At 54.2% G+C, this 57671-nt stretch carries 47 protein-coding genes and 3 pseudogenes (1 of these 50 only partly in view); 30 read left to right on the top strand and 20 right to left on the bottom strand.

Features of this window, described 5'->3' with window-relative positions:
* Positions 1 to 218: 218 nt before the first annotated feature.
* Entirely contained in the window at positions 219 to 479 is a 261-nt protein-coding gene (locus tag CV102_RS17965; protein WP_148859369.1) for an NAD-dependent dehydratase, read from the bottom strand.
* A 121-nt stretch (positions 480 to 600) separates the two neighbouring features.
* Here CV102_RS17965 and CV102_RS17970 point away from each other — a divergent pair, with 121 nt between their 5' ends.
* Positions 601 to 2628, top strand: a complete 2028-nt coding sequence (locus tag CV102_RS17970) for an outer membrane protein assembly factor BamB family protein (RefSeq protein ID WP_187433031.1) — start codon at positions 601 to 603, stop codon at positions 2626 to 2628.
* A 295-nt stretch (positions 2629 to 2923) separates the two neighbouring features.
* Here CV102_RS17970 and CV102_RS17975 read toward each other — a convergent pair whose 3' ends face one another.
* Positions 2924 to 3910: a GDP-mannose 4,6-dehydratase gene (locus CV102_RS17975; RefSeq protein WP_148859371.1), complete on the bottom strand. Its 987-nt coding sequence runs from the start codon at positions 3908 to 3910 to the stop codon at positions 2924 to 2926.
* Positions 3911 to 4777: 867 nt separating this feature from the next.
* On the opposite strand from CV102_RS17975, the gene CV102_RS17980 reads away from it, so the two are divergent.
* The 10 genes from CV102_RS17980 (at position 4778) to CV102_RS18025 (ending at position 15870) form a co-directional block, all read left to right on the top strand.
* Complete coding sequence (locus tag CV102_RS17980; protein WP_148859372.1) at positions 4778 to 5365, top strand: acyltransferase; 588 nt, start codon at positions 4778 to 4780, stop codon at positions 5363 to 5365.
* Positions 5362 to 6435 (top strand): DegT/DnrJ/EryC1/StrS family aminotransferase, encoded by a 1074-nt coding sequence (locus CV102_RS17985; protein WP_148859373.1) that lies wholly within the window; start codon positions 5362 to 5364, stop codon positions 6433 to 6435. Before CV102_RS17980 ends, CV102_RS17985 begins: the two co-directional genes overlap by 4 nt.
* A complete protein-coding gene (locus CV102_RS17990) occupies positions 6425 to 7411 on the top strand; it encodes a Gfo/Idh/MocA family protein (protein WP_148859374.1) in 987 nt (328 codons plus the stop codon). The genes CV102_RS17985 and CV102_RS17990 overlap by 11 nt, the downstream gene beginning before the upstream one ends.
* Positions 7404 to 8789 (top strand): nucleotide sugar dehydrogenase, encoded by a 1386-nt coding sequence (locus CV102_RS17995; protein WP_148859375.1) that lies wholly within the window; start codon positions 7404 to 7406, stop codon positions 8787 to 8789. Before CV102_RS17990 ends, CV102_RS17995 begins: the two co-directional genes overlap by 8 nt.
* Before the next feature lie 21 nt (positions 8790 to 8810).
* Positions 8811 to 9872, top strand: coding sequence for a glycosyltransferase family 2 protein (locus tag CV102_RS18000; protein WP_148859376.1), 1062 nt, complete (start codon positions 8811 to 8813; stop codon positions 9870 to 9872).
* Complete coding sequence (locus tag CV102_RS18005; RefSeq protein WP_148859377.1) at positions 9865 to 10638, top strand: hypothetical protein; 774 nt, start codon at positions 9865 to 9867, stop codon at positions 10636 to 10638. Before CV102_RS18000 ends, CV102_RS18005 begins: the two co-directional genes overlap by 8 nt.
* Positions 10635 to 11678: a DUF354 domain-containing protein gene (locus CV102_RS18010; protein ID WP_148859378.1), complete on the top strand. Its 1044-nt coding sequence runs from the start codon at positions 10635 to 10637 to the stop codon at positions 11676 to 11678. The genes CV102_RS18005 and CV102_RS18010 overlap by 4 nt, the downstream gene beginning before the upstream one ends.
* Positions 11675 to 12964: a carboxylate--amine ligase gene (locus CV102_RS18015; RefSeq protein ID WP_148859379.1), complete on the top strand. Its 1290-nt coding sequence runs from the start codon at positions 11675 to 11677 to the stop codon at positions 12962 to 12964. The genes CV102_RS18010 and CV102_RS18015 overlap by 4 nt, the downstream gene beginning before the upstream one ends.
* 670 nt (positions 12965 to 13634) lie before the next feature.
* Entirely contained in the window at positions 13635 to 14723 is a 1089-nt protein-coding gene (gene wecB, locus CV102_RS18020) for a non-hydrolyzing UDP-N-acetylglucosamine 2-epimerase (protein ID WP_148859440.1), read from the top strand.
* Positions 14713 to 15870 carry an antibiotic ABC transporter permease gene (locus tag CV102_RS18025; protein WP_148859380.1) on the top strand — a complete coding sequence of 386 codons (1158 nt, stop codon included), beginning with the start codon at positions 14713 to 14715 and terminating at the stop codon, positions 15868 to 15870. Before wecB ends, CV102_RS18025 begins: the two co-directional genes overlap by 11 nt.
* Here CV102_RS18025 and CV102_RS18030 read toward each other — a convergent pair.
* Together CV102_RS18030 and CV102_RS18035 are read right to left on the bottom strand one after the other, a co-directional pair.
* Positions 15856 to 16575, bottom strand: coding sequence for an AAC(3) family N-acetyltransferase (locus CV102_RS18030; RefSeq protein ID WP_187433033.1), 720 nt, complete (start codon positions 16573 to 16575; stop codon positions 15856 to 15858). The genes CV102_RS18025 and CV102_RS18030 overlap by 15 nt on opposite strands.
* A gap of 119 nt (positions 16576 to 16694) precedes the next feature.
* On the bottom strand, positions 16695 to 17786 hold the full coding sequence (locus tag CV102_RS18035) for a hypothetical protein (RefSeq protein ID WP_148859382.1): 1092 nt from the start codon (positions 17784 to 17786) through the stop codon (positions 16695 to 16697).
* 114 nt (positions 17787 to 17900) lie between these two features.
* Here CV102_RS18035 and CV102_RS18040 point away from each other — a divergent pair, with 114 nt between their 5' ends.
* The 3 genes from CV102_RS18040 to glmS all read left to right on the top strand — a co-directional run bounded on the left by CV102_RS18040 (position 17901) and on the right by glmS (position 22211).
* Positions 17901 to 18992, top strand: a complete 1092-nt coding sequence (locus CV102_RS18040; protein ID WP_148859383.1) for a glycosyltransferase family 4 protein — start codon at positions 17901 to 17903, stop codon at positions 18990 to 18992.
* 743 nt (positions 18993 to 19735) lie between these two features.
* A complete protein-coding gene (locus CV102_RS18045; protein ID WP_449289634.1) occupies positions 19736 to 20158 on the top strand; it encodes a DUF7342 family protein in 423 nt (140 codons plus the stop codon).
* Positions 20159 to 20420: 262 nt separating this feature from the next.
* Positions 20421 to 22211, top strand: coding sequence for a glutamine--fructose-6-phosphate transaminase (isomerizing) (gene glmS, locus CV102_RS18050; protein WP_148859385.1), 1791 nt, complete (start codon positions 20421 to 20423; stop codon positions 22209 to 22211).
* Between the two features lie 550 nt (positions 22212 to 22761).
* Here the strand turns inward: glmS and CV102_RS18055 are convergent.
* Together CV102_RS18055 and CV102_RS18060 are read right to left on the bottom strand one after the other, a co-directional pair.
* The gene (locus CV102_RS18055; protein ID WP_148859386.1) at positions 22762 to 22983 is read right to left on the bottom strand and encodes a restriction endonuclease; all 222 of its coding nucleotides are present in this window, start codon (positions 22981 to 22983) and stop codon (positions 22762 to 22764) included.
* A 1241-nt stretch (positions 22984 to 24224) separates the two neighbouring features.
* Complete coding sequence (locus CV102_RS18060) at positions 24225 to 24683, bottom strand: type IV pilin (RefSeq protein WP_148859387.1); 459 nt, start codon at positions 24681 to 24683, stop codon at positions 24225 to 24227.
* Positions 24684 to 25036: 353 nt separating this feature from the next.
* On the opposite strand from CV102_RS18060, the gene CV102_RS18065 reads away from it, so the two are divergent.
* Positions 25037 to 25828: a hypothetical protein gene (locus CV102_RS18065; protein ID WP_148859388.1), complete on the top strand. Its 792-nt coding sequence runs from the start codon at positions 25037 to 25039 to the stop codon at positions 25826 to 25828.
* Positions 25828 to 26370 carry a homing endonuclease associated repeat-containing protein gene (locus tag CV102_RS18070; RefSeq protein ID WP_148859389.1) on the top strand — a complete coding sequence of 181 codons (543 nt, stop codon included), beginning with the start codon at positions 25828 to 25830 and terminating at the stop codon, positions 26368 to 26370. The genes CV102_RS18065 and CV102_RS18070 overlap by 1 nt, the downstream gene beginning before the upstream one ends.
* 544 nt (positions 26371 to 26914) lie before the next feature.
* On the opposite strand, the gene CV102_RS18080 is transcribed toward CV102_RS18070, so the two are convergent.
* Positions 26915 to 27796: a hypothetical protein gene (locus tag CV102_RS18080; RefSeq protein WP_148859390.1), complete on the bottom strand. Its 882-nt coding sequence runs from the start codon at positions 27794 to 27796 to the stop codon at positions 26915 to 26917.
* Between the two features lie 317 nt (positions 27797 to 28113).
* Entirely contained in the window at positions 28114 to 28485 is a 372-nt protein-coding gene (locus CV102_RS18085; RefSeq protein ID WP_148859391.1) for a hypothetical protein, read from the bottom strand.
* 176 nt (positions 28486 to 28661) lie between these two features.
* Here CV102_RS18085 and CV102_RS18090 point away from each other — a divergent pair, with 176 nt between their 5' ends.
* Positions 28662 to 28916 carry a helix-turn-helix transcriptional regulator gene (locus CV102_RS18090; protein ID WP_233710733.1) on the top strand — a complete coding sequence of 85 codons (255 nt, stop codon included), beginning with the start codon at positions 28662 to 28664 and terminating at the stop codon, positions 28914 to 28916.
* Positions 28917 to 28991: 75 nt separating this feature from the next.
* Here the strand turns inward: CV102_RS18090 and CV102_RS18095 are convergent, their stop codons facing one another.
* The 9 genes and pseudogenes from CV102_RS18095 to CV102_RS18140 form a co-directional block, all read right to left on the bottom strand.
* Positions 28992 to 29474 carry a metal-dependent hydrolase gene (locus CV102_RS18095; RefSeq protein ID WP_148859392.1) on the bottom strand — a complete coding sequence of 161 codons (483 nt, stop codon included), beginning with the start codon at positions 29472 to 29474 and terminating at the stop codon, positions 28992 to 28994.
* Positions 29467 to 30096 (bottom strand): hypothetical protein, encoded by a 630-nt coding sequence (locus tag CV102_RS18100; RefSeq protein ID WP_148859393.1) that lies wholly within the window; start codon positions 30094 to 30096, stop codon positions 29467 to 29469. The genes CV102_RS18095 and CV102_RS18100 overlap by 8 nt, the downstream gene beginning before the upstream one ends.
* Positions 30097 to 30193: 97 nt before the next feature.
* Positions 30194 to 31121 (bottom strand): annotated as a pseudogene (locus CV102_RS27265) (NAD-dependent epimerase/dehydratase family protein).
* Positions 31122 to 31479: 358 nt separating this feature from the next.
* Positions 31480 to 32946, bottom strand: a complete 1467-nt coding sequence (locus tag CV102_RS18110) for an oligosaccharide flippase family protein (protein ID WP_148859394.1) — start codon at positions 32944 to 32946, stop codon at positions 31480 to 31482.
* 1321 nt (positions 32947 to 34267) lie between these two features.
* A pseudogene (locus CV102_RS18120) lies at positions 34268 to 34863 on the bottom strand (IS6 family transposase).
* 137 nt (positions 34864 to 35000) lie between these two features.
* On the bottom strand, positions 35001 to 35885 hold the full coding sequence (locus CV102_RS18125) for a hypothetical protein (RefSeq protein ID WP_148859395.1): 885 nt from the start codon (positions 35883 to 35885) through the stop codon (positions 35001 to 35003).
* Between the two features lie 15 nt (positions 35886 to 35900).
* Positions 35901 to 37700, bottom strand: a complete 1800-nt coding sequence (locus CV102_RS18130) for a hypothetical protein (RefSeq protein ID WP_148859396.1) — start codon at positions 37698 to 37700, stop codon at positions 35901 to 35903.
* 590 nt (positions 37701 to 38290) lie between these two features.
* Positions 38291 to 38443 (bottom strand): hypothetical protein, encoded by a 153-nt coding sequence (locus CV102_RS26120; protein WP_187433034.1) that lies wholly within the window; start codon positions 38441 to 38443, stop codon positions 38291 to 38293.
* 911 nt (positions 38444 to 39354) lie between these two features.
* Complete coding sequence (locus CV102_RS18140; RefSeq protein WP_148859397.1) at positions 39355 to 39930, bottom strand: zinc ribbon domain-containing protein; 576 nt, start codon at positions 39928 to 39930, stop codon at positions 39355 to 39357.
* 1179 nt (positions 39931 to 41109) lie between these two features.
* On the opposite strand from CV102_RS18140, the gene CV102_RS18150 reads away from it, so the two are divergent.
* Positions 41110 to 41334, top strand: a complete 225-nt coding sequence (locus CV102_RS18150; RefSeq protein ID WP_148859398.1) for a hypothetical protein — start codon at positions 41110 to 41112, stop codon at positions 41332 to 41334.
* 17 nt (positions 41335 to 41351) lie between these two features.
* Positions 41352 to 42020 (top strand): annotated as a pseudogene (locus CV102_RS18155) (hypothetical protein); the annotation flags it as partial.
* Positions 42021 to 42683: 663 nt separating this feature from the next.
* Here the strand turns inward: CV102_RS18155 and CV102_RS18160 are convergent.
* Together CV102_RS18160 and CV102_RS18165 are read right to left on the bottom strand one after the other, a co-directional pair.
* The gene (locus tag CV102_RS18160) at positions 42684 to 42938 is read right to left on the bottom strand and encodes a hypothetical protein (protein WP_148859399.1); all 255 of its coding nucleotides are present in this window, start codon (positions 42936 to 42938) and stop codon (positions 42684 to 42686) included.
* Positions 42939 to 43304: 366 nt separating this feature from the next.
* On the bottom strand, positions 43305 to 44345 hold the full coding sequence (locus tag CV102_RS18165) for a hypothetical protein (protein WP_148859400.1): 1041 nt from the start codon (positions 44343 to 44345) through the stop codon (positions 43305 to 43307).
* A gap of 90 nt (positions 44346 to 44435) precedes the next feature.
* On the opposite strand from CV102_RS18165, the gene CV102_RS18170 reads away from it, so the two are divergent.
* On the top strand, positions 44436 to 45416 hold the full coding sequence (locus CV102_RS18170; protein ID WP_148859401.1) for a hypothetical protein: 981 nt from the start codon (positions 44436 to 44438) through the stop codon (positions 45414 to 45416).
* A gap of 505 nt (positions 45417 to 45921) precedes the next feature.
* On the opposite strand, the gene CV102_RS27270 is transcribed toward CV102_RS18170, so the two are convergent.
* On the bottom strand, positions 45922 to 46275 hold the full coding sequence (locus CV102_RS27270) for an HNH endonuclease (RefSeq protein WP_148859402.1): 354 nt from the start codon (positions 46273 to 46275) through the stop codon (positions 45922 to 45924).
* Between the two features lie 251 nt (positions 46276 to 46526).
* Here CV102_RS27270 and CV102_RS18180 point away from each other — a divergent pair, with 251 nt between their 5' ends.
* The 10 genes from CV102_RS18180 to CV102_RS18225 all read left to right on the top strand — a co-directional run.
* On the top strand, positions 46527 to 46763 hold the full coding sequence (locus tag CV102_RS18180; protein WP_148859403.1) for a hypothetical protein: 237 nt from the start codon (positions 46527 to 46529) through the stop codon (positions 46761 to 46763).
* A gap of 415 nt (positions 46764 to 47178) precedes the next feature.
* The gene (locus tag CV102_RS18185) at positions 47179 to 47406 is read left to right on the top strand and encodes an antitoxin VapB family protein (RefSeq protein ID WP_148859404.1); all 228 of its coding nucleotides are present in this window, start codon (positions 47179 to 47181) and stop codon (positions 47404 to 47406) included.
* Complete coding sequence (locus tag CV102_RS18190) at positions 47393 to 47803, top strand: type II toxin-antitoxin system VapC family toxin (RefSeq protein WP_148859405.1); 411 nt, start codon at positions 47393 to 47395, stop codon at positions 47801 to 47803. Before CV102_RS18185 ends, CV102_RS18190 begins: the two co-directional genes overlap by 14 nt.
* Before the next feature lie 465 nt (positions 47804 to 48268).
* A complete protein-coding gene (locus tag CV102_RS18195; RefSeq protein ID WP_148859406.1) occupies positions 48269 to 48607 on the top strand; it encodes a hypothetical protein in 339 nt (112 codons plus the stop codon).
* Between the two features lie 264 nt (positions 48608 to 48871).
* Positions 48872 to 50542, top strand: coding sequence for a hypothetical protein (locus tag CV102_RS18200; protein ID WP_233710734.1), 1671 nt, complete (start codon positions 48872 to 48874; stop codon positions 50540 to 50542).
* Positions 50529 to 52166, top strand: a complete 1638-nt coding sequence (locus CV102_RS18205) for a hypothetical protein (RefSeq protein ID WP_233710735.1) — start codon at positions 50529 to 50531, stop codon at positions 52164 to 52166. Before CV102_RS18200 ends, CV102_RS18205 begins: the two co-directional genes overlap by 14 nt.
* 421 nt (positions 52167 to 52587) lie before the next feature.
* Complete coding sequence (locus CV102_RS18210; RefSeq protein WP_233710736.1) at positions 52588 to 53532, top strand: ATP-binding protein; 945 nt, start codon at positions 52588 to 52590, stop codon at positions 53530 to 53532.
* Between the two features lie 106 nt (positions 53533 to 53638).
* Positions 53639 to 54025, top strand: coding sequence for a hypothetical protein (locus tag CV102_RS18215; RefSeq protein WP_187433035.1), 387 nt, complete (start codon positions 53639 to 53641; stop codon positions 54023 to 54025).
* 6 nt (positions 54026 to 54031) lie between these two features.
* Entirely contained in the window at positions 54032 to 54994 is a 963-nt protein-coding gene (locus tag CV102_RS18220; RefSeq protein ID WP_148859408.1) for a hypothetical protein, read from the top strand.
* Positions 54994 to 57671: the 5' portion of a helicase HerA domain-containing protein gene (locus tag CV102_RS18225; protein ID WP_148859409.1), read on the top strand. The gene runs 37 nt beyond the window's last position; 2678 of the gene's 2715 nt are visible here — the first part of the coding sequence; it begins with the start codon at positions 54994 to 54996; its stop codon lies beyond the right edge, outside the window. The genes CV102_RS18220 and CV102_RS18225 overlap by 1 nt, the downstream gene beginning before the upstream one ends.

Below are 57671 nucleotides of genomic sequence, written 5' to 3' on the forward strand. Positions count from 1 at the left end.
GTTCTCCAGCGGTACCTCGGCCACCTGCACGGGGAGCGAGTATCAACTATGACTCACCACCAGCGCCGGTTTTGGGCGGCCGTCACGTGGGTCGTTCACCAGTACTGTTGAGTCCTTCAGACGTACCGATTGCTGGCGCAACTGCATTGGCTATCTTTCGTAGGCGAGAAAATCCTGCCATGTGACCAGCACGCCAGCACGAAAACAGTCACGCGAAACTATGATTTCCGGACGAGCGGGTCGTACCACGCCTGGGTGGCGCGATACCAGTCGATGCACGTGGCGGCACCCTCGCGGCTGTTGGTCGTCGGCTCGTCGCCCAGCAAGGCGTTCGGCTTCGAGCTGTCGGCGTGGGTGTGTTCGGCGTCGCCCTCGCGGGGGTCGTCGAAGGTGGGCTCGAGCGCGGGATTGTGCGAACGCGACGGTGTGGGAGTGCCTTTACGGGCGAGCAGGCAATCAACGCCACCTGGTACGTTCAATTCCTAACCCTTAGTTCATCAAAGGAACCCGTCATCGTATCATGACAATGGCTTAATGCTATCGCCAACGGCGGGTTCCAACATGCGGCGACGGCAGCTCATGGGAGTAGGGGCAGGCGTATTGAGTACAGCGTTTCTCTCGTCAGTGCGGGAGGAAGGGCTCGACTTCGGATCCGGGGTAGGGCAGGCCCAGGAGGTAGAGCAAATCATCGCGGAGTCGTACAGCGAACCGGGGCTCGCGACGGGGATCTCCGACTCGGGGGAGACGATTCTCTTCGGCTTCGACGACGGCAACGTGATGGTTTTCGACGAGGCCCGCGACGGCGCCATCCTCCCGCTCGCGATCGACGCTCCCGTCTCACACATCGAGGTTCGCGAAGAGACGGCAGCAGCCGCGCTCGGCTGGATGGATGGTGACGCATTCGGCGTGTTGGATCTCCTCGACGGCGATGGGACCCCCATCGAACACCCCGGAATGTGGGATCTCAGCGCCACCGCGGATGCCGAGGTCGCCTCGGTGTCGGCGCCGTTCGGGGCACCCGGGAGCGTCGTCCTGGCTGACCGGGACGGAACGATCCACTGGGAAACACCGCTCGGCGATGCCGGTGGCCGCAGCGTAGCCATCACCGACAATGGCAGCTACGTCGCGGTTGGGGCCGCGCAGTATGACGAGGGCACCGACCTCGTCGGTAACCCCGGGATTCGGCTCTACGATAGCGACGGGAGCGAGATCTGGCGCCACGAGCACGACGAAGACGTGCTGGCCGTGGGGATCGACGCCGAGCGCGAACTCGTGATCGGTGGGGCCGACGACTGGCGTACGATTGCTCTGGACTTCGACGGCGAAGTCGTCTGGGAGTCCGACGAGTTCGGCGGCTGGATCGTTCTCTCGGCCGACGGCGGGACGGTGATCGGTACCGAGCCGGGGCGGACCGTCGCCGCCGACGCAACGACCGGCGACCAGTGGTGGGCGGCTGACCTCGACCTTGGGCAGTGGGCGACCGGCGATGTCAGTCTCTCCGCCGATGGCTCGCGCGTCTTCGCCGCGGATCGCGGGGACGCCGCGTTCACCGTCCTCGACGACGGGGAGCCACTCTGGACCGAGTCACACGACGTCGGTCCCGGCCGGGGCGCGCTCTCCGGCGACGGGGAGACCTGGAGCACCATCGTCACCGATCTCGATGAGGACGCCGCCACCGTGGCTGGCTATCAGATCCCCGAGCCGGAGCCCGCGATCAGCGTCGTGGACACCGACCTGAGTGCGACCGATGTGGAGATCGACGACACGCTCGAGCTCGAAGCCACCGTCGAAAACACTGGGGAGGCCGACGGGACGCAGACCGTCGAGTTGCGGGTCAACGACGAAGTGGTCGACGAGGTCGAGATCGAGGTCGCCGCGGGCACGACGGAAACCGTCACCTTTAGCCAGACGTTCGACGAGCGCGGTGAGTTCGAAGTCGCGATCGGCGACGTCGTAGCTGGAACCGTCACCGTCACCGATCCGGCGATCCAACGCGTCGTCGACTTCGACTGGGCAGCCCCGGACTGCCCGGACGAAGACGTCGGGGAACTGGACCAGTATTTCGTCGGCGATCTCGGCGAGGACGGCTTCCATCTCGACGACGGGGGCGGCGCCGAGGAGGAACCCGACGGCTGCGTCCTGCGGACCGATGCTGAGGAAGCCGCCATTTTCTCGCTCTCTGACGGGCACGTGGAGCAGTCCGACACGCTCGAGCACTATCCCGAACGCGGGGAGACAATCCGTTTCGACCACTACGTCCACCGCCCGGGCGCGAACATGGAGTTTCGCTTCGGCGTCCAGGCAGATCTCGAGAGTTACTATGCCGTCCGGCTCGACACAGAGGAGGAGCCCGCGGCCCTGACGTTGCGCCGGCTCGATGAGGGGGAGGCGACGGACCTCGAGCAGGAGGCGGAGCTAGCGTATACGGCCGGGGAGTTCCACACGTTCGAGATCGACTGGCGCGCTGCGGAGATCACTGTCACCCTTGTACAAGATACTGATGAGTCAACGACCCTCTCCGCATCAGACGATCAGTACGACGACGGTGGCATCGGATTCTATAAAAAGAACGCCGGGATCGCGCTCAGTTACACCCATCTCTGGGAAGTTGTCGAAGTGCGGCAGTAACGGCCGCCTGTGCGAGAGGAGTCGTTCTCCCGTCTTTTATTCGTGTGGACAGCCCGGGGAACGCGGCTTGTATTCAGATCGCCTTCCCGGCGGACTGCCCGCCGGCGTCATTGGGACCTACTGGTGGTCGTGAAGCAAGCCCTGTGACAGACCGACCGGGACGCGTATCGGGTGGTGAAAGGGAGTGTTTCGAGTGTGGCCGTCTCGACTCTGATAGGTGCTCGTGGCACCTCGATTACTGCCTATGAGGCTCGTCGGGATTCACACTCCACTTCGTTCTGGTGAGCTGCTATGGCTACGAATTTCGGACGAGCGGGTCGTACCACTCCTGGTTGGCGCGGTACCAGTCGATGAACTTGGCAACACCCTCCCGGATGTCGGTCGTTGGCTCGTAGCCGAGCAACTCGTTGGCTTTCGAGATGTCGGCGTGGGTGTGTTCGGCGTCGCCCTCGCGGGGGTCGCCGTACTCGAGTTCGAGGGAGGGATCAATCTCGTCACGAACCACTTCCGCGAGCGTCTTGATGTCGATATTGTCGGTGGAGCCGACGTTCATGATCTCGCCGTCGGCGCTGTCGTCGGTGAGCAGCTGGGCGTTGACCCGCTTGATATCGTCGATATAGGTGAAATCGCGGGTCTGGGCGCCGTCGCCGTAAATCACGGGTGGTTCGCCGTGGAGACACCGGGAGACGAAGTTCGTCATCGCCATATTCGGGCGCATTCTGGGGCCGTACACGGTGAAGTAGCGGAGTGCGACCGTCGGGAGATCGTAGATCTCGTTGTACACACGGGTGTACTGCTCGGTCGCGAGCTTGGAGACGCCATAGGGAGAGACTGGCGTCGTCGGGTGGTCTTCGTCGTAGGGAAGAGACTCGGGTTTGCCGTACACCGACGAGGAGGAGGCGACGACCACACGATCGGGGTCGTGGCGGCGGGCGGCCTCAAGGAGATTGATGGTGCCGTTGACGTTGTACTCGTTGACCTTCGCCGGCTCCTCGACGCTCGTGCGCACCCCGGCCTGGGCGGCCTGGTGGTAGACGGCATCCGCCTGGGCGACGAGCTCGTCGACCAGGTCGGCGTCGGTGATCGAGCCCTCGGCGAGTTCGTATGTGCCCCCAGCGTCGGCCGCTGCGCTCTGTGCGGCGTCGACGTTCCGGTCTTTGATCCCCAAGTTATAGTAGGGCTCGAAGTTGTCCAGGACGGTGACGTCGTGACCGTGACCGGCGAAGTGTTCCGCGAGATGGCCGCCGATGAAGCCGGCGCCGCCAGTGATAGCGATGTTCATCAGTTACTTCTGGTGAGGCTATCTACAAAAAGAATATGATCCCTGAGAATCCGGCTAAACCATGGCGGCCGATGGCAGGATAGCCGCTCACCCGGATACTCCATGCGTAATGATATCCCGGTAAAACTCAATATCCGCGATATCGTGTGACTACCGTCGTGATGCCGGTAGTCTACGGCGACGAGGTATCCTGCATCACGCATACGTCCGACATAAAAAGTGTCTGATATGCTTGCGTGGAACTGCTACTGATCGCTGAGTATCTAGTGTTGTTTTCCATCCACTGCCGCTGTTTTACCTCTTGGGAAGGGTGTGCTGTCGGACTCGGTGCCGGGGGCTGAATGCTCGAGGCCACTCACGGTGGGTGAATCGCTATTCTTGCCGGCAACGGTAGCGCCGGGACCGTTTTGTTCGGGGTTCTTGCTGTTCGCGATAGGCTCCGCAATGCACGACAGCGCAGACCGGAAACTGGAAATCCATGAGTAAACGGTTCTACGTATCACTGACGGACCATACCCAGACTGGAGATCCCGTTCATCGCTATTAATACCAGATATGATAGGAATAATAGCCTACAACTATCTCGTTAGAATATTCGTGATGTAAGAAAGCCAATATACTTGCAGATAGAAACTCTGGTCCGATTCGAGCAGTGGGTACGGCAACAAAACTTCGAACTAGAATTTATTTCTACTATTCTACCATAAAACCATTATCCCACAAATATAGCATAGTTTGATAAAAAGTTCCAGCTATGATATCCACGAAATGTTACTGTTATTTCTTCCGACAAGTATTTAGTACACTTGACGAAATATCTTGTTAACCCGATAATCGCGTAGCTGCGATAACCAGTACAAACAGATAATGGAAACAGAATCAACCTTCGGAGACGGATGCGAGATTGCGGAGAACGCGACGGTGGGGACCGCCTACGCCGACGACACGACGCCGCCGGTACTCGGCGCCGATGCGACGATCCGTGCAGGAACCATTATTTACGACGATGTCGCCATCGGTGAGGGCTTTTCGACAGGGCATCACGCCGTGGTGCGGGAACTGACCGAAATCGGCGACGACGTCCTCGTCGGCACCCAAACCGTGATCGACGGTCGCACGACGATTGGCTCGCACGTGAGTCTGCAGACCGGGGTCTACGTACCGTCACACACCGAGATCGGCGACAACGTCTTTTGTGGCCCGAATGCGGTGCTGACGAACGATCCGTACCCGGTCCGACAGGACGAGGACCTCGAGGGGCCGACGCTCGAGGATCACGTCTCGGTCGGGGCGAACGCGACGATATTGCCGGGTGTTACGGTGGGAGAAGGGTCATTTATTGCAGCCGGTGCGATTGTAACTAAAGATGTTCCCGAGGAAACATTAGCAGTCGGAGCACCAGCAAAATATATGAGTCTCCCTGAAAACCTTCAGGGAAGGAATACCCTCGAATGATACCAATAGCAGATCCGGAACTCGGTGCAGATGCCAAAGCCCGCGTCGAGGAGGTCCTCGACAGTGGGATGCTCGCGGACGGGCCAGAAGTCCGCGCGTTCGAAGAGTCGTTCGCTGATTATTGTAGTGCTGACCACGGCGTCGCCACCTCGAACGGCACCACGGCCCTGCACGCGACCTTCGAGGCCCTCGATATTGGGGCCGGGGACCGCGTCCTGACGACGCCGTTTTCGTTTATCGCGACGGCAAACGCGATCCGACTCGCCGGTGCCGAGCCGGTCTTCGCCGATATCGATCCCGCGACGTACAATCTGGATCCCGACGCCGCACGCGAGGTCACCCAAGAGGAGGATATCGACGCGATCGTCGCCGTCCATCTGTACGGGCTCCCCGCGGAGTTGGATGCCCTCGGTGATCTCGCGGACGACCTCGACATTCCGCTGATCGAGGATGCCGCTCAGGCCCACGGCGCGACGTACAACGGCGAGCGCGTGGGAGCGATCGGTGACGTCGGCTGTTTCTCGTTCTATCCGACGAAGAACATGACCACTGGTGAAGGCGGGATGGTCGTTACCGACGACGCCGACCTTGCCGATGACGTCGCCCAGTTCATCAATCACGGCCGATCCGACACGTACGATCACGCGACAGTCGGCCACAACTTCCGGCTGACATCGATGGCGGCGGCGATCGGCCAGGCCCAACTCGAGCGCCTCCCGGACTTTATCGAGGCGCGACGCGCCAACGCCGCGCGGCTTACGGAGGGACTGGCGGAGGCGCCAGTGACGGTGCCGACCGAACCGGACCACACGGAGCACGTCTACCACCAGTACACCATCCGTACGGCAGACCGGGACGAGCTGGCAGACGTCCTGTCGGACCACGACATCGGCGCGGGCGTCTACTACCCGACGTGTATCCACAACCAGCCAGCGTACGATGATGTCGAGGCGACCGCACCAACTGCGGAAACCACTGCAGACGAGGTTCTCTCGCTGCCCGTGCATCCGAACGTCACGGCAGACGAAATCGACCGGATTATCGAGGTAATCACTGACTATGCCACGTAAGACCACACAGATCGACGTCGGCGTCATCGGCGTCGGCTCGATGGGACAGCACCACGCACGCGTCTACGACGACCTGCCGACAGCGAATCTTGTCGGCGTCTTCGACGTCGACGATGAACAGGCCGAGAACGTTGCAGCCGAACACGGCGTGCCAGCGCTGGCGCTCGACAACCTTCTCGCACAGGTCGATGCCGTTTCGGTCGTCGTCCCGACGGAATACCACTACGAGATGGCGATGCAATGTCTCGATGCGAACGTCGGGATGTTGATCGAAAAGCCCGTGCTCGACGATCTTGATCAAGCGGCGGAACTCCGATCGCGCGTCGAACGGGCCGACGTCCCCGTCCAGATAGGCCACATCGAGCGGTTCAACCCTGCAGTTTCTCAACTCGAGGAAATCATCGACGATCTTTCGATCGTGAGTCTGCGTTCCCAGCGACTCGGACCTGCACCGGACCGAACCATCGAGGACAGTGCCGTCCTCGATCTGATGATCCACGATATCGACATCGTCCTCTCGCTGCTTGACGCAACTCCGGCACGAGTACAAAGCGCCGGCGTCGACGCAAACCGCCACGCCTCGGCGCTACTCGAGTTCGAGGGGGGTGCCATGGCGTCGTTGACGGCGAGCCGGAAGACCCAGCGGAAGGTCCGCACGCTCGAGATCACTGCCGAGGAGTGTTTCATCGAACTCGACTACATCGATCAGTCGCTCGAGATCCACCGCAACTCGGTCCCCGAGTATATTCAGGAGAACGGCGACGTCCGCTTCAAACACGAGAGCATCGTCGAGCGACCGACGGTGCGCAACGCCGAACCCCTTCAGCGGGAACTCGAGGCGTTCCTCGAGACGGTCGACGCCAATGCCGTCCCCGAGGTCACGGTCCAAGACGGAATCAACGCCCTCGAGGTCGCACAGGCGATCGAGACGACGGCACTGGACCAGCGGAAACGGCTGGTGAGTGCGGATGACTGACGCCGATGTCGCAGTCGTTGACGGGCTATACGGCTCGGGAGCCAATACCGAGACCCAGCGCCGTGCGTTCCGCAATGGGGACGTTCCGGTTGCTGTCTACGGTCTTGGTAAAATGGGCCTGCCGCTAGCGTCGGTGTTCGCCGAGACGAGCGGTAACGTGACCGGGGCCGACATCGATCCCGACGTCGTCGCCACGGTCAACGACGGCGGTTGTCACGTCAAGCGCGAACCCGGCCTTCCCGAGCTTGTCGACGAGCTGGTGGCCGACGACGCGCTCCGGGCGACGACGGAACCACGCGAGGCCGCGAGTGAAGCATCGGTCCACGTCATTATCGTACCGACGCCGATTACCGAACAGAAAGAGCCGGATCTCGCTATCCTGGACGCGGTCGTCGAGGATATCGGGGCCGGGCTCGATCCCGGCGACCTGGTTCTCGTCGAGTGTACGGTACCACCCCAGACGACCGAGACCCGCGTGTTGCCGGCGCTCGAGGAAGCCTCTGGCCTCTCGCTCGGCGAGTTCGGGCTGGCGTTCTGTCCCGAACGCACGCTGAGCGGCCGCGCGCTCGAGGACATTCGCGGTGCGTACCCGAAGGTCGTCGGCGGCGTCGATACTGAAAGTACGCGGGCCGCGTCACTGCTCTACGAACAACTCAACGAGAAGGGTGTTCTGCCCGTCTCGGACGCGACGACCGCGGAGGCAATCAAGGTCTTTGAGGGGCTCTACCGCGACGTCAACATCGCACTGGCCAACGAACTCGCGACGTTCACCGACGAGCTAGAGATCGACGTCAACGAGGCGATCGAAGTCGCGAACACTCAACCCTACTGTGACATCCACGAACCCGGCCCCGGCGTCGGCGGTCACTGTATTCCGTACTACCCGTACTTCCTGATCGAGCCCTTCGAGACCGACTCGCCGCTGCTCGAGACGGCACGCGCGGTCAACGATTCGATGCCCGAGTTTACGGTCACAAAGATCCGCGAAGAACTGCAGGCTGACGGGAAGTCGCTCGACGAGGCGACGATCGGGATTCTCGGCCTCACCTATCGGCCCGGCGTCGAAGAGACTCGTGCATCGCCGTCGATCGCGATCTCGGAGCAACTCGACGAGGCCGGGGCCGAGGTCTACGGCGTCGATCCGATGCTCGACTCGACCGACGAGTTCGCGCTCAAGCAGGTATCGCTCGAGGCCCTCGACGAACTCTCGCTCGATGTGATCGTGATGGTGACCCCCCACGACGAGTTCGAGGGCATCAACTGGAACGAGATTCATCGTAACCATAATAGTCTCTCAATGGTGATTGACGGTCGGCAGACACTCGAGGGCGACCTCGAGCCGCAGTGCTACACGATTGGTGGCGGATACAATGAGTAATCAACGGACGGAGGTGCAGTGATGTATCGGGAACACACGATCGGGGTCGTCGTCCCGGCGTACAACGAGGAAGGGTTCATCGGCGAGGTGATCGAGACGATGCCCGAGTACGTCGATCGGATGTATATTATCGACGACCGGTCGACGGATGGGACCTGGGCAGAGATCAATCAGCACGCCGAGAAAATAAACGCGGAGTCGAGGACGGTTCATTACGACGAGGAAGAAGCCGAAGCTGCGGCCCCCGAGATTGCGACAGACGGTGGGGCAATGGCAGCGTCAGGCTTCGGCCGTCGGGTCGTCCCGATCCAACACGAACAGAACCGTGGAGTCGGCGGGGCGATCAAGACCGGCTACAAGCGGGCCCTGGCAGACGAACTCGACATCACGGCCGTCATGGGCGGCGACGGCCAGATGGATCCCGACATCCTCTACAAGTTCCTGGATCCAATCGTCGAGGATAAAGCCGACTACACGAAGGGCAACCGACTGCTCTACAAGGATTACCGCGAGGGGATGTCGAAGTGGCGGTTCTTCGGCAACTCGATCCTGACGTTCCTGACAAAGATCTCCAGCGGGTACTGGAAAACGATGGACCCGCAGAACGGCTACGCAGCGATCTCGTACTACGCGCTGGATAATGTCGGCATCGACAACATGTACGAGTATTACGGCTACTGTAACGACCTCCTCGTCAAACTCAATGCGAAGGGAATGCGCGTCGCCGACGTCGCGATGCCCGCCATCTATGGCGACGAGGAGTCGAGCATCAAGTACTCGACGTACATCCGGAAGGTCTCGGGGATGTTGCTGCGGAACTTCCTCTGGCGGCTGAAGACGAAGTATCTCGTGCTCGATTTCCACCCGCTGGCGCTATTTTACCTCTTCGGAGTTGGAACGGCTTCGGTCGGGATTCTCGCTGGGCTGTGGGCGATCTACACGGGTATTGTGTTCGATGAATCGTTGTTCATGCGCGGATCGGCAAGTCTAATGCTGTTCACGATGGGCAGCATGTTCATTATGTTCGCAATGTTATTCGATATGCAAGTTAACGAAAAACAGGAGGTTCAGATCCGTGACTAGAGACTTTACGTACGAGATTTACGAGGAATTGTTGCAGGCTGGCATGGATGCTGGCTACGAACACATTCCGGTTCGTGAGTATTTGGATCGGAAAGAGTTACCAAACCAGTTCATCATCCACCGACACGATGTCGACCGGAAGCCTGAGAACGCACTCGAGATGGCGCGACTCGAGGCCAAATACGATATCTCGACGACATACTACTTCCGGACGATTGATAAAACGTACAAACCCGATTTGATTCGGGAGATTGAGGAACTCGGTCACGAGATCGGCTACCACTATGAGGATATGGACCGGGCTGACGGCAATCTCGAGCAGGCCCACGAGTCGTTTGCAGACGAACTTGAGCGAGTACGGCAGCTCGCAAGGGTCGAAACGGTCTGTATGCACGGAAATCCGTTGACAAGTCATGACAACCGTGATATGTGGGACTATTCGCAAGGGTTTGACGACTATGATCTACGCGGAGAAGCGTATCTCTCGATGGATTTCGTCGATGTAACGTATTTTTCCGATACTGGACGAACCTGGGAAGACGGCGATCTAAAAATAAAGGATCACCCAGTAGGGGAGAGCCAGAAACAGGTGCAGGTTGGTGGAACGAGCGAACTAATAGAACTTGTTTCCAAAGGAGAGGTTCCGAGACTCTGCTTGCTTTCCCATCCGAATCGATGGGCAGCAACGAACGTCGAATACGTTGCTGAACTCGCAAAGGATACGACGACAAACATCGGGAAAATAGCTCTCACACTGATAAGATGAAGGCGCTCTTTGATTTGTATCACCCCTCCCATGTTCATCTCTTCAAAAACGTAATCTGGGAACTGAAAGAGGGAGGACACGACGTGTTGATTACGTCACGCGACAAAGAAGTTACAGTCGATCTCCTTGAGGCATACGGACTCGATCACGTTACCCTTAGCGGGAAGCAATCGGGCAGGCTTGGTCTGCTAACAGAAACCGGAAGCCGGTTCGTGAAGCTAGTCAACATTGCCCGTAAGTTCAATCCAGATATCGTTGCTGGACGGATCAATCCCGTGTCCGTCTACGCTGCTAAACTCTCCGGGGCGGCGGCGATTATGTTCAAGGACAGTGATTACCTTACACCGCTGTCCAAGATTACTAACCCCTTTGTTGATGTAATGTATATTCCTGAAAATTTTGACATTGACTTAGGTGGTTCCGAATATCGCGTTGACGCCTTTCAGGAACTGGCGTATCTTCATCCAGACTGGTTTCAACCAGACCCACAGTTGCTCGAGGAGTACGGAATTGATTACAACGAACGGTACTTTGTTCTGCGGTTTGTCTCAATGGATGCCCACCATGATGGAGGTCACCACGGATTTTCTCCGGAAATGAAGCGCAAAATCGTCTCAGAATTGGACCAGGAGGGAACTGTGTTTATCACCAGTGAACAGGAGCTAGACACAGAGTTCGAACAGTACCGCCTTCCGGTTCCTGCACACCTCATCCATCATCTGCTCGCGTTTGCGAGCCTCTATGTGGGCGATTCACAAACCATGGCGACTGAAGCAGCCTTGCTCGGGACTCCTGCCATCCGTTCGAATTCGTTTGCCGACGGCGATGACTTGAGCAATTTCATCGAACTTGAAGATGAGTACGATCTCCTGTACTCGTTCGGAGACGAGACGGCCGCATTCGAGAAAATAACCAGCTTAGTAGCCCGGGAAGACCTACAGGAAGAATGGGATCAACGGAGACAGCGAGTCATCAACGAGAAAGTAGATGTAACAAGCAACATGATGGATCTCTTTCTCCAGAAGGGAGGAGTAACATGACTGCTATTGTATTCAATTGTGCATATAACGGACTCAGCATTATCCAGGAGCTGGGACGACGAGGGGTAGATGTCCATGCATTAGATAGTTTTCGAAACATTGGGACGACGAGTAAATACGCGACGTACCACTCTTGTCCGAATCCGACGACCGACGAGGAGGGATTCATCGAGTTCCTTCTCGAGATTGCCCCGGAGTTCGACGATACACCGGTATTGATTCCGACGAACGACCACTGGGCAGCAGCAGTTGCACGCCACCGTGATCGGTTGGCCAAGCACTATCACCCGTGTGTCGCAGACGCCCAGACGGTTGATTTGCTGTTGAATAAGGACGCATTCGGCGAGTGGGCACTCGAGCAAGGGCATCCAGTACCAAGGAGTTGGGCCGGCAGTGAGGTTGGTGAGATCCCGGATGACGCGTTCCCGGTTGCAGCGAAACCGAGCGATGCAACCGGCGTTCCCGACATGATGTTCGATTCGAAAATCGCACTACTCTACAACAAACTGTTCGGTAGCGAAAGCGAGGAAGAGCTGACTGAAACAGAACGTGACGTAGTCGAGGCTCTCTCCGAAATTCGTCTCGAAGTGCTTGAGTCCAGAGCAGAGTTAGACCGGTTCGTCACCGAATACGACGACGTACTCGAACATTTCGTTATTCAGGAGTACGTTCGGGGAATGTCCGATCAAATGTACACTGTCGGTGTGTACGCGAACGAGGGAACGATCAAGGGACTATTTACGGGGCGGAAAGTCCGTGGCTATCCGCCTGACGTCGGGGATTGCAAAGTCGGGCAGGCACAATCGGTACCCGATCATCTCATCAACAGCGTCGAATCGATGTGTGACGAGTTAGGCTATCATGGTATTGCAGAGTTCGAGTTCAAGCGGGATGCGGAGACAGGGGAATACTACCTCATCGAAATCAATCCTCGAAGCTGGTCATGGATCGGAATCACCCCCGCATGCGGGGTGAGTCTTCCGTGGATGTCATATGCGGACTTAGCCGGGGTTGAACAGATCGAGTTCGCCAAGAGTTCGGTAGCGGATGGCTCCGTTACCTGGGCGAAGGTGTTTGAGGATGCGCTCAACTGTCTGTATTTCTATCATCAATCACACAAGGAGTGGGCGATGGATCCGAAGTCGTGGTGGAACTCGGTCAACACCGACAAGCTTGTGATCTCCGAACTCTCCCGTGATGATCCGTTCCCAGCGTGTTATGCGCTTCTGTTAGTCGTTCGACGATTGCTCATTGCCATGAAACAAGGTGTTGGAAGTCGACTATGACAGCCAGTACGTCACGTCTTCACCGGTTACGGTCGGTCGACCCGATCCAGGATCTGTGGTTCAAACCACGGACCGTATTTAGCATCGATCGAGACGCGTATGAACACCGAGAAATCGATCACGACAAGTACGATATTGAGCAATACGCTGATCGGTGTTCGCTAAAGGAATTCGATTCCGAGACACGCTCCTTTCTAAAAACGCACATTGGAGAGGAAACGGTTTCTGATCGGCTCAAAAATGCCAACTGCACGCTATTTTTAGCCCGCCATAGGGACAGTGGACATTCCGCTGGATTCTATTGGAGTGTCGTTGCCTGCTCCGATCCAGTTTGGCACGACAGTTATAAAATTTCGGTCAGCAACGCGCTCGTGTTTAATGCATATGTGGCCGAAGACCACCGTCGCCAAGGGGTCTATCGACTTCTTCAGAGCGCTGTTCACAACTATCTCTTTTCGACAACTGAGTGTGAATCAGTTATTACGATTGTGGAGGATCGGAATACAGCATCACTTCGCGCGAACAGACGATTCGGACTGCAGACAAAGGCAGATAACTATCTTATCAAAATCCTCTCCGTGAATGTGTTATCAATCGTCAAAAGCGATATGATAACAGTTTTGTACGTATTACAGAAAGGAGGAGTATAATGAGTGGAAGAGGGTCTGGAATCTCAGTAGTTTCTGTTGTCGGTGCGAGGCCACAGTTTATCAAAGCGTTCGCCGTCTCGCGGGTACTACGGACGGATCACGAAGAAGTCCTCGTTCACACTGGCCAACACTACGATGAGGAGCTTTCGGATGTTTTCTTCAATGAACTCGGTATCCCAGAGCCTGATTACAACTTAGGTGTTGGATCGGACACACACGGCCAGCAGACCGCCACAATGCTTGAGGGGATTGAAGAAATCCTCGAAGCTGAAGAACCGGACGTCGTGTTACTCTACGGCGACACGAACTCAACACTCGCCGGTGCAATAGCGGCGACAAAGATCGACCCGCTCGTCGCACACGTGGAAGCAGGGCTACGGAGCTACAATCGGGAGATGCCCGAAGAGATTAATCGCGTTCTGACCGACCATGCGTCAGATCTTCTATTCCCACCGAGTGAGTCAGCTGCCAATACGCTTGAGCAAGAGGGGATTACAGAGGGTATTCATATCGTCGGTGATGTGATGTACGACACGATCCTTTGGGCTCAAGAAGTCGCTGAAGGTGAATCGAATATGCTCAATCAGGTTGACGTCCAAGAAGAAGAGTTCGTTCTTTCCACCGTCCATCGTGCCGCCAATACTGATGATCCTGAGCGACTTGAGACGATCATTGACGCTCTCTCGAACGCGCCGCTCCCTGTGGTTCTGCCGATCCACCCGCGAACTGAGAACCGACTTCGGGAGTATGGAATGTGGGAAAAGGCAACCGCGGAACTTGAGGTGATCGATCCGGTGGGCTATCTGGATTTCGTCCGATTACTCGACGGATCAGAACGTGTTGCAACGGATTCGGGCGGCGTCCAGAAGGAGGCGTTCTATCTCGATACACCATGTGTGACCATGCGCGACGAGACAGAGTGGATCGAGACGGTCGAAAGCGGCTGGAACGTCCTCGTCGGTGCCGATCAGGACCAAATCGAGAAAGAACTTCGTATGAATCGGTATCTCGAGGAGAAACCAGCACCGTACGGCGACGGAAACGCTGCTTCGGAGATCGTAGATACACTTGCCAAACGGATTGTCGAGAAGCCTATGAGTGAACAATAAAGTGATCGACATTAATACCGTAGAAACAGTCCTTGAGGAAACACTTGAATATTCTCGGAAGCGGAATTACGTAGGGTGGGATAAACACGATGGGATGAGCAGCCAGATTCGGCGTAGACTACCGTTCGAACACAAATGGACGAATCTAGCGTTCCAAGAAACAATCAAACGCGCTCCGATTAATCTCCGACCACTGTTTTTAGTTGAGCAACGGCCGAATCCAAAAGGACTCAGTCTGTTCGCTATAGCAAATTTAAATGCTTATACTTTATTTGGTTGTAATCATTATCTTTCGGAGTCACAGAGGCTTTGTGAACGGATCCTCTCTCATGACCTGAACGGGGTCGATGGATTCTGCCTTTCCCACCACCACGAACTCCAAGGACTATCTGGTAAGAAGCCGACCAGAACGCCGAACATTGTCAGTACATCATTTGGAGTAAAAGCACTGTTACAGTCAGATGGAATTAGCAAAAAGTATCCTGAGAGAGCACACAAGTCAGCTGACTTTATCACTTCAGAATTACTATCAGATGATCAGAAACAGGCCCGAATCAGTTATACACCTGAGAAATCAGATAGCTATACGCTGAACGCAAATGCGCTCGCTGCACGACTGTTTATCGATCTCTATGACTATTTTGATGATGATGAATACCGAGAAATAGCTACGGGAATTCTGACGTACGTCGCGAACTGTCAAGAAGAGATTGGCGGCTGGGAGTACAAGGATCCACCATCAGCATCACACTTGGGAATGGACAACTATCATAACGGCTTCATCCTTGAGTCGTTCCTTCGCTATCAAGAAGTTGTTGACGCGGATGCGTATGCAGAGACGGTTAAGGATGGACTCAACTTTTATCGTTATATACTGTACGATGACGACGGTGCCCCGTGTTGGGATGAAACGTCGGCGTATCCACGAGATATTCATGCGGCTGCACAAGGGATTGTGACGTTCACCCACGCTGGCAATTTCAAGTTCGCACGACGGATTATTGACTGGACAATTGATAATTTGTATGCCAGGAATGGTCAGTTCTATTACCAGAAACAGAAGCACTACACGAAGAGGTTTACACTAATGAGATGGTGTCAAGCGTGGATGGCGTATTCGTTGTCAGAATATTTAAATTTTAACTAGATAATATGGGTCTGACCTAAGTTTTTTTGCAAGTACTTTTTCCATATCCTTTAGTTTAAAGAACCGGAGCTTAAGCCCATTCAGATCATACCGGTCTAATACTCCCTCTTTTACTAATAATTTCTCTATTTTAGGCTTATTCCATGAATAGTATTCTGAAGTATATTCGCCACATTTCTGACTAACTTTTTTATATTCTGTTTCTCCCTTATAAATAATTCCGTCAGATATAGTGTCTTTCATATAGTCAGCGTTATACTTACTTTCGAAATAATGCAAAAGGGAACAAACAATCCATGGGGTCCCTACATTCATGACGAGAATATTATCATTTACCAGTTTCGCAAAGCAACCATTTGGACTATAGCTATCACGATGATCACAGCCCTCAAATCGGTAGGAACCTTTCACAAGAATAGATTTAATAGGGTCTTCAGTACGATAATCTGAATCGTGAAGAAAAAGTTTTCCAAATACTCCATGTTTGGGTCGAGAATACTTCATATGGTATATTCCAGACGTTCTAAAATAATCTGTGAAACCTGGAGCGAGTATGCTCTCAAAATTATCACTAAGATTTTCTATGAGAAATTGATATGGGTTCGTGTCAAAGGCAGCTTGTATGTCGCTCAATCCTGTATGAACGAAAATTTCCTTTTCATTGCAGCCATATTTTTCAAGTATATTGATAAAATCCTGTTCCATACTTGGTGAAACACTTCTCCGCTTATGACTCAACTTATAGAGTTGGTGGAGTGGTAGGTAACTAACACGTCTTACTTCGTTCGATATTTTTTGATTCATTTTATATTCTATTAATTATATTATGAGCTGGTACCAGCCAAGTGGAATTTCATTAATTTATTATTATTATTTTCTGTATTAATAGGATTGTATATTATGGTATCATCATACGAGTCTAAGAATATATATGAATTTGCTGAAAATGATGTGAGATTAAGACGTCTGGAGAGAGTCTGTTTTAAGCCAAAGCGATCGATGACCTGCCAATTTTGATATTCTGAACTTGATGATGCTCCCCAAACAGTTACATAATTGTTTGACTCATGATAAGCTCCGTCGGGTGCTGTGCTGTCCCGATTTGCCGATACACTAGTTGAAAAAAATGCCCAATCATTAATTGATGTCGCATAATAAAATGGGTTAGAAGTAGTGTGTAGTGTTTTAACATTCTTATTGGTCGACTTTATATTCGATCTTTTCATCATACATATGTGATTGTCTTCATATGGAACATCTGTTCCCCATAAGATGGCATCTGGAAGGAATATTGGTTGAACAGCTCTCCATTTTTGGCTACCTGTTCCAATTACCTCTACCTTGTCATCTCGAAGAATGCCGATCACTGATTCATCATTTCGGTCTCCCGTTGTAACCCAGATGTCATTTGAGTAGCAGTCTGTTTGAATTGAATGAATATGCCGAATACCCTCTAGCTCTAAGTAAGTAACCCAGTTGCGTCCGAAGTCGTCAGTTGCTAAAATACGTGGATTGGAATCTTCATCAAAAATATATTCCCCTATATATACGATACCATCCTTATGGCACAACCCACAAGGCATAATTCCACGTAAACCAGAAGATTCAGGAAGTTCAAGAGAATGTTTCCAAGATCTTCCACCATCATGTGAAACAAAAAGTGACCGATAAGCGTTCGCAAAAATAACCTCCTCATTAATAGGCCAAACATTCACACTGTGAACATACCCAGTAAAAGGACGTCGAATTTTAGCCTCAATCCCACCAGTTTTAAGATTATATTTTGCCCGGTTTAGCCTTGACTTTGGATTTGGCAGAGTAGACAGATATTCGACCCCACCACGTTTTTTTGATATGTACAACGTTCTTCCATTAGTCATATATATGTTGTTATTTATTATTCCTTCAAGTTTCATGTGTTCCTGTGTTTTTTGAGTATAGTCTTGATAGTTTCGGTAGGCCACTGTTTTGAACTCACGGTACGACTCAATAGTGAGTTTTAAATGTCCTCTTCCTTATTTCTGAAGTAGATGAATTTAGAAAGCATTAAATTATTAATTGTAGGAGGATCAGGTGGTCGTACAGGAGGGACAGGGATATTTGTCGCAGAACAGAAAAGAAATTTAGAGGATATAATTACTGTAGATGTGTTCCCTGCAGGAATAGGTTATGCTATCGATTCAAAACTAAGCTTTTTAATTGGATTTTTCTTATCAATTATAAGGCTGGCTAAGTTCCCATTCCAAGAAAAACCAGACATAGTTCATATAAATACTTCGTCATCTTGGGGTTTTTATCGTAACTCATTCTATGTTTTATTTTCCTATTATGTTTGGGAATGCCCTGTTGTAATCTATACACGTGGTTCTGGGTTTGATGAGTTTATACGTCCGAACAATCGATTTGATTATTATTTCAAGTATTTGGTACTGAATTCTTCAGATAAAATACTGACACTCACAGACGTTCAAAAGAAAGCAACAGAACAATATGTATCCTGCAAGAAAGCGCAAGTCCACAGGCAATGTACCGAAGTAGAAAAATATTCACCTACATACAACCAGGATCAGGTGCATGTACTTTTCTTGTCAAACTTTCATAAACGAAAAGGGGTTTCGGAAACAGTCGATGCTATAGATAATTTGCTCCAGAGTTCGTCTACTAACTCTGTAAATTTAGAAATTAGTTTTGCTGGTGATGGGAAATATAAATCTGAGATTATTGAATTATCCCAAAGGCACGATTGTGTAGAATACCACGGATTTGTAACTGGCGAAGAGAAAATATCATTAATAAATAATTCTACAATATTTCTGTTGCCTACTTATTCAGAAGGATTTCCCAGTGCTATTATCGAAGCAATGGCAGGTGGAAATGCAATAATAACAACCGATGTTTCTGGCATTCCAGAAGTGATAATTGATGGCAAGAACGGGATGATCATTGAACCAAGAAACTCAGAGGACATATTGGAGGCATTAGAACACCTCATAACCTCCCCAGATAATGTTTTGGAAATGGCAAAAAGGAACCGCAAGGATGCAGTAAGTAATCACGACTGGGAAACTATGACTCAAAGTCTATTAGGCCTTTACATATATCTGTTATCTAATAGAAGTTAAAATAATGTGATATAAACACAAAGTATATTTGTGGGATGGTTACAGCCACCTAACTGGTCACCCAATTAGCTTGAGCGGCCAGCTTGTTTATATTGAGCAATATCTGAGCCAAAGGTATTTTCCAAGATGTACATTACTATCCTCATAATTTATCGGTCGGGTGGTCTACTTAAAAACGCGGCCTGAATGGCTTGTAGACTAAGCCAATGGATGGTGATTGAGTCAATATCCAACAGAAGGACTAATAGAGTTCATAGACTATCCAGTGAGGGGATAGTGCAGAAGTGTTGTCATAGCGTGGTGATAGGGCTAGCGACATCGTTTCCCCGGTGATATTAGCGAGTGCAACGGCCAAGCAGAGGCACAGAGCAAGGGAGACGTGTGCTTTGACTTTCACTTGGCCTCGGATCCGCGGGGTCCCAAGGGCGACATCTTACAGACGCCGATCGCTGTTTCAACCTGTGAGCGGTGTGAGTACGTCTCTTTGACTCGTGTTTGCCAGAGACGAACCGTATTGCTGTGCTCTTTGATCCGTTCCTCGACGCAGTAGTCTATATCGTGCGGATTTCGTAGATTGTACGGAGCAATCGGCACGACCGCCTGCTCCAGCATGTGGAACCCTGAGTCACCGACCATTCAGCGTGGGGTTTCGACGGCGAGCACGTCTCGTGTGACGCGCATCGCCATCTTCTGATCGACCTTTTTCGCGGGTGTGAACACCGCTACGACAGGAAAGTTGTTTTCTGTGGTCACGACACAGCAGCCGTAGCTGTAATAGAAGTTGTCTTAGGAGTGATCGTAGTGAGTGTGAGCCGGCGGCCGCCCGCGAGTACCTGGAGTCGTTCGTGAGCCTCGGTCTAGTACTCGAGCACGCGGGGACGCCGCCGACCTACGAGCGTAACGACGCCTTCCTCGAGTGGGACCACGTCAGGAGGCTCGCTGACGATCACTCGCTCGACGAACTCGAGGCTGAGTTGGAGGAACTGCTCGAGCGGATTCAGATGTACCAGGACCGGTACGGCGTGGACACGCCCGACGAGGTCGACGCCGCGACCGCGGAAACGGCACCTGCGGACTTCGCAGACTGGACCGCAGCGCGGGCAAGGCTCCGACGGTACGAGCGGGCGCGACAGATTCGGCTGAGCGGGTCCGAGCGCTCCCGCTGAAGAGGACGCGATACATCCGCGTTCGACTCGGTAGTGGTCTCTTCCTCCGCTTCGCGGCGCGATCGACTTGCATACTGATCCGATATTTATTCCATCTAACATGAAACTTAGAAAATAATATATAATTATGATTCCAAAACTAATAACCGGAATATCTAAACAGTCTCGTTTCCGCTACTGTTAGTATGTTGACTGTGGAGACTGTCTGTGGAACGAACGTCGCCAGGGGAGCGCAGCCGGGTGTTGCCCGGGTGAGCGCGTAATGTGTGGCATTATCGGCTACACGGGCGACGACGGCTCGACGCTCGACGTCCTTCTCACCGGCCTCCAGGGGCTCGAGTATCGGGGCTACGACTCGGCGGGCGTCGCGCTCGCCGACGGCTCGCTTGCAGTCCACAAACGCGAGGGCGAAGTGGCGGCGCTCGAGGAGGCGCTGCCGTCTGGGAGTGTCGACGGGGCGGCCGGCCTCGGGCATACGCGCTGGAGCACCCACGGCCCGCCGTCGGACGCCAACGCCCATCCTCATACTGACGAGGACGATCAGGTGGCGGTCGTCCACAACGGCATCATCGAGAACTATCAGGCCCTGCGCGACGACCTCGCGGCGCGCGGGCATTCGTTCGAGAGCGACACCGACACCGAAGTGGTGCCACACCTGATCGAGGAGGCGCTCGAGGACGGCGCCGACCGCGAGACCGCGTTCCGAGAGGCGGTGGCCCGGCTGGAAGGGAGCTACGCCGTCGCGGCGGTGTTCCAGGGCAGCGAGACGGTGTACGCGGCCCGCCACGAGTCCCCGCTCGTGCTCGGTGTTGGTGACGACGGCCACTATCTGGCGAGCGACGTGCCTGCGTTCATCGAGTATACGGACCGGGTGATCTACCTCGACGACGGCGAGTTCGCGACGATCGCTCCTGGTGGTGTGACCGTGACCGACGAGACGGGGACCGTGGTGGAGACGTCGGTCCAGACGATCAGCTGGGATCCCGAGGACGCCGCCAAAAGCGGCTACGACCACTACATGAAAAAGGAGATTCACGAACAACCGCGGGCGATCCGCCAGTGTCTGCGCGGCCGCGTCGACGAACTCGAGGGGCACATCGCGCTCGAGGAGGTTGCCGCCCTCGAGCCCGAAGGAACGGTCCAGTTCGTCGCCTGTGGCACCTCGTATCACGCCGCGCGCTACGGCGCTCGCCTGCTGCGCCAGCGCGGGGTGCAAACGCAGTCGTTTCTCGCGAGCGAGTACACCGCCGATGCGGTGCCCGTAAGTGACGAGACGCTCGTCGTCGGCGTCACCCAAAGCGGGGAGACCGCGGACACGATGCGCGCCCTGCGGGAGGCCAACGGTGCTGGGGCGACGACGCTCGCGCTGACCAACACGGTCGGGAGTTCGGCCGCCCGCGAGTGCGACCACGTCTGCTATATCCGGGCGGGCCCCGAGATCGGCGTCGCAGCCACGAAGACGTTCGCGAGCCAGCAGGTCGCCCTGGCGCTGGTCGCAGGCGCGTTGACCGGCGACGCCAGCCCGGCGTTTCTGAAGGCACTGCGCGAGCTGCCGGACCAGGTCCAGACGATCCTTGATTCTTCGCGCGCACGCGAGATCGCCGACGCCTACGTCGACGCCGACGCCTACTTCTTCATCGGCCGGGGGGACGCCGCCCCGGTCGCCCTCGAGGGCGCGCTCAAGATGAAGGAGATCACCTACAAGCACGCCGAAGGATTTGCGGCCGGCGAGTTGAAACACGGCCCGCTGGCACTGGTGAGCGGGGAGACGCCGGTGTTCGCGATACTGACCGAGGGATCGAAGCTGGAGAAGACGCTGGGCAACGTCAAAGAAGTGGAAGCCCGCGAGGCACCGGTCGTCGCGGTGACCGACGCACCTGAGAAGGTCGGACGGTACGCCGATCATGTGTTGGAGGTGCCCTCGAGCCACCCGCAGCTGACGCCGGTGCTGGCGAACGTGCAGTTGCAGTTGGTTTCCTACTGGGTCGCCAATCGGCTGGGGCGGTCGATCGACAAGCCGCGCAACCTGGCGAAGAGTGTGACCGTCGAGTAAGACGTGGCGAGCGGGAGCCGAAGAACTGGCGCGAGCCGAGTGCGCTGTCCGGCTGGTTGCGAATCAGCTCGGTTGTGGCAACCCGCGAAGAGCACACGGTTCGTCTGCGCTGGAATTTCCTGTTGGTAGAACGTGAGTCGGATTGGGTGAGTAGATTTCGTGTGCTTGCTCCGATACCGAGACCCGGTCGCTCTTCGGAGGGCCGTCCCAGACTGGGTCGATGATGACCGCGACTGCGAGGTCGTCTCGGTGGGTCCGAGTCGATTCCGGACGAGCTGTGGCCGTGTGAAACGGATCTCCGCGCGGTTCCGACCAGCGCGCTCCGTTGTTTGCCTGGGACACAACACGGTTCTCGAGCGGCTGTTCTATCGGTGCAACAGCGCCTCGAGAACACCGTTCACTCATAGACGCACCGTGCATTCCGAGACAACCCGGTTTCTGCGCTCTGAGCGATCGACGGCTCGGTTGAAACCCTCGATCGGTGATCGGGTTCAGCAGTCGTGTTGAATAGAGAGCGCGAACGCACCATGATCACCTTATCGACGTTTTTCTATTGATGCTTAAAACTCAAATATTTCTGACTGTCGGGGCTACCAACCTTATTTCCTTCACCATACCGCTTTGCCTGAATGAGTGCCTTTTGCTCGTACGGCTCGGTTTTCCTCGCTCGAACGTCGATTCCCTTGTCGTTTGAGGCAGTCGAGATTTTGCAGTTCCAGCCCATCTCTTCCCAAAGGTCGCCGATGAAATGTTCGAACTCGTAATCGTCCATTGATTGGAGTTCAGATTTGAGATTAGAATTGTCAGATATAGATAATAAACCTTCACACAAAACCGACAGAATTGACTGCCCTCTTTAACTTCCCCCTCACAGGATGGACAATACATTTCCTTTCCTCTCTACTGACTCCGCAAAAAGATGACTACTACACGGACAAGATGCCAGACAAGATTTACTGCGTATCGGAATTATTCTGCATCTCGCTGAACACCACGGCCTCATCAACCATCGCGTAGATCAGTTCGATTAAATCCAGTGGCAATCCCTCAGGGAAAGTCCGTAAGTGGGCGTAATGATCGTGGTGGGAAAGAGTCTGTCCCCTACGGGGACATCAGGGAGAGACCCTCTGCGTCTGCATAATTGATAGCCTTTGACAGCGATCCCTTGAGAGGGACTGTCGGATGAGAGTGTGTGAGAATTAGCTCGCGATCAGAGGTAGTTTCTCAGTGGCTTCTAGTCACGTAGAGATTTCTTATAACCCTTGCACATAGTAACGCCGTTCCCCGGTCTATTTGAGGGCCAGAGAGAGTAAAACTAGAATCTGTCTCCCTCTTATAGAACTATTTGTCAAAGAAGACGAGAGAGATCAGGCCGGTTAACGAGAGTGTCGGTGGAGGTTTCGACCGCACCGAGACGACCTTGCAGAAGGTGGTGGGTGCGAGATAGCCCTTGTTGAAGACGGGAGTGAAGATCCCTCCGACCCCATTTGCCGCTTGTGGATTAGTAATCGATAGACATGAGCGGGTTCTGCGTTCAGCAGGCGAAGATATCACTGTTTGATCTGAACCCCCTCATCGATGGGTGGTCCACGACGTCTTGCGATCGTATGAGATATCACAGCCGATAAACATAGCTGGATTTGTTTCGGAAAGGTATGAGACCGTGACATACTAACACAGACTCCATATAAGAGTCACCTTATAGGGAATACTTAATCTGTTGTATAGCGAAGTCGCAGGGGAGAAGTCGGCAGAACAAACGGCACTAATCAGTGGCAGCAACGAGTGATATGCCGTGTCTACAGGACGTGGTTCGAGAAGGCTGCCAACTCCTATTTCAGTACCTGCTGTACTCAGTGAGTGACTGGTGGACTGGGAAAGGCTGTATGAGGTAGGCCGCCTTCTCGAAACAGGAAGTGTAGTCACTATTCATCGCTATAATTAGAGGTAATTGCGCCAATACCTTCAAATATTCCACTACCGATCAAGAAAGTAAATATTTATTTTGGTTGATTAGCTACCTTCGTCAATTTCGAACGAGCCTACGATGGACGCTCCGCTCCGATCATCGTATTCTCCAAAGTAGGCAACTACATTGACATCAACCGTGTCACTACCGCTGCCATCCGTCTCGAAAGTCATAGATGTTGCAGACTCTGTTAGATAGGGGTCTGTGTCAACACCGTCAATGTCATCGTCAATTGGGGTTCCGTCTTCCGTAAGAGCAACAACTCCATCAGCGTTTGCAAGCGAATCAGCAGTTACCTGTACTTCTGTATCGCTAACTTCTTCAATCTGTACACCTGCTTGAGCGTCTTGGTCAAGTCCACTACCCATATCCAGCACGAAGGCAGCAATCACTGCTGCAAGAATAACAGTGATAGCTACCATGAGTATGACTCCAATCACTGGACTGACCGCTCTGTCTTCCTTGCTGCCGACCAGCTTGTCTCTGTATTTTGTTAGGTCCATAGTTGTCTTTCTAATCGCGCCGTGCGAACGATGAGAAAGATTAACTCATTCACTGTGAATGAGATGAATGACGCTCGGGGGTTGGGGATTAGCCCACATGGGCCACCGGGCGTCTGCTTCTCGTCGTTCACTGGCACTGATATCACTCAGCAACTATGGTATTATAATACTTTCCAATAGTGTATAGAAAATGAAAGTCAATTAATTTGATACGCTTTCAACTCTGATAATCAGCCACCTATAGAAATCTTACAAGCACCCCTTGGATAGTTCATACTTACTGAATTTAGCTGATACGGGACTATCAGTGGATACAACACCACTGTTATATTTCTGAACTCAAACTGGTAGCCATGTCCGATAATGCGGTCCTGATCCACCCACGCAATCTCGCCCGCACCTACAGCTCGCAAGCTTACGAAGACCCGTGGGAGATCGTTGAAGACTACCAGCGAGTCCTCGAGTACACCGGCAGACAACCCAACGCTGGGTCTCAACGGGTCGCTTCGAAACTCAACCTTCCGCGCAGTCGTATCCGTCCGTGGATGGATGGTTCGATTCCGCATCCAGTACGAGCGATCCAGACCGCAGAGACACGCGACTGGCTGCCACTCACAGAGGACACGGATGCTTTCGATCCACTGAACCGACTCGTCGCGTGGGGATGCTCTCAAGGCACACTCAAAAACGAAATCTTCGCACCATATTTCATCGTCCACTCAGACGAAGATCGTGAGAGAATAACAGGGCTTCTTGAGCAGCTTGATTTAGAGCCTGTCGAGGAGCGCACCGAGGATAAAAATCGGAGTGCAGAGGTTCGCGTTTCAGACAATGGTGCGATACTCGGTCGAGTTCTCTATACTCTCGACGTTCCGCTCGATGATGAGGCATTGAATACGCTACCATCCTATCTGGATTCGGTGTCGGAACCCTCTAAACGCGTGTTCGCACGCACGTATCTGGAGAACCGAGGTCAGTACTGGGAGTTCAATTCACGCTGGATACTTGAACACTCGAACCGCACTGGTTCCTATCGACGATCACTTGCATCGTTCTACGCGGATCTCGGCGCGGATGTAGAAGTTCATGAAGATACAATTAGCATCGATAGCGATTTTGCACGCGACTTACTGGATGACGAATAATGCCAACTGACGAAGAGTATCTCGAGGACCTTCGCGATCTTTCTGAAGAACTTGGGAAGCCACCAACCAAGGCCGATATGAACGAAAAAGGACCACACTCGGTGACGCCGTACTACACTCGGTGGGATTCATGGAACGCAGCACTGGAAGCCGCAGGACTCGGAACAAACCACGAGGTAGTCTCTACGGAAGCACTGCTTGAAGAACTCCGGCGAGTTGCCGACGAACATGGCGAGCCAGTACTCGTTGTGGATGTTGAAGAACACGGAAACTACGACCCTGCCACGTACTTCCGGCGATTTGACTCATGGTTTGATGCCCGTAAAGAGGCCGGACTCATTGATGAGGATATTCGACCGGGAAGGCGCGTTGATGAAGAAGAGCTGATTGAGGCGCTTCAGGATTTAGCTATGGACCTTGGGCGACTCCCGAGTCAAAGTGAAGTGAACGAGCGTGGCGAATATTCGCTCTCACCCTATCTCACTCAGTGGGGGACGTGGGATCAAGCACTCAAGACGGCTGGATTAGAAACGCCTGAGTGATCTTAGCGCCCAAAAGCAACCGGATATCTTCTATTGGTTTCTTGAATCGTCTCTACCAAGGAGCGTAGCACACTCATCCCGCACTTTGCGGCGGAGGCCCGGCGAGAACTATGGACAGTCTCGTCGTCAGCCAACACCCTCATCTCATAGATCAGAGCGAGCTGGCGAACGTCTACCACGAGAAGGGCCTTGGCTCAGAGAGCACCTGATCGATATTGATTCTCTGTATTCAGCAGGCAACCCTTGTCATCTACTGTGGACTTCTATAGAGCCCGATCAGTCGATATGACGCCAAGAGTTGTCTCGTGCGCCAGTGGGGAACGGGGAGGGAAATTCTCGGCAAATCCACCTTCACACCGTCCAGTGACAGGTGGTGTCCTCGGACGAACCCGTGTGAGCCGTCTCGAGTCCGGACCGACGACGACCGATCGAGGACGAGACCCACGACTACGCGACCCGTTCGAACACCCGCACTGCGACTGTGGTGTGGATCCCTGGAAGAGTGTGGGCTCTCTCGAGCGATGTCTCGGCTCCGTGGTCAGTTTCAGCCGTGGACGTCAGCCGTCTCCGGAGAGCCGGCAGGTTGGTCACCCGGGAGGTCGGCATCAGTCGGTAACAGAACCCGACGTTCGGTGTACGAGAGCCCGTTCTTGCGCTCGGTCTGTTTACGAACGGCGAGGCGATGCTTCGAAAGGTCGAGCAGCGCATCGATCGTCCGCGAGACGAGCTTCTTCGCATAGGCGTCGCTGACGCCAGACTCCTGTCTGCGGATCCAGTGTTTCAGGTCGCTGGCCTTGACGTACTCGCGGACGGTCTTGCAGCCCTGTCGCCAGGGATTGTCCCCGACGTCCGGATCGGAACGCGCTTTCCAGAGCTTTGCGGCGAGGCGCGTCGGGAGCGCATTTGTGGTCGACCGGCGCATCTCGTCGTCCATCCGCGCGAGTTGCTGGATCGGGAGCAGATCCCCGTGGGCGAGCGAGACGCTGTCGCCGCGATCGAGCGGGTCCTCGGATTCGGGGAGGCGATAATAGGCTCGTCCGTCGTCTTTCGTGAGCCGTTCGAGGTGGTCGGTCGCGAGCTCGAGGTCACACCGGTCGACGTTCGCTGCGCGGAGGTGGGCGCCTTTTTCGAGTTCGCGAGCCTGAAGCTCCTCGATGCGCTCTTTGTTTGCGCCGGAGCGTTTGCGGGTGGCGTCGGTGGCCGCCTCGAGGCGCTCGGTCGTGGTTTCACAGTCGCCGAGACGGTCGCGCAGGCGCTCGGTCTCGTCGCGGAGGGTCTCGTTCTCGGCCTCGAGGGTGTCGACTCGTGCGTCGGTCTCCTGGAGGTCGGCCTCGAGATCGGTCACGTGCTCGGTGAGTTGGCGGTTCTGTTCGCGGAGGCGCTCGACCGCTCGCGCGAGCTCGTCGAGGGTGCTGGCACTACTCATCTGACGCACCGCCGTCGGAGCATGCGTTGTCGCCGTGTCCACTCTCACTGGTGAGTGCGACCGTGTCGACGCGTTCGGCCCCAACTTGGCGCCACTGCGATTCGTGCAGTTCGAACTCGGTTCGCCGCCAGCGGTTCTTCGCGGGTCGTGGGTCGAAGACGATCTTTCGAGCTCGGCCCTCTGCAGGCGTCCACCGGACTGCGAAGCCGACGGTCATCGATCCACCCGCTCGAGCAGTTGGCAATAGGCACGCTCGAGGTCGCCCGGCGTGACCGGACGCTCGAACTCGAGTGTGACGCGGACGACAGTCTCGTTGTTCATTGCCGGCCACCCCGCTGTGAGAAGGCATCGGTGAGAACCGAACTGATCTCGAACGGCCGATCGTGCCATCCTCTAACTGAATCGACGTAGGCGATCCACTCGGTCAGTCCGCGGTCATCGTACTGCTCGAGGTCCTCAACGTGATCAACGTTACCGCTGATGCGGAACCACTGTGTGTTGGCGTTTTCTGGGTAAAATCGCTCGGCATGGCTTGTAGTGACGTAGATGGTGTTCGTGGCTTCGTCAACGTGATGATGGAAGCCCTCGCCGTCTTCGCCGAGGTAGCCATAGTCGCGACTTGGTCGCTTGAGACGGCGATCGTTCTTGCTGTCCGAAACATCTACCGTTGTCGATGGTGTATCCGACATTGCTGGTTACTCCAGCACGGAGGTCGGTGCCTGAAACACCGGCCTCAGGATCTTATGAGGCAGTCCGTGCTTGTTCTCCAGTAGAACGTCTTCTGCCTTAGAGCTTGTGCACTTTGCATATGCTGAAATGGAGTTCTATCAAACAAGTCTAAATGCGTACTGGTGGATATATAGACATGGCAACTCCACAGGTCAGCAAACCGATGGACCCCGAGGACCTCAGGCCAGCAGATGAGAAAATTCTCGACGAATTGCAGGAGGGGCGGGCAACGAAGGGGGCACTCGTCGATTGGACGGGGTTCTCGAGAAATACGATCTACAACCGGCTCGAAGTGCTCGAGGCTGCCGGACACGTGACCTGTATTCACGACGGAACGCGGCTTTTCGAACTGGTCAGTGACCCGCGAGCAGATGAGGCTCGAGAGGAGTAGAAGCTCAGTCGGCAGTTTCTCGAGAGGATGATCAATGCGATTATCGCTTCGCTACGCAATTTCAAAGAGAGATCATTATCGCTGATCGCGCGCGTACCAGACAGCAGCGGCCAGAACCGCACTACAGAGCGCCGGCCACCGATCCGTGCTCAGATACAGATCCGGCGACGGCGGGTGGTACCCCGTCAGCGGCCAGAGGACAGCGTACGAATACCCAGAAACGTTGAGCAAGAGTAGATCGAGCGCGTGATGCGAGGCCATTCCGAGGAACAGGAGCGCTCCGACGCGCCGGCGGATATCGGCTGGAGCGAGTACCGTCCCGATCGCCACGGCCAGCAGCGAGCCGCCGAGGACGTGGAACGCCCCCCAGTCGAACGGAATCCCGAAGACGGCCGTGATCAGGTCGGTCGGGATGAGGAGATCCAGTCGGCTAAGATCGGGAATCATCGCACCGATCATCGCCACCGTGACGAACTGCGGGGTGAGCCACTCGTAGCGCCACGACAGCAACGTCGCGAGGATGTAGGCGGCAAGGACGTGTGTTAGCAGCTCAGCCATCGCGCTCACCTCCGGCTGTCGGTGCCATCGCGGCATCGGCGTCATCCTCGGTGTCCGCCGTCTCGTCAGTAGTCGTGTCATCTCGGGCCTGATCGGACGAAGGGGACAGCAGGTCGGTCATCGCGAGTCGCTGCTCACGGGGGACGACTGTCAGTTGGTCGCGGTCGACTCGCCACCCGGTGAGTACCCGGCCGAGGACCCACACCGCGCCGACGGCGGAGATTGCGTACATGTACGTCCACTCCCACGGCTCGCGCGTATAGGCGCGGTCGGTGTCGAGTGTGTTCGAGTCGGTCAGCGTGCCGTGGGCCGAGAGCCGCTCGCCGACTGCGGGGTCGTCCCCGCGCACAAGGGCCTCGTTCGTGTGCTCGAGGGTGACGATCCAGGTTTCGCCCTCGGCGTCGACTTCGACGACCACGGGATCAGTTGCCAGGACCTCGCCGTCCAGGGAGACACGCTCGCCAACGTAGGCTTCGGGTGCCGGCGCGACGTCGTCCTCGCCCGGATAATCGTTCAGTGCCGGATCGTACGTGACGGTGCCGTACCAGACGAACACGCCGAACAGCGCGCCTACGAGGAGGACGAGCGCGAGGAGGCGGCGCCGGTGGTCGTCGACTGGCATTCACTCGTCACTGTCGGACTCATAAATTAACTGTTCCGAAAGGTCTGAACTCGAAGGATGTGTGCGGTCGCCGTACTACGACGTATAACTGAGCCGCTTACTGTTCGCGAAGCCACGCGACGGTTCGCTCGAGGCCATCGTGAAGCGACACTGTGGGCTCGTAGCCGAGATCAGTCTGAATGGCAGCGATGTCGGCCTCGCTGTGACGGATGTCGCCGCTCCGACCCTCGGTATGGATGATCTCCGAATCCGGATCGGTGACGTCGACAATTGTCTCGGCGAGCTCGTTGATGGTGACGCTCGTCCCGGTACCGACGTTGTACGCCTCCCCGACCTGTTCGGTCGTCGCGGCCTTGAGGTTCGCCTGCACGATATCGTCGATGAAGACGAAATCACGGGTCTGTCCGCCGTCGCCGTGGACCGTAATCGGCCCGTCGTTGATGGCCTGGTCACAGAAGATGCTGATGACACCGCTGTAGTCGCCGGCGGTCTGGCCCGGCCCGTAAGCGTTGAACTGCCGCAGCGCCACGGTATCGACCCCGTAAAGGTCGTGATACTGCTGGGCGTAGTGGTCGATCGCCAGTTTGTCGAGCCCGTACGGTGAGGCCAGCGTCTTCGGATCGACCTCGTTCACCGGCACGCGTTTCGGATGCTGTAGATCGCCGCGCTCAAGGCAAGCACGACCCGGGCGTCCTCGCGACGAGCGGCCTCGAGGACATCGATCGTCACATTAATGTTGATCTTGTGGCTCGTCAACAGCGTCTCAACCGAGCCCTAGACGCTGACGAGTACCACCTCGTTGAAGATCAGATCGTCGCCGTCGGTCGTGCACGCAAGTGTCTCGTCGTCCCGCAGGTCGCTTTCTCGGAGACGTTCGCCCGTCGTCAGATTGTCGAGTACCCACACGTCGTTGTCGGCGACGAATGCCCGCGCGAGATGGTTCCCGATGAAGCCCAGGCCCGCGTAATCAACACCGTTTGGTCAGTCAGCCAGTGATCATACTTGAGCGTGTCGGTAGGGAACATATGAGTCTGCTAGTCTGTCTGTGATGCGGATTGTCGAGATAAGAGGAACAGAGTCACAGGGGTATCGTATTTTGATCGGCTTCGAAATGGCGGCCCCGAAGCGTTATGCGTCTTGTGAACTAGAGCCACACTCGAGATTCTGCCGGAACATGAGTGAGTACGATGACCACTTCACCGAGACCGCCTCCAAGGAGAGCCGATTCGTCGATAAAGGCGCGCCGACCCGCTCACCGAACCCGAAAGCGCGCGAGTCTCAGGAACGCAAGCTCGCCGTGATCCTCATGGGGTGCATGAGGGCTATCTCCCGCCAACGGTCTCGATCTATATGAACGGACTATTCTCCCAAACACTCTACTGTTTACTCTATGAGCGATTTTATATCATTTATTTGAATAAGTCCTACAGATAGCGAAAAAATGCCCCAGCTGATAATGCCGATGACGACACCTCCGACTAGACTAATTATACCATTAGTTTGACTCAAATAAAGGAAAACTAAGAAAGACATGAGGATTGTAACTCCAAATATCTGGGTGGATTTACTAATCAAGTGTTTTAATCTCAAATCCAACTCAATATGCATCACATAGACACTTCCAAATGTATATATCATATATGTGATTACTGTTGAGATGGCTGCTCCAGCTACACCAATTGTCGGAATAAGTAACAAATTCAAGATTAAGTTCAGTACAGCCGTAATTCCCTTTAACACTGCCCGGAATCGAGCCTTGCCAAGGAAATCAAGTCCATTACTAGTAATATTCATAACTGCAGCTAATATAACATAAATACCAAAAACCTGTAAAACAGGAGCAGCACCAGAATAATCTGTACCAAATACAATTTCAATAAATGGTTCTGAAATAATAGCTAAGCCTGCTGCACCAGGTACATAAAGAGTGAGAATATTCAAAAGTGAAATTTCGTATATCTTTGCGGCTCGTTTTGTATTCTCATCGGCTTTTTCGGAACCCAACGCAGGTGAAATCGTGAAACCCAGTGAGGAGGCTGGGGCTTCAACGAATGACACTATCTGTTTGCCAAGAACATAAAAACTCACTGCAGCGGGATTTAAAAACCATCCAACAAGAATTGTATCTACCTCTTTGTCTATTCTGTTCGCTGTACTCACAGCTGTGAGTGGAATAGTATATTCAGCTATACGTCGTCGAAGGTTATATTTAATTTCTGCTCCTGACTGGTATTCGAATATATATTCCTCGCGTATGTATTTAAGACCGACTATTGTTGCGAAAAAGAACCCAAGAACATAGCCACCGAGAGCTCCAAGCGCGCCATATCCTAGGGTTACTAGACCAATAGCAAATACCAAACGACTCCCACGATCAATTGCGTGAACTAGAGCAGCTGATTTGATCAATTCAAACCCTTGAAGTATTAGACGGACATATGCAGTAAGAGTTCCAAATATAATATAAAGTGTCCCTAGTAAAAGATATGGTGATAAGTCGGGCTCACCAAGAAAATATGCGATATGTTGGTAGCTAACAAGCATAGTAGCTACAACGAGAACAATCGTAGCTAGGTTATAGAGAAACGAGGTTCGTAGAATGTATTGGAGTTGACTGTTGTCTTTTTCCTTATATTCTGAGACGTAGCGGGCTGCTGATCTTGCGATCCCAAGTTTAGCAAAGAGTTCTATAGTGCTAAGGATAGAGATAGCAAGAAACAGGAGACCATAACTATGGGGATCAAGTATACGAGTGAGTACCGCTATTAATAGTGCAACTGATGAAATTGCAAAAATACGACCTATCAATTCAAATTTGAATCTAGATGATATATCTGGTGTAGACGTCACTAGTAAATATATGCTTAAAGTACGGCATTAGTTTGCTGGTTTACTTCTACTGCTACTGCATAGTTCCTCGACTTCGCACGTTTGTCTCTGCGACGCCTGTCTCTCGGTAATATCCTAGTACTCCCGATTGCGTCGTTTCTTTCTGGTACAGATCCGATCGAAAAGTTAGACGGTTTCTCGTGTCAGCAGAATCACCATTCGAAAAGTTACATCACCTGTCTTGTTGCGGACCCCAACAAGACCACCGATGGCATCGCTACGCACGTACTTCCGGCGAAAAGCGAACGGGCTCTGAACAAGTTTCTTACCGAGTACAACTGGGACGAAGACCGACTCGATAGAGAGCGATTGGAGTTACTGGAGACAAACAATAAAACGCGCTGGAGCAGTGATCGTGACGTCATGATCAACGACACCTTCATGCACAAGAGTGGCCAGCAGATTTTAAACGCAGGGAAATTCTACGATCACACCATATGTGGCTACATCTGGGGTCAGAAACTCATCTACGCGACATATACAGACAAGAAAACCATCTATCCGCTGTGTTTTCGTCCTACGAGAAACATAGCAAGACTCGTGTCAGTTAGCAAAAGGACTCTTCGATGAATGCATCGAGATAGGTGTCTCGACATCTCTTCGATATGACCCACTGTTCGGGAGAGTTTATTGACCATCTTGAAAATTACACCAAAGAGTGAATCTCTGCTATCAAAAGCGAACACACTGTGACGTACGCAGGTAAACGGATGCGCGTCGATGCGTTCCGTGAGCGCATCCACACAGGGCCACGAACCCTCGATGGAAAAACCTACCATATTTGAACGAAAATGCTTGCAGTGTCGAAACTGGGTAAGGTGAAGGTTCTGATCACGAAGAATCCGCTGGCGAAGACAATGAATTAAGTGTTAAATACACGGGAGAAATAAGATCGACGCGCCGGCAAGTCATCTCATCGCGTTGTACGTGATGTGATGGCGGGTCGGGACGTTCTTCAGAGACACCAAGCAGGACCTCGGTTTGAGAGACTGCAAGTTGCGAAGTGACGCAGGTGCCAGTCGTCACTGGTACCTGCTGATGCTCGCCTACAGTCTCCTGAAGATCGGTGTTGCACAAAGCGTTCTGTGAATGGCAATTTCACGGGCAACGTTACTTCAAGCTGATCTCAAATTCTTGTTTCGGGAAAGTGTACAAAATCTCCTTTCCTAGGCTCTCACTAGCCAAGTCCGAAGTATCGACGATCTCATGCACAATTTAGAGGACCTGTTCATATAGGTGCAAGTCGAGAGCAATTTCTTGACTACGTTCCTCCAGCGAGCGATCAATGCGATCTCAGATGCTTGTAGTAGTACGAATTGCTCACTCCACCGACGTGCGCTCGTCCGACTGTCCACCCACGAGTTGTGGAAGCGGTCGACACACATTTTCAGTGTGAGAAGCCATTTTTCCATGAGGTTTTGGTCAATATACCCAACCCTACCGTTCAATCCTGAACGACGCGGGCAGTCAAAGACCCGAATTGATCAACGAGAAATGTTGTCTGAAAGAGATCGTGTTTCTCGGTCCATTTGTAGAGAAACGCAGCTGCTGGATCGGTGCCATGCTGATCAAATAACGCGGCATCAAAAATCACCTTTGGCTTGAGGTCTATTGCAGCGTATAGCCAAGACTACTTCCGTTGATTTTGACAGCGATCTTGTCAATCGTGACCTGCGTCAGTTTCGCGGACGGCAGGTCTGAAACGCTGTCGGTCGTCGATGTACTCAGTTCTGGACCGCTCCATGAGATCGTTCAACACCTAATTTCTCAAGAGATATATTATTTCTTGAAAAGAACAATTGGTCAAATGAAGGCGGGCGGCAAACGCCCTAACGAGCGTTGCCGTCTGTTCGTCTTCCAGAATTCTTCTAAATCCACGTCATAACTCTCGCTGAGTAAATCTGCAAGTAATCAACTCAACTACACGACCTGCTCACTTCTCAACTGGCTCAATTAGACAGTGCTCTTTCATTCATGCATTTATATTAATATAAACCATAATTTCTTTATTTCTATCAATTATTTTTCCCCATATATTCGTTAATAATTGATCTTGGAACAACATCTCTTAAATCCGGGTGTGTAAGATTTTCTTTAGCCCCTAAGTGCAATTTTTCATATGAATCACAGCGTGCAAGATGGTTTCTAAGCTCTTGCCATTCTCTATGCCGACAAATCACACGGACAGGAATGGTGTTAATACCTAGGACTGAAGCAATTGCAAATCGATGCCAACCCCCACCTTGAAAAATTAGTTGCCCATCTCTCCCGATCGACACACCAATCTCATCGTATTTCTTAATATTACATTTTTTGCATAATTCCGATTGTTTCTTATAACCCTCTTGTTCGATTTTCTTATATAACTTATCAATTTCTCCTAATCGCTTATCGAATTCTTCCTGGGTTCTACACCCATCAAAGTGTTTATTTTCATCCATTAGCCAAAGAATTATATCATAATAATCTGTGTCTTCCCATGGAACGCCATCCGCAAAATGTTCAACAACACCATTATACTTCGGAGACTGATTAACATGATATAAATTTTGCTGGTTGTCCCATTCCCCTCCTTTAATTAAGCCAGCGTCAAACCAGGTATCAACACTAGCAGTCTCTTGTACTTCAAATTCGATTCCCGATTTTTCAAGAAGTAGTCCATCTCTTTTACTGGGGGACCACATATTTATACGGTCCGGATTAACATTTATGATTGTATATGGATGTGGCGCAGAATTCCCATATTTTGTCTGTAAAGTTTTCTTCTCAATTCCTTCTCGAATTTTAAACAGGGGTGTCTTAAACGACAAATATTTATAAAATGCTTTGATGAGCGAAGCTAATCCTTGCTGGTAATATACTGATGTCGCGGTTTTTGTTAGGTTAGTAAACGAACTCATATATTCATTCATATTTTATCGGTGGGTGATTATATATAAGTCGAACTCCCCGTTAGAGCTTACCTTATTTATATCTGGGCTATCATCTAGATATTCAAAATCCCTGTGGTTGAATCGAAATCCATTATAAATAATTGGCTCTCGAACACGGTCAGTTCTAGTTATCGTTAAATACACCCGATCATCAAAGTATGTTTCCAAAGATTGATTTGAAAAGTGATCTGGCATTCCTCCTAACCTCACACCGTCAATATAATAATCTGTCCGATCATTCGAATCTCGTCCATTAATCGCATGACTAAATCGACTAGCCGACATCCTCACATGATCATATGAATAAGAGTCATCCTCGTATTCAAATGCCCTTTCAAAGCCATCCATCTGTCCTTCGGTCACATGCCCTGTCGTTTGATACATATATGGTGAAGGGAAAAGGACCAGAGTCGTCAGTATCAAGAAAGCGGTTGCTGTTAACACCGTAACTTTTCGAAATAAATCTCTATCATAAAGAGTGTTTAAATATATGATTGTTCTACCTAATGAAATTGCGCCCATTATAGTCACAACAACCATTATAAACCCATAATGTCTCATATACTGAGATCTCATGTCTCCAGCAAGATAGGCGAAAAAGAGGACAGAAACTGCGATAAGTCCTATTGTAAAGTAGAACAATAACATGCGTTCACTGCTGTCTGATCCGGTAAGAACAAATTGCAGTCTTTCTTGTTTAAGACCAAAAATCTTTGTAGTAACAGCCATCATAATATAAGCACCAACACCACAATAAATAAGCGAAACAAAGAACATTCTAACAAATACTCCTTCTAAACTCCCACCTAGTTCAGCAAGAGAAGCTCCGCGACTAGAAATTTGGCTACCTGATTCACTATCTGCCATTATCGAGACTACAAATGAGGATATTGATGATTCAAATGCAGCCAAATTATTAGCCCATAACCAAAAGGCTAGTACAAGTACCCCAACCAATGTGATGACTGAGTATTCGTATAAATGTGAATTTGACCATTGATAAAGAACCTGAATGATAGCAATCGAAGTGAAAAAAATAATGAGATTTGCTGCTTGTTGGGGATGTAGAATCACAAACATTGCTGACACTAACGAAAATAGAATCATTAATTCCCATCTGGGATCGTTATAGTTACGGATAAATAGATATATGAGAACTGGAGAAAACATTATTGCCTGACTGGTTGGATGAATTTGCATAGAAACGCCTAAATGATTAATAGGTAAGAGTAGAAACGATGAATAAACTCCGATGTTAATAATCAAGGTGTTCTTAGACATGTGTTTAATCGACAACGAGATAAATACAAAAAATATTAGAATGAATATCGCGAGAATAATAAGCAACGAATGGTTCAAACTACTAGTAGTAAGATCACTAAACACAGATCCTAAAATATGGACAGCTGGATATCGAATTTCTTCTATTCCAACAACATTATTATTTAGGTCTCGGGTATGTCCAAGATGGGTTAATGCATCATTCTCCCCAATATAATGGTATCCACGAATAATAGGCAGAGCAACGATTGAAAACATCGTAAGACCACCTAATAGAATGCTACTGCTTCTAAAATTGTGATTGTCATTATAAAAGGTAATAAATAATGATATTGACATTGCAACGAAACTAAATATCCAGAATAATAGTGGCGTACCCGTGTAAATTGATGGTTCATACCCAGATGCGGGTGTTGAATAGGATAAAAATATTCCAATACTGATTGCTATAAATCCTATAATGAGTAGAACGCGTCGATCGATCTTCGCTACAATCGCCACATACTATCGTAGTCAGGCGGGTATATTTTTGTTACGATACTTGGGTCACATTCAGCAGACACGCTTTCATTCATCCAAATTTATTACTAATTATCGTTATAAATATTTGTAAAAGGTACTGGATAGGCGGTAGTGCAAAAGTCTTCATAAGGAAGTAATAGACGAAATTGATGGGTCCAGCAGCAAGTCCCTACTACCGAGTAACGATACGGTCGCACAGGTTTCCAAAGCTTTGGAGACAGAGACAATGGCACTCTTCGAATACCTCGATCTCTCGTTTCTCACCGACTATCCCCTGTTCGCTCCCTCGGATTGGGGGGCAAACATGGGTTCATAAGCCACCAGAACTCCTGAAAGGCGTCTTGCAGTGCTTCTACCGTGACATTTACCCTCCGCCCAATGGCACGAAGGCTCCACAACGAGGCGGCAACAGTATGGCCTCGAGCACCCGCTGTTCCCGCGGACGCTCTCACGATTTATTGCTGACTTCGAACTCGTCGCGGAAGAAGTCTTCATCAAGTCAGTCTACGAGTTTGCCGAGCGGTACCTGCTCGGCAAACTCTTCCGCAGTGACGGGATAGCCATTCACATCAATCAGCGTGACGACGCTCAGTGGAGGCACGATCGGCGAGCGCGGTCGCCGGCTCCGGCCCGTCGGCCGCCACGAGCGCGTCGTACAGCCGTCCCTTCGCACCCCCGTCGAACGGGTTGGCGGGCGCCCCTCCCTCCATACTGGCTTTCATTGTGACACCCACGTGTATAACGGTGCATAAATCTTCTCAATAATAGAGAATTTCAGGATATTTTGTTTGTGGCGCCGAAAACCGCTCGTTCGACGGCAACAGTGTGAGCGGACCGAGACCGCGAAGAAACGTCACTTGATATTGATACGATCTCACCTGGAGTCTCTCTCATTCTCCGAGCGCGTGACACATTCGTTCGACTGCAGACCCAACTCGTTCCTGTTCGCCAAACTCGAGTGTATACTCGAGGTCATCTACTCCCCGTTCGACCTCCTGTCGCAGCTCTTCCAGCCTGGTTTCGAGTTGTTCCCGTCTTGCTCGTACACGCTTCCATTGGCATCTCGCGCGTTCGGCTACTGATTTCGCCGTTGCGGGACAGGTCGCCCGATAGCGAACGTTGTTTTGAGTTGCGACGCAGTTCATCGGCTCGAGTTGCGAGACGATCGTTCGAATGTGATCGTCCGGCATCTCGAGTTCGCGGCAGAGCGACCGAAGCGATCGCGGTTGCTCTTTCAACGAGCGAAGGACCTAGAGTGCATCATTTCGATCGGTTTCGGCAAACTGTCGTTCGATATGGAACGCCCTCGAGATGGCCGTGGTACGTACTGCAGACGGTAATGAGGTTGAGATCAACGCCTGCGTCTGCTGCAGGAAGATACTTCCCCGGAACGAGATGGTGCGTCTCCATCACCAGCGAATGATGCTCATAGTTTCCGTTATGATTCCCACAGCGCTGACACACGTTGCTATCGCGTTTCTTGATCTCTTCTGAGCGCTTTTTCCAGTCGTATCCACGTATTCTCGGAGTGCGAATTCAACACTATCTTCCACGTCTTCATTAAGCACTCGAGGCAGCAGGGTTAGAGACGTCTAGATGATTTTAGAAGTCAGCACCCATAGTTGTTAGAAAACTAATCTGCACCTCTATTTACGAAGTATCCAACCGCTCCGACAACGATTGCAAGTAATAGTCCGACGAATCCCCAAATAACCATACCAAGGATACTGCCCACAGCTTGTCCCGTTCCTGCAGCCGTATCAGGATCTGCCCCTCCTGCTAGTCCCATGTAGAATAATAACGGTGCGAGAATGAGCCAGATTGCAGTAATATACAACCCGCTTCCAATCGCACTACGGGGAGACTCCTTTCGTGAGTACAAATAATAGCTCACTCCTACAATAGTTACGAGAAACCAGAAAGCAGATCCACCAATCTCAGCAAATGCGAGTGCAACCAACATTCCAACGATTAGCCCCATTCCGACGGAAGCTACCGCTAATATCGTGTCGATTCCCTCCTCGTCGTTCTCGATGCTTGAGTCTGGCTCACCCCTAGTAGATGATTTAGATTCTTCATCAAGCGATTCTGTTTCATCCGGAATGGTAGACGATTCCGATTGGCTTCTATCCAAGAGTTCAGTCCCGCACTCTCGGCAGAATTTTGCGTCAACATCTGCTTCAGCACCGCATTCACTACAGTAACCCAATTATTGTCACCAGGGTAGACATTCTTACCTACTTCAGATATATCTAATGGCCATTATTTGCCCTGATAAACCCTCTCTTCTGTTACAATCGAAACACTTCTCAGTGATATTGTGGACCTCGAATTTGTTGACCTGCTCACAGATCGCGTTACCGTTGACAAGATCTATTCCTGCGGTTTTGGCTACGCGTTCCGTCGGATCGGTAAATCCACTGGTAGTGACGATTTTGAGCATATTTTGTACAGGGGTCGGCGAAGGAGGCGGGACACGAGTCGAGTATCAGTACGACACGCCTGAACGCCGCAGTACAACGTTCGTGGTGCTGGCAGCGTGCGTGTCAATGATTGCATATCCACAGGTTCCCTCTGTATACTCGATTTCGATCCCCTCGTCGACGAGAACGGCCCATCACAGCAGTAGATTCTACTTAGGATTCGTCAGAGCTCTCCTCCCGCGGATCCTCAACTAGTTCGTATAACCCTCGAGATGGTCGGTGGATCCAGCCTGCATCGTGAAGACTTCGGAGGCAGAACTCGACACTGCTTTTCGACAGACCTGTTTCGTCCATCAGCCAGCGAGGATTTGCACGCCCCCATGGCTCCCCCCTGTCACGGCCTTTTTTGAGTGCAGTAAGCACTTTCTCGTCTTTCTCGGTTGGTGAGTACCGATCATTCACCATGTCTTGTCTGTCTATAATCATGGATGGAACATAGTACAACATCATCTGCAATATCTATTGCAAAATACTATGCTTTCCACTTTGTAATGCAAAGCAATAAGGCGAGAGAGATGCTACGACTGATTAGACACGGGATTGGTCCAGAAATGGCCGACGCGCAGGAACGCGTTCGACCGTGCCTTGGAGTAAGGCAATGTCAGCTACGACTACTACGTACGAAACCGTTTCGGACAGAAAGAACGACAGCATCCTTGAACAACTGAATTACAACTATGGCTCTCTTGGCGAAAACAGCGAGGGATTCTCTCGTCACACCAACTATATCCGAAGGCGTCGCAATCGGCTGCGCAAGAGTCGGTGGGTCCTAAGCAAGGTTCATACGGGAGGTGACCGGCAATGAACAACGAGACGACCGTCCGGGTCACACTCGAGTTCGAGCGTCCGGTCACGCCGGGTGACCTCGAGCGCGCCTACTGCGAACTGCTCGAGCGGGTGGATCGATGACCGTCGGCTTCGCAGTCAAGTGGACGCCTGCAGAGGGCCGAGCCCGAAAGATCGTCTTCGACCCACAACCCGCGAAGAACCGCTGGCGGCGAACCGAGTTCGAACTGCACGAATCCCAGTGGCGCCAGGTCGGGACCGAACGCGTCGACACCGTCTCACTCACCAGTGAGACTGCACATGCCCGCGACACTCACTCCGAGCGGGGTGTGTCCGATGAATAATCTCGAGGACCTCGACGCGCCTCGAGGCGGCCACCGACGCCACCCGCAAACGTTCCGGCGCGAACAAAGAGCGCATCGAGGAGCTTCAGGCTCGCGAACTCGAGAAAGGCGCCCATCTCCGTGCAGAGCACGTCGACCGGTGTGAGCTCGAGCTCGCGACCGACCACCTCGAACGACTCACGAAAGACGACGGGCGGGCGTACTATCGCCTCCCCAAATCCGAGGACCCACTCGACCGCAGTGACAGTATCTCGCTCGCCCACGGCGATCTGCTCCCGATCCAGCAACTCGCGCGGATGGACGACGAGATGCGCCGCTCTACCACAAATGCGCTCCCGACACGTCTCGCCGCAAAGCTCTGGAAAGCACGGGCCGATCCGGACGTCCGGGACGACCCCTGGCGACAGGGCTGCAAGACCGTCCGCGAGTACGTCAAGGCCAGCGACCTGAAACACTGGATCCGCCGGCAAGAGCAGGGTGTCAGCGACGCCTATGCGAAGAAGCTCGTCTCGCGGACGATCGACGCACTACTGGATCTCTCGAAAAATCGCCTGGCGGTCCGCAAGAAGAGCGAGCGGAAGAACGGCCTCTCGTATACGGAACGTCGGATTCTACTGCCGACCGACGCCGAAATCCCTGGCGAGTCACCCGCCGGTTCCCCGGAGACGGCTGACGTCCACGGCTGAGACTGGCCACGGGGACGAAACCTCGCTCGAGAGAGCCACCACTCTCCCGGCCATACCAGATACACAGCGAGTGCGGTTGTCCGAACGGGTCGATTACTCGTGGGTCTCTTCCTCGATCGGTCGTCGTCGGTCCGGACTCGAGACGGCTCACGAGGGTTCGTCCGAAGACACCAACTGTCACTGGACGGCGTGGAGGTGGACCTGCCGAGAATTTCCCACCGGCGCATGATACAACTCTTGGCGTTAGATCGGCTGATCGGGCTCTGTTGAAATCCTCAACAGATGACAAGAGTTGCCTGCTGAATACAGAGAATGGGCCGTGTTTAGACGCAGCGACAATCGGTTCTCACGCGTTGGTTTCTACATACGAAACCGGATCGCAAGACGGTCACCACCGTCCTCTGGTTAGACAAAGGGACTCCTGACTCGTCCATTCGGGGGCGTCTAAACACGGCCCAGAGAATGGGTTCAGCAAGACGGGGTCGTTTGTTACCCAACGCGATCAGTTGCATCTCTGCCACACGGCCCCAGCCTCGGTTCTTGCTCCCGAAGATGGACATTTCGCACCGTTTTCGTCGCCGTGGCTCGTGAACCGATAGCGTCCGTCTCTCGGCCCGCGCGTCCTCGACCGTCAGCCCGTCGTGCTCATTCGTGATCGACGTATCATTCGTGACTGGACTGTTTCTGAAAGTAACCTGCTGGTACGAGATGGAACGTCAGCCACAGCGCGATCGCGCCGAGAACGACCAGCTCGATCATCCAGAGGGCGATTCCCGAGATGAGCACGACGATCCCGCCGAAAAACGAGATCACGAACCCCACCCTCGTGAACACGGCCCGCAACACCCCTCTCGCGTCGCTGACGTAGCGAATCGACCAGCGCTCCGGGACTTGCTGCTCCCCGTTCGAGCGTGTCATACACTACCATACGTTGGCATGCATATTACATCATTTTATAAGGACCGATGCAGGATTTGGGGCACAACTGAGCGCTCACCACCTTCACAGATTGAGCCAGATGTCGTGCATCATTCGCGCTCTCTATTCACCTATGCGGGCTTTCCCGACTGCCACCGGGAGCGGCAGTCGGGCTGTACTGCCCAGGGATCGGCTTCCTACGCACACGGACCAGTCAACCCACGTGCTTTAGGGCACGGAATAGAACTCGGTCTCTTGCGTCCCATACTTGTTTCATGCTCTCATGGGATAGCAGAATTTCCATCGAGTCAACACGGCTGCTGAAACCTATCACCGATCGAGGGCTTCAACAGAGCCGTCGATCGCTCAGAGCGCAGAAAGCGGATTTTCTCGAGACGCGTGGTACAACGCCGTCAACCCGTCCGTCCATTGTGTACTGCTTTCCGCCGCGTGGCCGTCGTCCAGCGTGCCAAGCGAGTTCTCGAACGACCGAATCGCGTCGTGAAATCGACCGACGGAGCGCTCGATCTCACTGGCCGCCACCGCTTGCGACCCGAACTCGTACGCCGCAAGCTCATCCGAAAGCGAGTGGCGTGCGTCCACGCCCAACTCGTATCGAAGATCATCGAGCCGCCCCTGATTCTCCAGCGTGGCGTCAGCCGGGGTGGCGGTCTGTGACAGCGATTCGTCGATCGCCAACACCGTCTCCTCGATCGCTGGCAACAGGGCGTGCAGTCGGAGATGGAGATACAGCGAGCGCAACTCGGCGATGACCCCGAGCCCATTGTCGACGATCGCGGTCACCGACGTAGCAGCGTGATCGAGAAACTCTTCGAGCGGGTCGAACCGAAGCGCTTCGATCGCGTCGTCGAGTTGTAGTCGAACCGTTTCGAGGGCGTATGGATCGCGCCCGAGCGCAGCGAACCCGTCGGCCGGGTCGTCATCGTGGCGCAGTACTCGCCACGCTTCGTCGAGAAACTCGTCAGTCAGTTCTCCGTCGTCAATACGGACCGGTGCATCGAGGACGTCAAGAAGCAGTCGTTGGGCCTGACTGTAGTCCTCGACCGCCGTGAGCATTTCGACGACTTCGTCGTTCAGAAACCGATTTCCGGAGCGATCATGGGCCTCTTCGATCGACGCGCCGGCGGCCTGCAGATTCTCGTCGAGGTGCTCGATATCCAGCGTCGCCAGATCTCGCGGTGACGCAAGCGAGGCGCTCGAAAGGTGGTCGTAGTTCGCCTCGAGATGCTCACAGGCGGTTTCGATGAACGGCCGTGCGTCAGCACCCTGAGCGCGATTTTTCGCCTCCTGTCCTCGTTCGTATACACGTGGCCCTGCCAGTACGAGTCCGCCCGTCGCGCCGGCTGCAACAGTCACCCACTGCCGCCGTGTGAAGTCCTCATCCATCTCGCCGGTGCCGGTTACTCATCCCCGCCACAAAGCTGTTGGCCAGAAGATATTATTAGAATTGGTGAATTACAGGAACACAACAAGTGGATGACTGCATTTACTCCCGCCGAGCAGCCGATCGACGACTCCATACAGGCGCTGCAGCCGACGTTTGCGGCGATCTCCGAGGCACGACTCGGAGTCGACCGACGCCAGTTCGCGACCGACGTCTCGCTCGAGGTCGCGCCGGTCACGGCGGCGCTCTTCGACCCCGACGAAGGCGGACTCGACCTCGAGGCGCTCACCGACTCGACGGCGGTCGGGGAGCGAGAGTTACTCCGCGTCCGGAAGGTCTCGGAGGTGTACGAGCAGGAGCTGGGGGTCCGGCTCCCGACCGGGTCGCTCACCCGGGCGGCGCTCACCGCCGGCAAACTGACGACGATCGGCGGAATCCTCATTAGCCTCGATGGGGTCCGCGAAGCGACAGGCGCGATCAAAACCGCCTACACCAAGGGTGGTACCGATAACGTCGACGACGACCTGCTCGAGGATTTTTACGTCGCCTCGGGCGTGTTCATCGGAGAGCTGGTGTTGATGCTGACGCCGTTTTCCGCGAACTTCGCGTTTCAGGCGACCGGACGCCTCCACAGCCGGCTCCTGTGGCACCGGTTCAAGGAGTACCGGTCGGCCTACCGCATCCTGCTCCATCACCTCTACTACTTTTTCAACGGGGTTCCCAGCCTGGCGCTGCACACGCTGCGCGACGCCCGTGATCACGTTACTGATTTCGTTGACTCGGTCGTCTTCCTGGTCGAGACCACCTGGGAGGTGTTCGATGAACCCGCCGTGCTCGGCGACCTCTCCCCGAGCGATCTCTCGCGGAGTCTCGTGCAGGGGATTCTGGATCTGTCGCTCGAGGACATTCGGGACGATCTCGGGGATGGGATCGATCGCCTCCAAGAATACGTTGAAGAAATCATTGCGGATCTGCAAGCCCATTACACCGAGCTTTTCGAGACGGTGTTGGGCGACGTCTCTCGAGACGACCTTATTGCGAGGATCGTTCGCACGCTCGTCGATCGCCGATGAATACTTTCGTTTCTGTCTCGGAGTCGGTTTTTCAAGTAGAACTGACGAATCACTGGCTGGAGAGTAAGGTTACTAACAATATTGCATCTCTTGCTGGTTAGCCCGCAGATAGCCGGTGAATCATTGGTGCAGTACTCCGATTTCTAACCGATCAGGAACTGACCAACGAACGCAGTTTACTCATCCGGCTGGGTTCGGCGAATTTCTGTCCGCACTCGGGGCAGGTCACACCGTCTCGCTTCCCAGCGACCCAGGTCCCGAGTTTGTAGCCGACGTACGCGCCGATCAATCCGAGTGGGAGCATTGCGGTGAACCCGATTCCCGCAGTCGCGATCCCAAATGTTGTTCCAACACCAACTCCGAAAAAGAGTGCGAAGATCGCAGCAATGCCGAACGCGTACAGCAGTTTGTGTTTTGGTCTTTCCGGCCGGACGATCTCGTCGCATGACGTACACCTGACGTCAAGTGTTGTGATATCCACACGACCTATATCTACACAATACAGTTAAAAATTCTGTCTTGACTTGGCGACAAACTCCTCTGGCGATGTGTCCTGATACTTTCCTTCAACTGTTCCATGACAGGAGGGACATAGTGCCACCAGATTTGAGAGCGCGTTCATCTGGTGCCACTCGCTCGCTGCGAACTCCCTGCGGGGCGTAATGTGGTGAACTGCGGGTCTCCTGCCGATCTCTGTTTCCGTCTTGCCACAAATCCGACACTGATAATCGTCCCGCTCGAGACACTTCCGCCGTTGTTTCGTCCAGTTCGGGCCGTACCCCGTCGCAGAGTACGGAGAGTCCAGTCCGAACAGGTTATAGAGGCCGCGAACCAGAATTTCGACGATAATGTTACCCATTGCTGTCTGATCGCAAGATGCTTCTCCCAGATAAAATGTATTATATTGTGAATCCTAGGATCAGTATAGTTTTCAGGGAGCCACCAGCGCGGACGGCGGGGCCACTTTCCTTTCTGTGCACTACGTCCGGTGCCGCTCCTCCTCGGGGATCGACTCGGGATCGACCGTGACGAGATCCCACTCGTCAGTCCCCCAGACCCACGACGGCGCGGCCCCAGAATCTCATAACCGCGTCGTTCAGCATCGAACCGATGATAGATCGGCTCCTCGACGGCCCGGTCGGCCGGCGCGACCGCCTCCCAGCCCGCCCCCTCGGCGACGATCACCGGCTCCGCTGGGAGGTCGGGCGACTCGTATGCGGCCGACTCGTTGGCCTCCGCCAGCACCTCCTCGAGGCGGTCGTCATCCCACGCGATCCGCACGGCGTCGTGGGCGGGGGTCGGCCCCGGAGTATTCCACTTGATTTTACCGTGGACCTCGGACGTTGACGGTGTTGCATCTATACTCCTGGGCGAATCGTCGGGCCGTTCGACGACGAACCCTTTCGAGGCAAGTAAACCCTTGAGATCGGACTCGGTACCGGAACTGAAAGCCGGCGTATAAATGGCCATGAAGCCAACAGATGGCACCCCTTGTCCGCGGCCGCCTCTTCTTTCGCTCGTTCCTTCTCGAGGGCCCTGATGGTGGCCTAATGGCTATATATGAGCGTGACCAAGCAGGACAGCTTTGACTTCATATAATGACAAGCTCATCAAATAACGGTTCTGGATCGCGGCCCGCCCTAGGGAGGCGAGCGAACGGGGCGCGACATCGTTCGGCCGCCGGTTCGTCCCAACCGACGGACTGGGTGACCGCGAGCTAGGCCACGGAATGCTTTTGCGTATGGGTACCCATACATTATTCATGAGCAAGAACATCGCCATCTCGGACGACGTCTACCGCGAGCTCAAGCGGGAGAAGGGCGAGCGGAGCTTCAGCGACGTCATCCGGGACCACCTCGAGGAGCGCCGCCAGCTCGCCGACGTTACGGGGGCGGGCGTGCTCGATCCCGACACCCAGGGGGCCGTGAAAGACGACGTCGAACGCCTGAGCCAGGGAACGCTGTCGCGCCTTGACGATGAAACTCTGTGATACGTCGGTTCTCGTCGATATTGACCGCGGTGGGGTCGACGACCGCGTCGGGAAACTCGACGATGAGGGTCGCCACGCGATCAGTACGGTGACCGTCACCGAACTCCGGCTCGGCGTGAACAAGCGATACGAGGCGGGGGACCACCGACAGGAGACGCTCGACGACCTCGAGCGCCTGCTCGCCCGGTTCGAAATCGTTGACGCCGATCGAGCGATCGCGAGCGCCGCGGCCGATCTCATCCACACGCTGCAGGTGCGGGGCGAACCGCTCCACGATCTCCACGACGTCTACGTCGGCGCGACCGCCCTGACCGAACAGCTGCCGGTGCTCACCGCGAACGCGGATCATTTCGACCGGATGGACGATGTGGCCGTCGTCGACTGGACGACCTTTTGAGCACGCTCCGGTGCGGGAGCTCCGAGGCTAACCCGGAGTCTGGCGGCCATGCAGCCAGTACAACAGGCTCCCCGCAGTGGCAGTGAGGGCCTTGCCAGTACCCGGTAACCCGCAAATAGAGCCCGGTGGCGGGAGAGAGCCGTTGTAGACGCCGTTGAGGATGGTTGTCAGATTCCTTATACCACGGAACCGGTCGATCTCATTGACCGCCATTGTTTTCGACGGTTCGCAAGCGACACCTCGTACCGGCTTAGAGAGCGAGACTGAAACTCCCTCGTGCCGCGGTCGGTCGTTACCGTCTATATCCTGACAACCGGCTCACAATCTTCCCAAACAGAATTAGTTCTTGAATGCCTTCACGCAGTATTTCGAATCAAACCGTAGAACAGATCCAATAACGTAAATTAACATACTAGTATCTATTTCTTAAATAAATTATTTATAGTAACGGATAAGAGCACGACTATGGGCCATCAGATTAAAGAGGCTCGAGCACTGGTCGTCCTGCTCGCGTTCATCGCAAGCACAGGGATCGCCGCGGCACAAGAAAACGAGATCAATAGTTCCCTGACAGAGATTGAGCAATTCGTCGCAACCACACTGGGTCAGATCGGTGTGATCGTCTTCCTTATTGGTGCTGCCGCCTGGTTCGTCTCGCGCAAAAATGCCAGCCGTGCCCAGTGGGGCTGGCGAGGCATGTGGGGCGGTGCTGGGATGATCATCCTTTCAGTCAGTTATAACGTGTTCGTGACGCTCTTCGAAGATCTCGCTCCGGGACTACTCCTCCCCTGGATCCCCCTCTGACTAGTACGTCCAGCAGGACCCATGGCTCATCGCTAACAACAGCTCCATTCCCTACGAATGCACAGACGGCACCTGTCGCTCGGACTCCTGCTCGTGGCCCTCCTGACACTCACAGGTAGCAGTGCGGGTGTGACATCCGCCTCGGACACTACGGCCAACGAAACAGACGTGTTCATTTCTGATAAGCCCGATCCAGAGGCTGGCTCACTCCCACCGTTCGTGCTTCCAGAGCTCGAGGATGTCGACAATGCAGAGAATATCTCCATGGCGGAGCTGAGTCAAATACGCGATTTCTACTATACGACGACGCTACCCCCGTATCGGGTCGGCACGGACCAGCAGACACTGCGTGAGTACCGTCTCGAGCAGTACCAGTCGATCGAGCGCAACGAGTCCACGAGTCTCTGGCTCCCGGACTCACAACGCTCGAACGGCACAGTTGTCACGGACGCTCACGTAACGATCCTTGGCACAGCAGAAGGGACACAGACCGGTCTGGAGTCTGAAGCGGCTGATGAAGACGATAACGAGAGTGACCTCCTGCTGGTGCCCCGTGACGGGACGGTCCTCACCCACCTCGATTACTCGACTCGCATTCCGGAGGGAACCTGTGCCACGACCGACCAGACTCGGACCTGCCTCAACGTCACACTCACCGATCAGGAGGTCGACCGCACACTCGAGATCGGACCCCAATCGTGGAGTGGCAACCCAGAGACGCCCCACCAACTCACTTACTCCGACGCGAACGCGACCGAGCCGACAACGATGGAGGTGGAGGCGACGATCACCTCGACGCTTGCAATCCAGGAGACCACCTACGTCCGTGAAGGGACCGACTGGATACCAACGAATACGACCGATGCCGAGACGCTCGAACTCTCCCACACGGTCCAAGATAAGGCACCCGTTGTCGCCACGACGAACCAAGAGCTGTCGGTCGACCAGACGATCGTCCGTTCAGAGGAGGAGATCGACCGGATCATCCTCGAGTTCGATGGACCGGAGACGCTCCCTGATCGACGACTCTGGAGTACTGCGACGTTCGAGAACGATGCTGGGCAGATCGAGAATATCTGGGGGATTTACTCACAGCGCCAATACGAGAACGCCACGCGAGGCCATCGGCCAGGAACTGATATATCGATTCCCCCGGATCAAACCGAGTCCAACGCGACGGTGCCAGCGCTCGAGGACACATCGTCGGTGACACCGTCGACAATAAACCAGACACCCGAGCAACAGCTACCAGCGCCAGCGACACACCACGAAACCGTTCCGTTCCCGAACGTCCTCGAGAAGCAACTCACCGCACAGCGAGAGCACCCTACGTTTCAACGAGGCCAGAATACCAGCACCACAGTTCCACCAGAACTCGCCAGTTCAAACAGCTTCAGGTTCGACTCGGAACCAGCACCGCTCGATGAGCACGTCAATCTCACGTCAGTCGAACCGCATGGGCATACGACGCTCATCGTCGAGAACGCAGAGCAGCCAGTCACAGAGGTCCGCGATATCCACAACGATTCGATTCCACTCTCGACACAAACCGTCCAAGAGCGCGACGTTCAGCTCGAGGCGACGACCCTCAACGACACTCATGCACGAATCCAACTGCTCGATGGAAACACCAGCCAGCCGCTTGCCGGCGAGGCACTCTGGCTCCAAGGCGCTGCCCAGGGGCAGGTCACAACCGATTCTGATGGCGTTGCAATCGTCGAACGGCGTGATCTCTTCGTCACCGCCTCGTTCACGGGCGTGACCAACGCTGCGGAGGGGATCTATTACAGTTCGACACAGACGCAGATCGCCTTCCAGCCAGAGCCGTTCAACATCTATCAGCTACTGCTGAGCTTCGCTGGGGCGTTCGTCTCGATTATCGCGTTTGTCATCTTCTACCTGCCGTTTGCGTATATGCGGGGTGCAGACAAGTGATTCTCGAGCGATCCAGCACAGCGAGACTGAACATCCCCTCCACGGCTCCCACGCCGACGACAGAGACTCCATCAGACTCATGATCAGTTCTAGACTGCCCATTTCGATCGATGGCATCACAGAAAGCATCGGACCCACGACACTGGTGTCGGTCCAGAAGAGCATCGCGGCCCTTCCAGTTGACGGCACTCTGGGTATCATCGTCGCGTTCTACACGGACTGGGTCGCTGACTTCTTCATTTACATTCTGACTGGCATCCTCGGGTTCATTAGTGACCTCATTGCTGGCGGCCTCCTTTCGTTCATCATCTTCGACAGCCCCTATAGCGATCCTGCGATGCAGTCTGCCTTCCAGCATAATCTGGATATCTTCCCCCAACTCCTGGTAATCGTCTTCATGGCCGGAGTCGCTTCCAAGCCGTTCGCCGATCAGCGCGAGGTGACGAACTTCATGCTGGTTTGGAAAACGCTGAAGGTGATCATTTTCGTGGCCGTTGCCCGCCAGATCATGCACTTTGGCCTGCTCCTTACGAACGCGATTATTCTGCATGTCTATACAGACGAATACGGCGCTGCGTTCGGACCCCAAATCCTCGAGGCTGGGTTCGATGGGGCAGCTGCTGCGGGCGCTGGTGCGGTTATGGGCGGACTCATCCTCAGCCTCGTATCCGTCGCAGGCATTTTGCTCGCCCTCGGTGTCTTCGTGTTCCGCGAGTTCCTCTTTAATGCGACGTTCATCCTGCTGCCCGTTCTTGGGGCCATGCTCTACCTAGATTTCGGCCCACTCCGCCACAGCTCGGCGATTGCAAAAACGATCCTGCGGGCGACAGCGTACATGCTGCTCGCAGGGATCATTATGGCCGGCCTGCTACAGACAGGTGCGGCAGCCGTCGGCGCGTATTCGGATATTCCCACCGAGGGCGAGCAAGCAAGTGATGCAGAGTTTGGCGAACTCCTCGAGGCAATGCTCTTCTGGCTAATCGGGCTGCTCGCCCCCGCACTCGTCGGACTGAAAGCAGCCATGATGGCCGGAATGTCACCGAGAGGCCTCAGTGGACGGAGTAGCGCGAAGAGTAGCTCGAGTTCTCAAAGTCAATCCTCTTCAACGAATTCATCGGGTGGGAAATCGCGACGTACCGCGCTGCTGGAGCAGGCGAGGTATGGAGGGGGGAGAGGGCTCAGGAGGGCTGACAGTAAGATAACTGGAGGGCGGGGAACTGCTGCTGCCAGCAGAGTAGGAACACGAGCAGGCCGAACGAAAGCAGCAGTCGGGGGTGCAGCCTCGTCGAAAGTCCCGGATAGATTTGTTAGCGGAGGAAAAGAAATAGGGTCTGGTGCGAAAAGAAGCGGAAAGCGCGTAGTTCAGGACGTGAAAGCTGGTGCCAACTACGCACCTCGAAATCTTCACCAATCCCCGCTCGAGTGGGCAGAGGCCGGGTTAGAACGATATCGGGAAAATCCCGTTATCGACACGTCGACAAACACACAGTCTACTCAACGACCGAGCAGCGCCGGGACAGCCGAAGCCAGCAACAACACTGTCGACATAGACCCATCACCGGACACAGGATCAAATCAACAGACACTGGACGATTGGACAGACGAATTCAGCAACCAAAAATAACTAATGGAAGATGGATAGCGTACACCAACTCAAGAATGTCATTGTCGGCCTCATCTCTCTGAGCCTCTTTTCTGCGAATTATGTCGCCATTCCACTGGGAATCGTTTGGCTTGTAGCGTATTTTTCCGACCCGATTATAGCGCTGATAGCAATCCCTGTGATTTGGATGATGCCCCCATTTACTGCACTTCTGTTGACTGGTGGTCTCTACCCACTCCATGGTGACGAGCCCGAACAAGCAGATCGCATTTGGCTGTTAGGAACTTTCATTGGTGCAGCGATATTGACGGCAGTGTGGTTTCTCCCTGCTTGGGAGAATAACTGGCCCGCTCTCGCAAGCATCCTTGTGCCTCTTCGAATCCCTTCTATGTTTGATAGCTTTTGGCTTATGGGTGCCAGTTGGCTTGCGTGTGTTCCACTGATGGTATCAGTGAGTATCGGAACTACCGTAGAACTTCTCGAAGAGAAAACCTCGACGGGAGACGAGGAGCAGACAGACGCAGTGGACGCGGCTGTCCAGAGAGAGAAAGCCCAGTCCAAACACAAGATCTCTTCCTCCAACGATGGAGCGACTCAAGAACAGTCCACTCCCTCTCCCCTCGAGTATGACTGGCAGACTGCGCCAGACACAGGGTTTGATAACGTTGGTGGGATGGAGTCACTCAAAACAGAGATCGAGCGCTCGGTGATCCGTCCGCTAACCCGTCTTGACGAAGCCTACGAGCGCTTCAACATCTCCCCACCGAACGGGATCCTCTTTTACGGTCCACCCGGAACGGGCAAAACACTCTTCGCTCGAGCCATCGCCGGCGAACTCGGCCATCCGTATCTCGAGCTCTCAGCGGGTGACATCAAATCACGCTGGATCAACAAGTCCACCGAGCAAGTCAACCAACTGTTCGCGGAGGCCGCACAGTTCGATCGGTGTGTCATCTTTATCGACGAAATCGACGCGCTCCTCTCGTCCCGCGACAACGATCTCCACCGCGAGCACGCCCAGGTTGTCAACGAATTCCTCGCCCACTTGGATGCCGACGACCCGAATTATCTCGTAATCGCAGCCACGAACCGTGCTGAACTCCTCGATGAAGCAGCCACTCGTCGCGGTCGTTTTGACCAGCAGCACGAACTCGGGCTGCCGGACCACGACGCTCGAGAAGCCATTTTCCGCGTCCGACTCAGCGAGCTGCCAACGGACCTTGACGAAGACGTCTACCAAACGTTAGCCGATCGCTCAGAGGGGCTCAGTAGCGCAGACATCGTTGGGATCGTCGACGACGCTGCAGTACTTGCCGCCGAACGCGATGCGGACACACTCTCACTCGAGGACCTCCACACATCGTTCCCAGAGCCTGCTTCAAACTAATAAAAACCTGATACTATATCGAATGAACTTCTCTCTCTAAAGAATAAATAAAATATAAAAAACCATAGAAATTGTTAACTATCTGCATTCGCAATAACCAGAAAGTATGGAAACATTCCCCATCGCTGGACGCATCATCAACACGAAGTTGGTCTTCGGACTGACCGCCCGCGAAGCTGGCGAGGTTCTCGTGATCCCGTTTCTGGCGATGGGTATTGCCCAGAGCCTCGGTTACACCGACACCCTGTTCCTGGTTGCCGGCGGGATCGGGCTCGCCGTTGGCATCCTCATTTTGCTCGTTTCCCCCGCTGGCCAACGGCCAATCAGCTACGCTCGTGCGGCCACCGAATACTACCTCTCCTCGAACGAATACTACAATCGGAGAACGCGGCCTGGACCGGAATCACCTGTCATCGAGGATGTCGTCTACGTTCGCCAGGCTGGCCTCGATACCGAGACGATCGAAGCAGAGCAGGAATCAAAATCACGGTGATCTCCGATGGGAACTGTACCCACCACCGAGGCGACCAAGAACACAACCCCCGAAACGGAGTCAGAACCACACCAAGAGAGCGATTCCGTCGATGAAGACCAGCAAACGGCCACAAACGCCTACGCATCACCACCAGAGTCCGACCTCGAGGTGCTGCGAGCGCTCGACAAATTCCTTGACGACATCAACACAGACCTCCCAACCGCTCGAGAGCGAGCTCGAGCGCGCGATCACTTCGATCTCGAGAACCGTCTTGGAGAGTCAACAACGACCCAGGATACGCTCGGCTTTGACTACGTCCGAGAGGATGGCATCGCCGTCGACGGCGACAGCTACATCGGCCTCCTGAAAGTCCACCCCCAGAACTGGCTCTCACTCAGTGATCAGGCCAAACGCGACACGATGAGTGCGTACATGTCCTTCCTCATGTCGCTCAAATTCAGTGTGGCAGTCCCCTGCTATCCGAAAACGTTTGATCTTACGGGCCATCTTGAGCGCTTCTACACGGCAGGGGCGAGCATGACCGCTCGAGGCCAGACGCCAATCCTTCAGTATGGGCGGAAATTCTATATCCAGTGGGCCAGCACGAACATCGAAGATGCGGATCTGAAACAACGTGATTTCTACATCGTCACCCGTGTCGAGGCTGATCAGGTCAACAAGAACCTCGAGACGGGAAGCGTCCTGAGTCAGCTTGGCGATCTCCCGCTCGTCGGTACCCTCTGCTCCCGAGTACTCGAACAGACACCATTTGGCGATTCACACGAGAATGCACGAACCGAACTCTGCATTCGCGAAGTCAGACAGCGACAGCGCCGGATTACGAACAAGCTCGGACGGACAGATGTCTCGATCGACCAAGTGACCGACCACCAGGAGACGATGGAGATTCTCTACCACTACTATAACCACGTCGACCCGCAGTTCGAGAAGTTCTCCCACGCGACCAAAACGGAGGGTGAGCACTAATGGGCGAACGCCTCTCACAGCTCCGCTCTCGACTCTCTATCGGGAGGAGCAACCAAACCATCGAGGATATCGACGACGAAACGTTCGACCAAGCAACGAAAATTCTCGAAGCAAACGGTGACGACCTCACGAAGGAAAACATCCGCGAGCAAGCCGAGTACCTCCTCGAGATTGAGGACGGCGACGAGGGCGAGCTCCGGCTGGGCGTCGTGCAGGACGATACCGAACAATCGCTTGCTGACCGCGACGTCATCGCCCCACGTCAGCTGCAGGAGGTGTCCAACCTCTTCGAGTCGGGGTACATGGTCCGCAACGATCAGTTCGTTCGCACCCTCACGATCCACGGCTACCCCGAACGCGTTCCACTGGGATGGCTCGAGGAACTGTATACGACCAATGACCACGTTCGCGTCACCCAGCACATCCACCCGCGCGATACCGGCTCTGTCCTCCGAAAATTGCAGAAGCGCCTCACTCAGCTCCGGGCCCGCCTCCACAAGAAACACCAGAAGAACCAGACTGACACCCACGAGGCCGAGGCCGACCGCGACATGGTCAAGGAGCTTATCTGGGACATTATCCTCGGGGAGACGAAGCTCTTCGACTTCGCGATCTATATCGAGGTGATCGCCGACACCGAACAGGAACTCGACGAGGCGACCGAACGCGTCGTCGAGTCACTCAGTACTGCGAACGCGAAGGCGGTCACCCTCGAGAAACGCCAAGTCGAATCGCAGGATGCGCTCGCCCCGCTGGGAGACGATCCGATCAAGTCGACCCAGCTGATGCAGGAGACCGCCATTGGCACGATGTTTCCGTTCATCGAGCCGGTGGTCGCCGATCCTGAGGGCATCTTCTACGGATTCGACGGGACAAACACACCCGTCGTCCTCGATCGGTACGAGCTGTCCTCGTACTCGAAGGCAATCGCCGGCAAAATGGGCTCTGGAAAGACGTTCGCCGAGAAACACGAGATGTACCATCGGCTGATGATGGACCCCGAGATCGAGATGCTTGTCCTCGATCCACTTGGAGACTTCGTCGACTTCGCGGACGATCTTGGTGGCCAAGTCATCCGTTTTGGCGGGCAGAACACGGTCAACCCCCTCGAAATCCGGCGCGGTATCGACGATGTTGCTGAGGACCCGTTCAAAAAGAAATTCCGCTCGGTGATGGAGCTGTTCCGCACCCACTTCTCGGCGGTGGCCGACCAGTCGCTACCCAAGGAACAGGAAGGAATCCTGCGGCGAGCCGCCCGACTCGCCTACCTTAAATACGGCATCACGGAAGATCCAGCGACCCACGCGAACACAAGCCCGACACTCGAGGATGTTCTCGAGATCCTCGAGGAAATCGCCGACGGTGGGCAGCCATCGGAATTCCTGGAGCTTCACGAGGATGCGAACAAAGAGCAGGTCTGGCCCGAGATCGAGCAGCTCGAGACGCGATTTCGGGATGCCGACGAGCAGTACGCCTACCAGCTGCTACTTGGCCTCGAGGCGTTCCGGAAAGGCGGCGAGAACGATAATCTGAACGGCCAGACAAACGTCGAACTCGATAATCGCTTAGTCGTCATCGATATGTCGATGTTCGCTGATACGGGTCAGGCACCGCTGTTCATGCACGTAATGTTCGACTGGATCTACCAGCGTGCCCAGAGCAGTGACCGCCGTACGCAGGTGACGATCGACGAGGCTCACTACCTGTTGCGGCGGGCGGCGACGACGGATATGATCGACCTGTTCATCCGGCACAGCCGCCACTTCAACACGGCAATTACGCTCATCTCCCAGACCGTCGACGAGTTCATCGCCCAGTCAGACGAGAAGTCCGAGGAGGCCGTCGAGAAAGCGCGCAATGTCTACAATCTCTGTGATATCAAGCAGATCTTCCATCACGAATCGGTCAGCGACGAAGTGATCAAGTTCCACGAACTCACCCCCTCCGAGCAAACCTTCATCACTACTGCCCAGACTGGCGAGGATGGAAGCTACTCAGAGTGTTTGCTCGCCGTCAATGAGTGGGCGAAACCCCTCGCACTCCACGTCAACGACTACGAGGTCCACGTCCTTGACGATGATCTCGATCCATGGGAATATCTCGTCGAAAACCGGTATATCGACGCCGACGACGTCGGCTATCTCGCCGAAGAGAACCGGCTTGCTGAGTACGATATCCCGGAGTCGTTGCTCGAACAGGTGGATTTTGATGAGATCGACAAGACAGCTGAGACTGAAGCGACAGACGATGAGACCGCCGATCGTGAGCGAACCGATGTGGAGACCGAATACCACGAGATGGACGTCGGTGAGGCTGGTGATGGGACGCCAGAGGAGACGCATGGGGAGGTAGCAGTAGCAGCGGAAACACGTGAAGGAGCGGTAGAGCAAACGCGTGAGAGTCAAACAGAAGATCGAGTAGACGACCTCACCACCATCACCGGGATCGGCGAAACGTACGCAGGGTCCCTCGCTGAAGCGGGTGTCGAGACGGTTGGCGAGCTTGCTGTGGCAGATACCGAGTCACTCACGGAGAAGACGTCGATCCCGCTCACGTTGCTTAATGATTGGGCCACTGCTGCCAGCACGATGTGTGAGCCAGAGAAGCGCACTGACGCCCAGACGAGTGGTGAACCTGACGAGACAGTGAGTGGCAACTCTTTCCCGACTACGGAGGT

It is taken from the genome of Natronococcus pandeyae, from assembly GCF_008122205.1.
GTDB classification, from domain to species: Archaea; Halobacteriota; Halobacteria; order Halobacteriales; family Natrialbaceae; genus Natronococcus; species Natronococcus pandeyae.

Coding starts and splice junctions, on each gene's coding strand:
- CV102_RS18070 (WP_148859389.1), top strand. CDS start 25,828: ATGCCAACTGACGAAGAGTATCTCGAGGACCTTCGCGATCTTTCTGAA.
- CV102_RS18165 (WP_148859400.1), bottom strand. CDS start 44,345: ATGGATGAGGACTTCACACGGCGGCAGTGGGTGACTGTTGCAGCCGGC.
- CV102_RS17980 (WP_148859372.1), top strand. CDS start 4,778: ATGGAAACAGAATCAACCTTCGGAGACGGATGCGAGATTGCGGAGAAC.
- CV102_RS18065 (WP_148859388.1), top strand. CDS start 25,037: ATGTCCGATAATGCGGTCCTGATCCACCCACGCAATCTCGCCCGCACC.
- CV102_RS18010 (WP_148859378.1), top strand. CDS start 10,635: ATGAAGGCGCTCTTTGATTTGTATCACCCCTCCCATGTTCATCTCTTC.
- CV102_RS18170 (WP_148859401.1), top strand. CDS start 44,436: ATGACTGCATTTACTCCCGCCGAGCAGCCGATCGACGACTCCATACAG.
- CV102_RS18095 (WP_148859392.1), bottom strand. CDS start 29,474: ATGGCTGAGCTGCTAACACACGTCCTTGCCGCCTACATCCTCGCGACG.
- CV102_RS18220 (WP_148859408.1), top strand. CDS start 54,032: ATGGGAACTGTACCCACCACCGAGGCGACCAAGAACACAACCCCCGAA.
- glmS (WP_148859385.1), top strand. CDS start 20,421: ATGTGTGGCATTATCGGCTACACGGGCGACGACGGCTCGACGCTCGAC.
- CV102_RS17975 (WP_148859371.1), bottom strand. CDS start 3,910: ATGAACATCGCTATCACTGGCGGCGCCGGCTTCATCGGCGGCCATCTC.
- CV102_RS18200 (WP_233710734.1), top strand. CDS start 48,872: ATGGCGGAGCTGAGTCAAATACGCGATTTCTACTATACGACGACGCTA.
- CV102_RS18030 (WP_187433033.1), bottom strand. CDS start 16,575: ATGGAACAGGATTTTATCAATATACTTGAAAAATATGGCTGCAATGAA.
- CV102_RS18090 (WP_233710733.1), top strand. CDS start 28,662: ATGGCAACTCCACAGGTCAGCAAACCGATGGACCCCGAGGACCTCAGG.
- CV102_RS18180 (WP_148859403.1), top strand. CDS start 46,527: ATGATAGATCGGCTCCTCGACGGCCCGGTCGGCCGGCGCGACCGCCTC.
- CV102_RS18210 (WP_233710736.1), top strand. CDS start 52,588: ATGGTATCAGTGAGTATCGGAACTACCGTAGAACTTCTCGAAGAGAAA.
- CV102_RS18035 (WP_148859382.1), bottom strand. CDS start 17,786: ATGAAACTTGAAGGAATAATAAATAACAACATATATATGACTAATGGA.
- CV102_RS18150 (WP_148859398.1), top strand. CDS start 41,110: ATGACCGTCGGCTTCGCAGTCAAGTGGACGCCTGCAGAGGGCCGAGCC.
- CV102_RS18195 (WP_148859406.1), top strand. CDS start 48,269: ATGGGCCATCAGATTAAAGAGGCTCGAGCACTGGTCGTCCTGCTCGCG.
- CV102_RS18100 (WP_148859393.1), bottom strand. CDS start 30,096: ATGCCAGTCGACGACCACCGGCGCCGCCTCCTCGCGCTCGTCCTCCTC.
- CV102_RS18060 (WP_148859387.1), bottom strand. CDS start 24,683: ATGGACCTAACAAAATACAGAGACAAGCTGGTCGGCAGCAAGGAAGAC.
- CV102_RS18160 (WP_148859399.1), bottom strand. CDS start 42,938: ATGACACGCTCGAACGGGGAGCAGCAAGTCCCGGAGCGCTGGTCGATT.
- CV102_RS17990 (WP_148859374.1), top strand. CDS start 6,425: ATGCCACGTAAGACCACACAGATCGACGTCGGCGTCATCGGCGTCGGC.
- CV102_RS18015 (WP_148859379.1), top strand. CDS start 11,675: ATGACTGCTATTGTATTCAATTGTGCATATAACGGACTCAGCATTATC.
- CV102_RS17985 (WP_148859373.1), top strand. CDS start 5,362: ATGATACCAATAGCAGATCCGGAACTCGGTGCAGATGCCAAAGCCCGC.
- CV102_RS18185 (WP_148859404.1), top strand. CDS start 47,179: ATGAGCAAGAACATCGCCATCTCGGACGACGTCTACCGCGAGCTCAAG.
- CV102_RS18080 (WP_148859390.1), bottom strand. CDS start 27,796: ATGAGTAGTGCCAGCACCCTCGACGAGCTCGCGCGAGCGGTCGAGCGC.
- CV102_RS18040 (WP_148859383.1), top strand. CDS start 17,901: ATGAATTTAGAAAGCATTAAATTATTAATTGTAGGAGGATCAGGTGGT.
- CV102_RS18190 (WP_148859405.1), top strand. CDS start 47,393: ATGAAACTCTGTGATACGTCGGTTCTCGTCGATATTGACCGCGGTGGG.
- CV102_RS18055 (WP_148859386.1), bottom strand. CDS start 22,983: ATGGACGATTACGAGTTCGAACATTTCATCGGCGACCTTTGGGAAGAG.
- CV102_RS18000 (WP_148859376.1), top strand. CDS start 8,811: ATGTATCGGGAACACACGATCGGGGTCGTCGTCCCGGCGTACAACGAG.
- CV102_RS17995 (WP_148859375.1), top strand. CDS start 7,404: ATGACTGACGCCGATGTCGCAGTCGTTGACGGGCTATACGGCTCGGGA.
- CV102_RS18125 (WP_148859395.1), bottom strand. CDS start 35,885: ATGAGTTCGTTTACTAACCTAACAAAAACCGCGACATCAGTATATTAC.
- CV102_RS18215 (WP_187433035.1), top strand. CDS start 53,639: ATGGAAACATTCCCCATCGCTGGACGCATCATCAACACGAAGTTGGTC.
- CV102_RS27270 (WP_148859402.1), bottom strand. CDS start 46,275: ATGGGTAACATTATCGTCGAAATTCTGGTTCGCGGCCTCTATAACCTG.
- CV102_RS18085 (WP_148859391.1), bottom strand. CDS start 28,485: ATGTCGGATACACCATCGACAACGGTAGATGTTTCGGACAGCAAGAAC.
- CV102_RS26120 (WP_187433034.1), bottom strand. CDS start 38,443: ATGAAAGCCAGTATGGAGGGAGGGGCGCCCGCCAACCCGTTCGACGGG.